General features: G+C 71.5%; 54 protein-coding genes, 1 tRNA gene, 1 pseudogene and 1 riboswitch (1 of these 57 running past the window's edge). Of the genes and pseudogenes, 33 read left to right on the forward strand and 23 right to left on the reverse strand.

Annotated features, from left to right (window positions below):
• The first annotated feature begins 91 nt into the window (after positions 1-91).
• From K311_RS0113630 to K311_RS0113645, 4 genes are read left to right on the forward strand one after another with little or no spacing between them, the layout of a single operon-like run.
• Positions 92-538 (forward strand): MarR family winged helix-turn-helix transcriptional regulator, encoded by a 447-nt coding sequence (locus K311_RS0113630; protein ID WP_026817752.1) that lies wholly within the window; start codon positions 92-94, stop codon positions 536-538.
• A gap of 1 nt (position 539) precedes the next feature.
• Complete coding sequence (locus K311_RS0113635; protein WP_026817753.1) at positions 540-1,991, forward strand: efflux transporter outer membrane subunit; 1,452 nt, start codon at positions 540-542, stop codon at positions 1,989-1,991.
• A 22-nt stretch (positions 1,992-2,013) separates the two neighbouring features.
• Positions 2,014-3,204: an HlyD/EmrA/EmrK family protein gene (locus K311_RS0113640; protein WP_051240177.1), complete on the forward strand. Its 1,191-nt coding sequence runs from the start codon at positions 2,014-2,016 to the stop codon at positions 3,202-3,204.
• An 11-nt stretch (positions 3,205-3,215) separates the two neighbouring features.
• A complete protein-coding gene (locus tag K311_RS0113645; protein WP_026817755.1) occupies positions 3,216-4,790 on the forward strand; it encodes a DHA2 family efflux MFS transporter permease subunit in 1,575 nt (524 codons plus the stop codon).
• Positions 4,791-4,802: 12 nt separating this feature from the next.
• Here the strand turns inward: K311_RS0113645 and ffh are convergent, their stop codons facing one another.
• Entirely contained in the window at positions 4,803-6,176 is a 1,374-nt protein-coding gene (gene ffh / locus K311_RS0113650; protein ID WP_026817756.1) for a signal recognition particle protein, read from the reverse strand.
• A 115-nt stretch (positions 6,177-6,291) separates the two neighbouring features.
• On the opposite strand from ffh, the gene K311_RS0113655 reads away from it, so the two are divergent.
• On the forward strand, positions 6,292-7,101 hold the full coding sequence (locus tag K311_RS0113655; protein WP_026817757.1) for a cytochrome C assembly family protein: 810 nt from the start codon (positions 6,292-6,294) through the stop codon (positions 7,099-7,101).
• Between the two features lie 6 nt (positions 7,102-7,107).
• Here K311_RS0113655 and K311_RS0113660 read toward each other — a convergent pair whose 3' ends face one another.
• The 4 genes from K311_RS0113660 to radA form a co-directional block, all read right to left on the reverse strand.
• The gene (locus K311_RS0113660; RefSeq protein WP_026817758.1) at positions 7,108-8,142 is read right to left on the reverse strand and encodes a hypothetical protein; all 1,035 of its coding nucleotides are present in this window, start codon (positions 8,140-8,142) and stop codon (positions 7,108-7,110) included.
• A 1-nt stretch (position 8,143) separates the two neighbouring features.
• A complete protein-coding gene (locus K311_RS0113665) occupies positions 8,144-8,596 on the reverse strand; it encodes a hypothetical protein (RefSeq protein ID WP_154659587.1) in 453 nt (150 codons plus the stop codon).
• Positions 8,597-8,607: 11 nt separating this feature from the next.
• On the reverse strand, positions 8,608-9,387 hold the full coding sequence (locus K311_RS0113670) for a DUF4329 domain-containing protein (protein WP_043797336.1): 780 nt from the start codon (positions 9,385-9,387) through the stop codon (positions 8,608-8,610).
• A 184-nt stretch (positions 9,388-9,571) separates the two neighbouring features.
• Positions 9,572-10,969, reverse strand: coding sequence for a DNA repair protein RadA (radA, locus tag K311_RS0113680; protein WP_026817761.1), 1,398 nt, complete (start codon positions 10,967-10,969; stop codon positions 9,572-9,574).
• Between the two features lie 129 nt (positions 10,970-11,098).
• On the opposite strand from radA, the gene lexA reads away from it, so the two are divergent.
• The 4 genes and pseudogenes from lexA to K311_RS0113700 all read left to right on the forward strand — a co-directional run bounded on the left by lexA (position 11,099) and on the right by K311_RS0113700 (position 17,205).
• The gene (gene lexA / locus K311_RS0113685) at positions 11,099-11,704 is read left to right on the forward strand and encodes a transcriptional repressor LexA (RefSeq protein ID WP_026817762.1); all 606 of its coding nucleotides are present in this window, start codon (positions 11,099-11,101) and stop codon (positions 11,702-11,704) included.
• Between the two features lie 2 nt (positions 11,705-11,706).
• Positions 11,707-12,276 (forward strand): annotated as a pseudogene (gene imuA / locus K311_RS17100) (translesion DNA synthesis-associated protein ImuA); the annotation flags it as partial.
• Positions 12,277-12,490: 214 nt separating this feature from the next.
• Positions 12,491-13,954, forward strand: coding sequence for a Y-family DNA polymerase (locus tag K311_RS0113695; RefSeq protein ID WP_026817763.1), 1,464 nt, complete (start codon positions 12,491-12,493; stop codon positions 13,952-13,954).
• Entirely contained in the window at positions 13,951-17,205 is a 3,255-nt protein-coding gene (locus K311_RS0113700) for an error-prone DNA polymerase (protein ID WP_425476587.1), read from the forward strand. Before K311_RS0113695 ends, K311_RS0113700 begins: the two co-directional genes overlap by 4 nt.
• Positions 17,206-17,344: 139 nt before the next feature.
• Here K311_RS0113700 and K311_RS0113705 read toward each other — a convergent pair whose 3' ends face one another.
• From K311_RS0113705 to murJ, 8 genes are all read right to left on the reverse strand, one after another.
• On the reverse strand, positions 17,345-18,142 hold the full coding sequence (locus K311_RS0113705) for a metallophosphoesterase family protein (RefSeq protein ID WP_026817765.1): 798 nt from the start codon (positions 18,140-18,142) through the stop codon (positions 17,345-17,347).
• Positions 18,139-19,101, reverse strand: a complete 963-nt coding sequence (locus K311_RS17105; protein WP_043797334.1) for a diacylglycerol/lipid kinase family protein — start codon at positions 19,099-19,101, stop codon at positions 18,139-18,141. The genes K311_RS0113705 and K311_RS17105 overlap by 4 nt, the downstream gene beginning before the upstream one ends.
• 105 nt (positions 19,102-19,206) lie before the next feature.
• A tRNA-Thr gene (locus tag K311_RS0113715) sits at positions 19,207-19,282 on the reverse strand.
• Between the two features lie 90 nt (positions 19,283-19,372).
• Positions 19,373-20,323 carry a 4-hydroxy-3-methylbut-2-enyl diphosphate reductase gene (ispH, locus tag K311_RS0113720; protein WP_026817766.1) on the reverse strand — a complete coding sequence of 317 codons (951 nt, stop codon included), beginning with the start codon at positions 20,321-20,323 and terminating at the stop codon, positions 19,373-19,375.
• A gap of 8 nt (positions 20,324-20,331) precedes the next feature.
• Entirely contained in the window at positions 20,332-20,835 is a 504-nt protein-coding gene (lspA, locus tag K311_RS17110) for a signal peptidase II (protein ID WP_051240215.1), read from the reverse strand.
• A 56-nt stretch (positions 20,836-20,891) separates the two neighbouring features.
• The gene (ileS, locus tag K311_RS0113730; RefSeq protein ID WP_051240216.1) at positions 20,892-23,663 is read right to left on the reverse strand and encodes an isoleucine--tRNA ligase; all 2,772 of its coding nucleotides are present in this window, start codon (positions 23,661-23,663) and stop codon (positions 20,892-20,894) included.
• 56 nt (positions 23,664-23,719) lie between these two features.
• Positions 23,720-24,673: a bifunctional riboflavin kinase/FAD synthetase gene (locus K311_RS0113735; RefSeq protein ID WP_026817768.1), complete on the reverse strand. Its 954-nt coding sequence runs from the start codon at positions 24,671-24,673 to the stop codon at positions 23,720-23,722.
• Positions 24,674-24,713: 40 nt separating this feature from the next.
• Positions 24,714-26,282: a murein biosynthesis integral membrane protein MurJ gene (gene murJ / locus K311_RS0113740; RefSeq protein ID WP_026817769.1), complete on the reverse strand. Its 1,569-nt coding sequence runs from the start codon at positions 26,280-26,282 to the stop codon at positions 24,714-24,716.
• 143 nt (positions 26,283-26,425) lie between these two features.
• On the opposite strand from murJ, the gene rpsT reads away from it, so the two are divergent.
• Complete coding sequence (gene rpsT, locus K311_RS0113745) at positions 26,426-26,698, forward strand: 30S ribosomal protein S20 (protein ID WP_026817770.1); 273 nt, start codon at positions 26,426-26,428, stop codon at positions 26,696-26,698.
• 79 nt (positions 26,699-26,777) lie between these two features.
• Here the strand turns inward: rpsT and cgtA are convergent, their stop codons facing one another.
• From cgtA to rplU, 3 genes are all read right to left on the reverse strand, one after another.
• Positions 26,778-27,851, reverse strand: a complete 1,074-nt coding sequence (gene cgtA / locus K311_RS0113750; RefSeq protein WP_026817771.1) for an Obg family GTPase CgtA — start codon at positions 27,849-27,851, stop codon at positions 26,778-26,780.
• Between the two features lie 150 nt (positions 27,852-28,001).
• The gene (rpmA, locus tag K311_RS0113755; RefSeq protein WP_026817772.1) at positions 28,002-28,262 is read right to left on the reverse strand and encodes a 50S ribosomal protein L27; all 261 of its coding nucleotides are present in this window, start codon (positions 28,260-28,262) and stop codon (positions 28,002-28,004) included.
• Positions 28,263-28,280: 18 nt separating this feature from the next.
• Complete coding sequence (rplU, locus tag K311_RS0113760) at positions 28,281-28,592, reverse strand: 50S ribosomal protein L21 (protein WP_026817773.1); 312 nt, start codon at positions 28,590-28,592, stop codon at positions 28,281-28,283.
• Between the two features lie 317 nt (positions 28,593-28,909).
• Between rplU and uvrA the strand changes: the two genes are divergently transcribed.
• Together uvrA and K311_RS0113770 are read left to right on the forward strand one after the other, a co-directional pair.
• Positions 28,910-31,828: an excinuclease ABC subunit UvrA gene (gene uvrA / locus K311_RS17115; RefSeq protein ID WP_051240178.1), complete on the forward strand. Its 2,919-nt coding sequence runs from the start codon at positions 28,910-28,912 to the stop codon at positions 31,826-31,828.
• Positions 31,825-32,220, forward strand: coding sequence for an acyl-CoA thioesterase (locus tag K311_RS0113770; RefSeq protein ID WP_026817774.1), 396 nt, complete (start codon positions 31,825-31,827; stop codon positions 32,218-32,220). The genes uvrA and K311_RS0113770 overlap by 4 nt, the downstream gene beginning before the upstream one ends.
• Before the next feature lie 64 nt (positions 32,221-32,284).
• Here the strand turns inward: K311_RS0113770 and K311_RS0113775 are convergent, their stop codons facing one another.
• Positions 32,285-32,725, reverse strand: coding sequence for a copper chaperone PCu(A)C (locus tag K311_RS0113775; RefSeq protein ID WP_051240179.1), 441 nt, complete (start codon positions 32,723-32,725; stop codon positions 32,285-32,287).
• A 102-nt stretch (positions 32,726-32,827) separates the two neighbouring features.
• On the opposite strand from K311_RS0113775, the gene K311_RS0113780 reads away from it, so the two are divergent.
• The 3 genes from K311_RS0113780 to K311_RS0113790 are packed head-to-tail and all read left to right on the forward strand — an operon-like array spanning position 32,828 to position 35,448.
• The gene (locus K311_RS0113780) at positions 32,828-34,294 is read left to right on the forward strand and encodes a DUF4139 domain-containing protein (protein WP_026817776.1); all 1,467 of its coding nucleotides are present in this window, start codon (positions 32,828-32,830) and stop codon (positions 34,292-34,294) included.
• A 9-nt stretch (positions 34,295-34,303) separates the two neighbouring features.
• Complete coding sequence (locus tag K311_RS0113785) at positions 34,304-35,053, forward strand: enoyl-CoA hydratase/isomerase family protein (protein WP_026817777.1); 750 nt, start codon at positions 34,304-34,306, stop codon at positions 35,051-35,053.
• Complete coding sequence (locus tag K311_RS0113790) at positions 35,050-35,448, forward strand: hypothetical protein (RefSeq protein ID WP_154659589.1); 399 nt, start codon at positions 35,050-35,052, stop codon at positions 35,446-35,448. The genes K311_RS0113785 and K311_RS0113790 overlap by 4 nt, the downstream gene beginning before the upstream one ends.
• On the opposite strand, the gene K311_RS0113795 is transcribed toward K311_RS0113790, so the two are convergent.
• The 3 genes from K311_RS0113795 to K311_RS0113805 are packed head-to-tail and all read right to left on the reverse strand — an operon-like array spanning position 35,432 to position 37,783.
• Positions 35,432-36,334, reverse strand: a complete 903-nt coding sequence (locus K311_RS0113795) for a sulfurtransferase (protein WP_026817779.1) — start codon at positions 36,332-36,334, stop codon at positions 35,432-35,434. The two genes, K311_RS0113790 and K311_RS0113795, sit on opposite strands and share 17 nt — an antisense overlap.
• 31 nt (positions 36,335-36,365) lie before the next feature.
• Positions 36,366-37,010: an NUDIX hydrolase gene (locus tag K311_RS17120; protein ID WP_051240181.1), complete on the reverse strand. Its 645-nt coding sequence runs from the start codon at positions 37,008-37,010 to the stop codon at positions 36,366-36,368.
• A gap of 53 nt (positions 37,011-37,063) precedes the next feature.
• Positions 37,064-37,783 carry an FKBP-type peptidyl-prolyl cis-trans isomerase N-terminal domain-containing protein gene (locus K311_RS0113805; RefSeq protein WP_026817780.1) on the reverse strand — a complete coding sequence of 240 codons (720 nt, stop codon included), beginning with the start codon at positions 37,781-37,783 and terminating at the stop codon, positions 37,064-37,066.
• A 152-nt stretch (positions 37,784-37,935) separates the two neighbouring features.
• On the opposite strand from K311_RS0113805, the gene K311_RS0113810 reads away from it, so the two are divergent.
• The 10 genes from K311_RS0113810 (at position 37,936) to phoU (ending at position 46,501) form a co-directional block, all read left to right on the forward strand.
• Positions 37,936-38,718, forward strand: coding sequence for an enoyl-CoA hydratase-related protein (locus K311_RS0113810; RefSeq protein ID WP_026817781.1), 783 nt, complete (start codon positions 37,936-37,938; stop codon positions 38,716-38,718).
• Positions 38,715-39,152, forward strand: coding sequence for a 4Fe-4S dicluster domain-containing protein (locus K311_RS18565; RefSeq protein WP_026817782.1), 438 nt, complete (start codon positions 38,715-38,717; stop codon positions 39,150-39,152). Before K311_RS0113810 ends, K311_RS18565 begins: the two co-directional genes overlap by 4 nt.
• Positions 39,149-39,949: an RnfABCDGE type electron transport complex subunit D gene (locus tag K311_RS17130; RefSeq protein WP_026817783.1), complete on the forward strand. Its 801-nt coding sequence runs from the start codon at positions 39,149-39,151 to the stop codon at positions 39,947-39,949. Before K311_RS18565 ends, K311_RS17130 begins: the two co-directional genes overlap by 4 nt.
• On the forward strand, positions 39,946-40,581 hold the full coding sequence (nth, locus tag K311_RS17135; RefSeq protein ID WP_051240182.1) for an endonuclease III: 636 nt from the start codon (positions 39,946-39,948) through the stop codon (positions 40,579-40,581). The genes K311_RS17130 and nth overlap by 4 nt, the downstream gene beginning before the upstream one ends.
• A gap of 76 nt (positions 40,582-40,657) precedes the next feature.
• Positions 40,658-41,791: an OprO/OprP family phosphate-selective porin gene (locus K311_RS0113830; RefSeq protein ID WP_026817784.1), complete on the forward strand. Its 1,134-nt coding sequence runs from the start codon at positions 40,658-40,660 to the stop codon at positions 41,789-41,791.
• 259 nt (positions 41,792-42,050) lie between these two features.
• A complete protein-coding gene (gene pstS, locus K311_RS0113835; RefSeq protein WP_043797326.1) occupies positions 42,051-43,070 on the forward strand; it encodes a phosphate ABC transporter substrate-binding protein PstS in 1,020 nt (339 codons plus the stop codon).
• A gap of 3 nt (positions 43,071-43,073) precedes the next feature.
• Complete coding sequence (gene pstC / locus K311_RS0113840; RefSeq protein ID WP_026817786.1) at positions 43,074-44,048, forward strand: phosphate ABC transporter permease subunit PstC; 975 nt, start codon at positions 43,074-43,076, stop codon at positions 44,046-44,048.
• Positions 44,045-44,908 carry a phosphate ABC transporter permease PstA gene (gene pstA / locus K311_RS0113845; RefSeq protein ID WP_026817787.1) on the forward strand — a complete coding sequence of 288 codons (864 nt, stop codon included), beginning with the start codon at positions 44,045-44,047 and terminating at the stop codon, positions 44,906-44,908. The genes pstC and pstA overlap by 4 nt, the downstream gene beginning before the upstream one ends.
• 28 nt (positions 44,909-44,936) lie before the next feature.
• Positions 44,937-45,758, forward strand: coding sequence for a phosphate ABC transporter ATP-binding protein PstB (gene pstB / locus K311_RS0113850; protein WP_425476588.1), 822 nt, complete (start codon positions 44,937-44,939; stop codon positions 45,756-45,758).
• 53 nt (positions 45,759-45,811) lie between these two features.
• The gene (phoU, locus tag K311_RS0113855) at positions 45,812-46,501 is read left to right on the forward strand and encodes a phosphate signaling complex protein PhoU (RefSeq protein WP_026817789.1); all 690 of its coding nucleotides are present in this window, start codon (positions 45,812-45,814) and stop codon (positions 46,499-46,501) included.
• On the opposite strand, the gene K311_RS0113860 is transcribed toward phoU, so the two are convergent.
• Positions 46,498-46,836 carry a hypothetical protein gene (locus K311_RS0113860; RefSeq protein ID WP_043797324.1) on the reverse strand — a complete coding sequence of 113 codons (339 nt, stop codon included), beginning with the start codon at positions 46,834-46,836 and terminating at the stop codon, positions 46,498-46,500. The two genes, phoU and K311_RS0113860, sit on opposite strands and share 4 nt — an antisense overlap.
• Before the next feature lie 167 nt (positions 46,837-47,003).
• On the opposite strand from K311_RS0113860, the gene K311_RS0113865 reads away from it, so the two are divergent.
• The 8 genes from K311_RS0113865 (at position 47,004) to cysK (ending at position 54,927) form a co-directional block, all read left to right on the forward strand.
• Positions 47,004-47,471, forward strand: a complete 468-nt coding sequence (locus K311_RS0113865; protein ID WP_026817791.1) for a DUF3597 domain-containing protein — start codon at positions 47,004-47,006, stop codon at positions 47,469-47,471.
• Positions 47,472-47,594: 123 nt separating this feature from the next.
• Positions 47,595-47,691: riboswitch (glycine riboswitch) on the forward strand.
• 44 nt (positions 47,692-47,735) lie between these two features.
• Positions 47,736-50,621 (forward strand): aminomethyl-transferring glycine dehydrogenase, encoded by a 2,886-nt coding sequence (gcvP, locus tag K311_RS0113870; RefSeq protein ID WP_043797323.1) that lies wholly within the window; start codon positions 47,736-47,738, stop codon positions 50,619-50,621.
• A 22-nt stretch (positions 50,622-50,643) separates the two neighbouring features.
• Positions 50,644-51,060 carry a hypothetical protein gene (locus tag K311_RS0113875; RefSeq protein WP_026817793.1) on the forward strand — a complete coding sequence of 139 codons (417 nt, stop codon included), beginning with the start codon at positions 50,644-50,646 and terminating at the stop codon, positions 51,058-51,060.
• Between the two features lie 88 nt (positions 51,061-51,148).
• Positions 51,149-51,595, forward strand: coding sequence for an HvfA family oxazolone/thioamide-modified RiPP metallophore (locus tag K311_RS17895; protein WP_051240183.1), 447 nt, complete (start codon positions 51,149-51,151; stop codon positions 51,593-51,595).
• 7 nt (positions 51,596-51,602) lie between these two features.
• On the forward strand, positions 51,603-52,439 hold the full coding sequence (locus K311_RS0113885; protein WP_026817794.1) for an HvfB family MNIO-type RiPP peptide maturase: 837 nt from the start codon (positions 51,603-51,605) through the stop codon (positions 52,437-52,439).
• Positions 52,432-53,211: an HvfC family RiPP maturation protein gene (locus tag K311_RS0113890; protein ID WP_026817795.1), complete on the forward strand. Its 780-nt coding sequence runs from the start codon at positions 52,432-52,434 to the stop codon at positions 53,209-53,211. Before K311_RS0113885 ends, K311_RS0113890 begins: the two co-directional genes overlap by 8 nt.
• Before the next feature lie 95 nt (positions 53,212-53,306).
• A complete protein-coding gene (gene rnt / locus K311_RS17145; RefSeq protein WP_322786018.1) occupies positions 53,307-53,948 on the forward strand; it encodes a ribonuclease T in 642 nt (213 codons plus the stop codon).
• A gap of 22 nt (positions 53,949-53,970) precedes the next feature.
• A complete protein-coding gene (gene cysK / locus K311_RS0113900) occupies positions 53,971-54,927 on the forward strand; it encodes a cysteine synthase A (RefSeq protein ID WP_026817796.1) in 957 nt (318 codons plus the stop codon).
• Between the two features lie 9 nt (positions 54,928-54,936).
• Here cysK and K311_RS0113905 read toward each other — a convergent pair whose 3' ends face one another.
• Positions 54,937-55,416, reverse strand: a complete 480-nt coding sequence (locus K311_RS0113905; RefSeq protein ID WP_026817797.1) for a DUF1036 domain-containing protein — start codon at positions 55,414-55,416, stop codon at positions 54,937-54,939.
• Between the two features lie 118 nt (positions 55,417-55,534).
• On the reverse strand, positions 55,535-55,794 hold the 3' portion of the coding sequence (locus tag K311_RS17150; protein WP_051240185.1) for a CBU_0592 family membrane protein. 49 nt of this gene lie beyond the right edge of the window; the window shows 260 of its 309 coding nt (coding positions 50-309); the start codon falls outside the window, past its right edge — the gene reads right to left on this strand; its stop codon occupies positions 55,535-55,537.

Consider the following 55,794-nt stretch of genomic DNA (forward strand, 5'->3'; position numbering starts at 1 on the left):
CGCGACTCGTGGCGCCACACGCGCCTTCCTTTTCCCTGCAGGCAATTAGTTGCCCTTGCAATTATTGCAAAGGCTACTAAAATGCCGCCGCATGACCCCCTCCCGCCCCACCGGTTCCCAGCTCGGCCTGCTCGTCCGCCAGGTACGCGACGCGATGCGCGAACGCTGGGAGCACGAGCTCATCGGGGCCGGCCACGACCTGAACTTCAGCCAGTTCCTGACGATCAAGAAGCTCGCCGACGGCGTCGCCGGTGCCACCGAGCTGGCGCGCATCGCCGAGCTCAGCGGCGGCGCGATGACCCGCCTGCTGGACCGGCTGCAGGAACGCGGCCTGGTCGAACGGGTCCCCGACCCCGACGACCGGCGCGCCCTGCGCATCCACCTGACCGCCGCCGGCCGCGCGATCGCCGCCGACATCGCCGAATGCGGCGAACGCGTCCGCGACGCCGCCCTCGCCGGCCTCGGCGTCGACCAGCAGCGGCAATTCGTCGCGCTGCTCGAACACGTCCGCGACAACCTTTCCTCCCGGGACGCCTGACATGTCCGCCCGCACCTTCGGTCGCCGCACGTCCGCGGCGACGATCGCCGCCTTCGTCACCCTGCTGACCGCGGGCTGCGCGAGCACCGGCGGCCTGGCCCCCGCCGCCACGCTGCACGACGCCGATGCCGCCGGCCTGCGCCGCAGCGTCGGAGACATCGTGTTGGCCGACGCCGGCTTTCCGGATCTCGCCTGGTGGCGCGGTTTCGCCGATCCCCAGCTCGACGCCCTCGTCGACGAGGCGCTGCGCGGCAGCCCTTCGCTGGCCGCCGCCGACGCCCGCCTGCGCCGGGCTCGCGCCCAGGCCGGTCTCGCCGACGCCGCGCGCCGCCCCGCCGCCAGCGCCAGCGGCCAGTACGCGCTGGCGCAGCTGCCGGGCTCGCTCGCCGGCGACGGGCCGATGCACAACGCCGTGCTGATGGTGAACTTCGCCTGGCCGCTGGACCTCTGGGGCGGGCACCGCGCCGATTACGCCGCCGCACTCGGTGAGGCCCGCGCGGTCGAGGTCGAGGCACAGGCGGCCAGGCTCGAACTCGCCGCTGCGGTCGTCCGTGCCTACGTCGGATTCGCGCAGGCTTGTGCGGCCGAAGACATCGCCGGCCGCGAACTCGCCCGCGCCGGGGAAGTGCGCCGGCTCGTGCAGCAGCGCGTCGATGCCGGCATCGACGGCAGCCGCGGGCTGCGCGATGCCGAGGCGACCGTCGCGGCGGTGCAGGCGCGCCATCACGCCACGCAGCAGCGCATCGAGAGCGCCCGCAACGCCATCGCCGCCCTGCTCGGCGCCGGTCCCGACCGCGGCCTTGCCCTGGAGCGGCCGCGCCTGCTCGCCGCCGCCCCGCCGGCGCTGCCCGCTTCCTTGCCGAGCGACCTGCTCGGCCGCCGGCCCGATGTGGTCGCCGCGCGCTGGCGCGCCGAGGCCGCGGCGCAGCGCATCCACGCGGCCGAGGCGAAATTCCGCCCGAACGTCGACTTCAGCGGTCTGATCGGGCTGGTCGGCGGCGATCCCGCCGCGCTGTTCGCCAGCGACGCCCTGCTCGGTTTCGGCGGCCCGGCGGTCACGCTGCCGGTATTCGAGGGGCGCCGCCTGCGTGGCGAGCTCGACGGCCGCGATGCCGACTACGACCTCGCGGTGGCGACCTACGACGGCCGCGTCGCGACCGCGCTGCAGCAAGTGGCGGACGCGGTGCAGGCCGTCGCGGCGCTGCAGGCCCAGGACGAAGCGCTGCGCCGTGCCCGCGACGCGGCGTCCGAGGCGCTGGCGCTGGCGGAAGCGCGCCAGCGCTCGGGCGTCGGCTCGCGCCTGGACGTGCTCGCCGCGCACCGGCCCCTGCTCGACCTCGAACAGCAGCTCGCGACCCTGCAGGCACAGCGCTATCTCGCCGCGGTCGACCTCGACCAGGCGCTCGGCGGTGGCCTCCGGTTCGCGACGCCGCCGGCCACGAACTCCCCCTGATTCCCGCCTGACGGCAGCGACCATGACCACCGAAATCACTCCGCATCCCGTCCCCGCGCCGGCGCCCGCCAGCAACGGCCGACGCCGGCGCGCCCTGCTGGGCGTGCTCGCCCTCGTCGTCGCCGGCATCGCCGGCTGGGGCGGCTGGTATCTGCTGCACGGCCGCTGGCATGTCGACACCGACGATGCCTACGTGCAGGGCAATGTCGTCGACGTCGTGCCGCAGACCGGCGGCACCGTCGTCGCGATCGCCGCCGAGGAAGGCGACCGCGTCGAGGCCGGCCAGGTGCTGGTCCAGCTCGACGCCGACGACGCCCGGGTCGCCTACGACCAGGCCGTCGCCGACCTCGCCGCCAGCGTGCGCCAGGTGCGCGGCTTCTTCAGCGCGGTGGATGCCGGCCAGGCCGAGCGCCGCGCGCGCGAGATCGCCGTGCGCCAGGCGAGGGAGGACGTGCGCCGCCGCGAGGACCTGGTCGCCAGCGGAGCGATTTCCGGCGAAGAGCTCGCGCATGCCCGCGAGCTCCTCGCGTCCGCCGAAGCGGCGCTGGCCGGAGCGGAAGGCGACCTGGCCCGCAGCCGCGCCCTCGTCGACGCGGTGACCCTGCGCGAGCATCCGCAGGTCGCGGCCGCCGCGGCGCGCGTCCGCCAGGCCTGGCTGGACCTGCAGCGCACGAAGATCGTCGCGCCGGTCTCGGGTCATGTCGCGCAGCGCCACGTGCAGCTCGGCCAGCGCGTGTCGGCCGGCACCGCGCTCGCCACCGTGGTGCCGCTGGAGCAGGTGTGGGTCGAGGCCAACTTCAAGGAGACCCAGCTCGCCGACATGCGTCTCGGGCAGCCGGTGCGCCTGCATGCCGACCTCTACGGTGGCGACGTCGAATACACCGGCCGGGTCGTCAGCCTGGGCATGGGCACCGGCGGCGCGTTCTCGCTGCTGCCGGCGCAGAACGCGTCCGGCAACTGGATCAAGATCGTGCAGCGGGTGCCGGTGCGCATCGAACTCGATCCCGCGTCGCTGGCCGAACACCCGCTGCGCCTGGGCCTGAGCATGCACGTCGACGTCGACGTGCACGATGCCAGCGGGCCGGTGCTGGCGGCGCCGCGCGCGGAAGCCGCCCCCCACCTCAGCACCGCCGCCTACGGCGGCCAGCTCGAGGCGGTGGACGCCGTGATCGCCGACATCATCGAACGCAACCTGCCGCCGGCGCACGGCTGACGGCGTCGGCGATGGCCTCTCCCACGCCTGCCACCGGCAAGCCGGCGGCGCCGTCGGCGCCCGCCGCGTTCCGGCCGCCGAGCCTGGCGCTCGCGACCGTCGGCCTCGCGCTGGCGTCGTTCATGCAGGTGCTCGACACCACGATCGCCAACGTCTCGCTGCCGACCATCTCGGGCACGCTCGGCGCAAGCGCCAACCAGGCCACCTGGGTCATCACCTCGTTCGCGGTCAGCAATGCGATCGCACTGCCGTTGACCGGCTTCCTGACCCGCCGTTTCGGCGAGACGAAGATCTTCATATGGGCGACGCTGGCCTTCGTGGTCGCCTCCTTCCTGTGCGGCATCGCCCAGAGCATGGGCATGCTCGTCGCGGCGCGCGCGCTGCAGGGCTTCGTCTGCGGGCCGATGTATCCGGTGACGCAGGCGCTGCTGCTGTCGATCTATCCAGCGAACAAGCGCGGCCAGGCGCTGGCGCTGCTGGCGATGGTGACCGTGGTGGCGCCGATCGCCGGGCCGATCCTCGGCGGCTGGATCACCGACAACTACAGCTGGGAATGGATCTTCTTCATCAACGTGCCGATCGGCGTGTTCGCCGCCTGGATCGTCGGCACGCAGTTGCGCGGGCGGCCCGAGCAGCCGCAGCGGCAGAAGATGGACTACATCGGCCTGGCGACCCTGGTGCTCGGCGTCGGCGCGCTGCAGATCGTGCTCGACCTCGGCAACGAGCACGACTGGTTCGCGTCGACGCAGATCGTGATCCTGTCGGTGATCGCGGTGGTGGCGCTGACGGTGTTCGTGATCTGGGAACTGACCGAAAAGGACCCGATCGTCGACCTGCGCCTGTTCCGCCACCGCAACTTCGCCGCCGGCACGCTGGCGATGGTCGTGGCCTACGCGGCCTTCTTCTCGATCAGCCTGATGGTGCCGCTGTGGCTGCAGCGCAATCTCGGCTACACGGCGATCTGGGCCGGTTTCGCGACCGCGCCGATCGGCGTGCTGCCGGTGCTGCTGGCGCCGGCGGTCGGCAAGTACGCGCACCGCGTCGACCTGCGCGTGCTCGCCAGCATCGCCTTCGTGGTGATGGCCTCGACCAGTTTCCTGCGCGCCGGCTTCAACCTCGACGTCGACTTCGCGCGCGTCGCCGAGCTGCAGCTGGTGCAGGGCCTCGGCGTGGCGCTGTTCTTCATGCCGATGCTGTCGATCCTGCTGTCGGACCTGGAACCGCACGAGATCGCCGCGGGTTCCGGACTGGCGACCTTCGTGCGCACGCTCGGCGGCAGCTTCGCGGCGTCGCTGACGACCTGGGCCTGGAACCAGCGCAGCACCGTGCACCACGCGCGCCTGACCGAGCACATCGGCGCCCACGATCCGTCGACGCAGGCGCTGCTGCTGCAGCTCGGCCAGGGCGACCTGCAGCGCGGGGCGATGGTCCTCGACCAGCAGATCGGCCAGCAGGCGGCGCAGCTCGGCTTCAACGAGATGTTCCACCTGCTCGGAATGATCTTCCTCGCGGTGATCGCCTTCGTCTGGATCGCGAAGCCGCCGTTCACCGCCAAGGGCGCGCGGCCGCCCGGCGGCGATCACTGACGGCGGCGCGCCTCAGCGGCCGGGGAAGCGCCCCGGGAAGCCGCTACCCATCATGCCCTTCATGCCGCGCAGCAGGCCCTTCATGCCGCCGCGCGAGAGCTTGCTCATCATCTGCTCCATCTGCTGGTACTGCTTCAGCAGGCGGTTGACGTCGGCCGGGGTGGTGCCGGAGCCGCGGGCGATGCGGGCGCGGCGCGAGCCATTGAGCAGGCCGGGATTGCGCCGCTCCTTCTTCGTCATCGAATCGATGATCGCGACCATCCGCGGCACTTCCTTGCCGGTGACCTGGTTCTTCACGTGCTCGGGCACCGAACCCATGCCCGGCAGCTTGTCCATGAGCCCGTGCAGGCCGCCCATGTTCTGCATCTGCACCAGCTGCTCGCGCATGTCCTCGAGATTGAACTTCTTGCCCTTGGCGACCTTCTCGGCGAGCTTCTTCGCCTTCTCCTGGTCGACCTGCGACTCCACCTGCTCGACCAGGCTGAGCACGTCGCCCATGTCGAGGATGCGGTTGGCGGCGCGGTCCGGGTGGAAGACGTCGAGGCCGTCGGGCTTCTCGCCGACGCCGACGAACTTGATCGGCTTGCCGGTGATGTGGCGCACGCTGAGCGCGGCGCCGCCGCGGGCGTCACCGTCGGTCTTGGTCAGCACGACGCCGGTCAGCGGCAGCGCGTCGGCGAAGGCCTTGGCGGTGTTGGCGGCGTCCTGGCCGGTCATCGCGTCGACGACGAACAGGGTCTCGGCCGGGTCGATCGCGGCATGCAGGGCCTGGATCTCGGCCATCATCGCCTCGTCGATCGCCAGGCGACCGGCGGTGTCGACGATCAGCACGTCCATGAAGGTCTTCTTCGCCTCGGCGATCGCCGCACGGACGATGTCGACCGGCTTCTGGCCGGCATCCGAGGGGAAGAAGGTGACGCCGACCTGGCCGGCGAGCGTGCGCAGCTGCTCGATCGCCGCCGGACGGTAGACGTCGGCGGACACCACCATCACCTTCTTCTTGCGCCGTTCCTTCAGGTGCTTGCCGAGCTTGCCGACGGTGGTGGTCTTGCCGGCACCCTGCAGGCCGGCCATCAGGATCACCGCCGGCGGCTGCACGTTGAGGTTCAGCTCGCTGGCGGCCGCGCCCATGACCTCGGCGAGTTCGTCGCGGACGATCTTGATCAGGGCCTGGCCCGGCGTCAGCGAGGTCAGCACTTCCTGGCCGACCGCGCGCGCCTTGATGCGCTCGATCAGGGCCGAGACCACCGGCAGCGCGACATCGGCCTCGAGCAGCGCGATGCGCACCTCGCGGGTGGCCTCGCGGATGTTGTCCTCGGTCAGGCGGCCATGGCCGCGCAGGCGCTGGAGGGTGCCGGTCAGGCGCTGGGTCAGCGACTCGAACATGGGATTCCGGGGTGCAGCGGTAGGGCCGCGAAGTATAGCGCCGCGGCGTGAGCGGCCCGTGCCAGCCGGCGCGTGCGGGTCGAGAACGGTTCGCAGCGTGTGCGAAACTCGCCGCATGTCCGTCGCCCTCGTCCTGTCCCTGCTCGCCGCCCTGCTCTACGCCACCGCCAGCCCGCAGCTGGCCGGCGCGATCGCGGCCGCGGCGTCGTCGCCGGCCGGTTCCCGTCGCTGGCTGCCGCTGGCGCTGGCCGCGATCGGCCTGCACGTGGCCGTGCACGCGCTGGCCTGGCAGCGGCTCGGCGGCCCGGACCTGCACTTCTTCGCGGCGCTGTCGCTGGTCGGGCTCGGCATGGCCGCGCTGACGACGGCCTTCGGTCCGGGGCAGCGGATCGAAGCGCTCGGCATCCTCGTGTTCCCGCTGGCGGCGGTCTCGCTGGTCGCCTATGCCGCCAGCGGCGGCGGCCGCGCCCAGGGCGCGCTCGGCTGGCCGCTGCAGCTGCACGCGCTGCTCGCCCTGCTCGCCTACGCGACGCTGGCGGTGGCGGCGCTGGTGGCACTGATGCTGTGGTTCCAGCACCGGGCGTTGCGCCGGCGCAATCTCGGCGGCTGGCTGCGCCTGCTGCCGCCGCTGACCCAGACCGAGACCCTGCTGTTCCGCAGCCTCGGCGTCGGCTTCGTGCTGCTGAGCCTGACCCTGCTGACCGGCGTCGTCTTCGTCGCCGACCTGTTCGCCCAGGACCTCGGCCACAAGACGGTGTTGTCGATCCTGTCCTGGATCGTGCTCGCGGTGCTGCTGTTCGGGCGCCGGCGCTGGGGCTGGCGTGGGCCGCGCGCGGTGAAGCTGACCCTGGTGGCGATGGCCCTGCTGCTGCTCGCCTTCTTCGGCAGCAAGTTCGTCTACGAACTGGTGTTGCACCGCCTGTAGGCGGGCTCAGCAGGCGGCCGGGGGCGCCGGCGGCAGCGATCCGAAGGCGCCGATCGGCCGTTCCGCCGCCGGCGCCGGATCCACCGGCGCCCAGGTGTCGAAGTCGAGTTCGAGCTGGCGGGCACGCTGCAGCTCTTCGGGCGTCAGCGCGTGTTCGAGCTGCTCGATCTGCTGCGAGATGTCCGACACCAGCGTGCGCGCCCGGTGCGCGTCGACGCCGCTCGCGGCGGCCAGCGCGCGCCGGTAGAGCGCCAGCGAGCGGGCGCCGTCGCTGCCCATCACCTGCGCGAGCAGGCCGCGCCAGTCGTCGCGCAGCGGCGAATGCGCCGCCGCCAGCAGCAGCGTCGCCTCGAGATCGCCGTCGCGCGCCAGCGCCTGCAGCATCGGCCCGGCCTCGCGGCGGTAATCGGGGATCGCGGCAGCGTTCTCGACGATGTCGGCCCAGGAGAACACGCGGCCACCGGCGTACTGGCGGATCGCGGTCGGATCGCCGAGCCGCGCCGCCGTCCGCCAGCGTTCCAGGCGCGCGGTCACCGGCGTTTCCGGAACACCGGCGCAATGGCGCTCCATCTCGGCGAGCACGCCTTCCCGCCGCGCCAGTTCGGCCTCGAACGCGGCGGCGAAGTCGCGGGCGGCCGCGGCGTTCTCGCCGACGCGGGCGAGTTCGAGCGCCTGCCGGCGTTCGGCCAGCCAGCGGTCGTGCTGGTGTTGCGCGACCGGGAGTGCGGCGCAGCGTTCGAGTTCGGCCGCCAGCCGACAGGCGGCGCGGGGATGGCCCTGCCTTGCCAGGGACTCCAGCGTCGGCAGCGTGCTGGCGAGCGGGGTGTCGAGCGGCGGCAGGCTCGCCATCGCGACCTCCGGCGCGAGCGCCGGCCGCCGTTCGGCGGATTCTGCAGCCGGAGGCGATGCCGGCGCCGACGGCCCTTCCGCGGCGACCGGCGGCGTGTCGCCACCGGTCGCCCACCCACCCCACCAGACGAGCGCGGCGAGCGCCGCGGCCACGGCGGCCGCGAGCGCCGGACCGACCTGCCGGCGGGTCACGTCAGAGGATCCGCAGCGTGCGCGGCCGGCCTTCGAACAGCACGGAGATGTTCTGGTTGGCCGCGTCCAGGCAATCACCCGGTTCGATGCTTTCGGGACGGAACACCTGCAGCGAAACGCGCACGTTCTCGCCACTGCAGGCCGCCGAGGCGGCCGTGAGGCGGCCGGTACCGACGAAGTCGTTCACTTCCGAAACGCGCTCGGCGTCCAGCGCCACGCCGTCGACCGAGAGCGCGACCAGCCGCGACGCGTAATCGCCGGGCCCCTTCGCGTCGAGCGCATACGTGACCTCGATGCGCACGTCCGGACCGTGCCCGGGCGTGCACTGGAACACGTCGGTCGTCGCCCGGCTCGCCGGCAGGAAGTTCTGCAGCATCACGTCGTCGCCGGCGGCGGCAGGCGCCGCCAGCAGGGCCGCGACGAGCGCGGCGGAAAGGCAATGGAGGATCTTCATCGGCGGACGGCTCACGGGCAGGGGGTGGCGACGAGGTTCGTCGGGACCTTGTCCCCGGGCGTCACGCCATAGCCCTGGGGAGTCCGACGCGGCTCGTAGGCAGCGCGGTTATTGTAGTCGAACTCGCGCAGCGCCCCGTCGGTGCCGACGACGTAGAGCTGCAGCACGTTGGGGTTCGCACCGTGCGCGACCATCTCGGCGGCGGTGTTCCAGTCGCCCACCGAAGGATTCAGGTTGATCTGCAGTTCCTGCGGGCTCGTGTTGTACACGTTGTACGGATGGTTGTGGACGATCCCGACGATGCTCGATGCGGTCACGCCGAGCTGGGAGAGGCTGAAGGTCACCGACGTCGCGGTGCCCGGCACCAGCGCGGTCATCCGCAGCGCACCGCCGGCGTCGCGGTAGATCAGTGCGCCGTATTCGCGGTTGCGGTAGTCGGGGCGCGACTTGATGTCGGTCGACGCCGATACCGCGAGGGCGTCGGTATGCGTGTTCGCGACCGCCGGATCGGTGGAGCGGCAGGCGGGCGTCGCCGGACCGGTGCCGCCGCCGCTGCCGGGGGCGCTGAAGTCGTAGTCGAAGCCGGCACCGGGGTTGGCGGTGCAGCTGACCCCGTCCACTTCCCAGGCACTGCCGATGTATTCGCCGTTGCTGAAGTAGTCGTAGAGCGAGTAGTTGTTGGAACAGGTCTGGCCACCGATGTCGACCGACTGCGCGGCGGCATCGAGTGACGTCGCGAACATCGCCGCGACCGCGAGCAGCATCGTGCTGCGAAGGTTTGCGCGCTTCATTGCATCTCCCCGTTGTTGAAGGCGCGCGGAGTATAGGGAGATGGAAAACGCCGACTTCGCGATCGTGCGCGCGGCATCGCTCAAGGACGCTTACATCGGCGCGATGCGGGCGTGGAATTCCCGCCACCGCCACGAAGGGCGTCAGTGATTCGCTACCAGTTTCGCGACGTCACGAAGACGCGCTTCAGCCGCCTTCGGCGGCCGCATCGAGCGCTTCGGACAGACGCTCGACCGCGATCACCTCGAGGTCCTTGTAGGCGCCTTTCTTCGGGGCGTTCGCGCGCGGCACGATCGCGCGGCGGAAGCCGTGCGTCGCCGCTTCCTTCAGGCGCTCCTCGCCGTTGGGCACCGGGCGGATCTCGCCGGAGAGGCCGACCTCGCCGAAGGCGACGGTCTTCTCGGCGAGCGGCCGGTCGCGCAGCGAGGACAGCACGGCCAGCAGCACCGGCAGGTCGGCCGCGGTTTCCTGCACGCGGATGCCGCCGACGACGTTGACGAACACGTCCTGGTCGCCGGTGACGACTCCGCCGTGCCGGTGCAGCACCGCCAGCAGCATCGCCAGCCGGTTCTGCTCGAGGCCGAGCGCGACCCGGCGCGGATTCGACAGGGACGAATCGTCGACCAGGGCCTGCACCTCGACCAGCAGCGGCCGCGTGCCCTCGCGGGTCACCATCACCGCGCTGCCGGGCTGGGCGGTGCTGGCGCCGGAGAGGAAGATCGCCGAGGGATTCGGCACCTCGCGCAGGCCCTTGTCGCCCATCGCGAACACGCCGAGTTCGTTGACCGCGCCGAAGCGGTTCTTGAACGCGCGCAGCACGCGGAAGCGTGAGCCGGACTCGCCCTCGAAATACAGCACCGCGTCGACCATGTGCTCGAGCACGCGTGGACCGGCGATGCCGCCCTCCTTGGTCACGTGGCCGACGAGGAAGACCGAGGTGCCGGTCTCCTTCGCGTAGCGCACCAGCTTCGCGGCGCTCTCGCGCACCTGGCTGACCGAGCCCGGGGCGGCGGTCAGCAGTTCGCTCCACAGGGTCTGGATGGAGTCGGCGACCAGCAGCCGCGGCGTCGGCTTCGCGGCCGCCGCCAGCGCCAGGATCGATTCGATGCCGGTCTCGGCCAGCGCATGCAGGTTGTCCAGCGGCAGGCCGAGGCGCTGCGCGCGGCCGGCGACCTGGGCCAGCGATTCCTCGCCGGTGACGTAGAGCGCCGGCACCTGCGCCGCCATCGCCGCCAGCGCCTGCAGCAGGAGCGTCGACTTGCCGATGCCCGGGTCGCCGCCGACCAGCACCACCGAGCCGGCGACCAGGCCGCCGCCGAGCACGCGGTCGAGTTCGCCGATGGTCGTCGACAGCCGCACCTCGGCGTCCTGGCTGACGTCCTTCAGCGCGGTGACCCCGGCGGCTTGCGGACGCCCGGCCCAGCCGGCGTGGCGGGCCGGGGCGGCGGCCTTGCCCGGACCGGCCGGCTCGACCACGAACTCGCTCATCGTGTTCCACGCGCCGCATTCGCCGCACTGGCCCTGCCACTTGTTCGAGGAGGCGCCGCAGTCGCTGCAGACGTAGGCGGTTCGGGCCTTGGCCATCGGTTCCGGGGTCCTTGGTCGGGGAAGTGAATTTAGCCCGCCGGCGGTCTCAGGCCCTGAGCCGGCGTCGGCACAGGCTGTCGGCATTCGCCTCTGGCGGACGTCAGGAATACCACATATATTTGTGCCATGACAGCCCTCACCGCCCGCCAGCAGGCCATCCTCGACTTCGTCACCGCCCAGGTCGCGCGCCACGGGCTGCCGCCGACCCTGGCCGAGATCGCCCGCGAGTTCGGCTTCTCGCAGCCGCGCTCGGCCCAGGCCCACCTGCAGGCGCTGGAGGCCAAGGGGGTGCTGAGCCTGCTGCCCGGCAAGTCGCGCGGCATCGTGCTGCGCGACGCACCGGCGCCGGCGAATGGGCTGGCCCTGCCGGTGCTCGGCCGGGTCGCCGCCGGCGAGCCGATCGGCGACGCCGAGTTCGAGGGCCACCTGCTGCTCGACCGCGCCCTGTTCTTCCCGCGCCCCGATTACCTGCTGCGGGTGAAGGGCGATTCGATGCGCGACGACGGCATCTTCGACGGCGACCTGATCGCCGTGCACCGCACCCCCGACGCCCAGGACAACCAGATCGTCGTCGCCCGCCTCGACGGCGAACTGACGGTGAAGCGGCTCAAGCGCCGCCGCGACCGCATCACCCTGCTGCCGCGCAATCCCGAGCACGCACCGATCGAGGTCCCGGCCGGCAGCGTGTTCGCGATCGAGGGCGTGTACTGCGGCCTGCTGCGGCGGGGTTAGGCATGAACGCCGTGGTGTCCCTCGAACCGCTGCTGGCCAGTCGCCAGCTCTGGCGCGGCCAGGTGTCGGCGAACGCGCCGGCGCGGCTGCCGACCGGCTTCGCCGCACTCGACGCGGTGCTGCCCGGCGGCGGCTGGCCGGAGGCGGCGTTGAGCGAACTGCTGCCGGACCTCGACGGCCTCGGCGAACTGTCCCTGCTGCTGCCGGCGCTGGTGCGGCTGACGGCGGCCGGGCGCGAGATCGTCTGGGTCGACCCGCCCTACCGCCCCTGCCTGCCGGCGCTGCTGCGGGCCGGCCTCGATCCGACCCGGCTGCACCTGGTCGACAGCGGCGGCGAGACCGCCTGGGCGCTGGAGCAGTGCCTGCGCAGCCAGGCCTGCGGCGCCGTCGTCGGCTGGCTGCCACGTGCCGACGACCGCTGCCTGCGCCGCCTGCAGGTCGCCGCCGAAACCGGCCAGGCGCCCGGCTTCCTGTTCCGTCCGCCGACCGCCGTTCGGCAGCCCTCGCCGGCGGCGCTGCGGCTGCAGGTCGCGGCGGGCGGGCGGGTGCGGGTGGTGAAGTGCCGGGGGGGGCGGGCGGGCGACGAGATTCGAGTAACGAGTGGAGAGGAACGAGTAACGAGTGAGGGCGCGCGCGGCGCGGCCACTCATCACTCGCGCGCCGCGCGCCGCGCCGAAGGCGCGACTCGTTTCCCGTTCCTCGTTTCTCGTTTCTCGCCGGCCGGGGAAACCACCGGAATCAGCGCCCTTTTCCCGCTCGCGAGGCCGGCCGAAGGCGGGGTGTCCCATGCGGGAAAAGGGATCTGACCCCGGCCAGCTCTGGGCTGCCCTGCACCTGCCGCACCGCAGCCTCGACGCGGCGCTGCGCCGGCAGGCGGATCCGGCGGCGCCGCTGGTGCTGGCGGCCGGGCCGCCGCAGCGGCGACGGGTGGTGCTGGCGAATGCCGGCGCACGTGCGGCCGGGGTCGCACCGGGGCAGGCGCTGGCGGCGGCGACGGCGCTGTGTCCGGGCCTGGTCGTGGTGCCCTGGGACGCCGCCGAAGCCGAGCGCCTGCTCGGACTGGTCGCCGCCTGGGCCTACCGCTATTCCGGCCAGGTCTGCAGCGACGGCGCCGACACCGTCTGGCTCGAGGTCGGCGGCTCGATGGGCCTGTTCGGCCCCTGGCCCCGCTTCGAGCGCCTGCTGCGCGCCGACCTGCACGAACTGCAGCTCGCGCACACCCTGGCGGTGGCACCGACGCCGCTGGCGGCGCAGGCCCTCGCCCGCGCCCACGATGGCCTGGCGGTCGGCGACCACGAAACGATGCGGCGCGCCCTCGCCGCGCTGCCGCTGGCGCTGGCGCCCTTCGACACCGCCAGCCGCGAGGCCCTCGCCGGCATGGGCGTGCGCCGGCTGCGGCAGCTGTTCGCGCTGCCGCGGGCCGGCCTGCAGCGCCGTTTCGGCGCCGGCTTCCTCGAGGTCCTCGACCGCCTGACCGGCGACGCCCCCGACCTGCGCAGCTACTGGCAGCCGCCGGACGTGTTCGCCGCCCGCTTCGAGTTCGACGACGAGATCCACTACAGCACCGGCCTGCTGTTCCCGCTGCGCCGCCTGCTCGCCGACCTCGCGGTCTTCCTCGCCGGCCGCGATGGCGGCGTCGCCCGCTTCAGCCTGGTGTTCGAACACGATCTGCGGCCGCCGAGCGAGCTGAGCGTCGGCCTGGTCGAACCGGAACGCGAGCCGGCGCGGCTGTTCGAGCTGGCGAAGCTGGCGCTGGAACGGCAGGCGGTGGCGGCGCCGGTGCGCGCGCTCGGCCTGCGCGCCGACGAGCTGCCGGCCTTCGTGCCGGCCAGCCGCGACCTGTTCGAACAGCGCCCGGCCAGCGCGCTCGACTGGCCGGCACTGCAGGCGCGGCTGCAGGCGCGGCTCGGTGCGGCGGCAGTCATGCGGCTGGAACTGGCGCCCGACCATCGCCCGGAACGGGCACAGCGCCCCGCCTCCCCCGCGCCCTCGACCCGCCACCCCGCCCTGCCCGACCCGGCGACGCTGCCGCCGCGCCCGACCTGGCTGCTGCCGCGACCGATCCCGCTGCGTGGACCGTCGCCGCGGGTGCTGGCCGGACCGGAGCGCATCGAGAGCGGCTGGTGGGACGACGGCGACGTGCGCCGCGACTACTACGTGGTCGAAACCGCCAGCGGGCAGCGCGCCTGGGCCTTCCGCGCCGCCGGCGATCGCGACGGTCCCTTCCTGCTGCACGGCTGGTTCGCGTGAGCGCCGCGCTTCCGCCGCCGCCGCGTCCGGCGGCGCCGTCGGCGTCGCTGCCCGGTTACGCCGAACTGCATTGCCTGAGCAGTTTCAGCTTCGGCCGTGGCGCCTCCAGCGCGCGCGAGCTGTTCGAGCGTGCGCGGCAGCAGGGCTATACGGCACTGGCGATCACCGACGAATGCACGCTCGCCGGCATCGTGCGCGCCTGGGAATCGGCGAAGCAGACCGGAGTGAAACTGATCACCGGCGCCGAGTTCACCCTCGACGACGGCCTGCGCTGCGTGCTGCTGGTCGAGGACCTCACCGGTTACCGCAACCTCGGCCGGCTGATCACCCGCGGCCGCCGGCGCAGCGAGAAGGGAAACTACCGGATCGACCGTGGCGATTTCGCCGCCGATGCAGGCGATGGCGGCGACGCCGGTGGCCGCCGAGACGGTGACGACGGCGACCCGTGCGCCGGCCTGCTCGCCCTGTGGCTGCCCGGTGCCGAACCCGAACCGGAGCAGGCACGCTGGCTGCAGCAGCATTTCCCCGACCGCTGCTGGCTGGCGGTGGAACTGCACCGCGGTCCCGACGACGACGCCCGCCTGGCGCAGCTGCTGGCGCTCGCGGAAGAACTGGCGATGCCGCCGGTCGCCGCCGGCGACGTGCACATGCACGTGCGCGGCCGGCGCGCGCTGCAGGACGTGCTGAGCGCGACCCGCCACCACGTGACCGTCGCCGAGGCCGGAGCGCTGCTGTTCCCGAACGGCGAACGCCATCTGCGCACGCGCCGCGCGCTGGCGGCGATCCATCCGCCGGCACTGCTCGCGGAGACGCTGCGCATCGCCGAACGCTGCCGCTTCGACCTCGGCAGCCTGAAGTACGACTACCCGCGCGAGCTGGTACCGGCCGGACACACGCTGCGCAGCTGGCTGCGCCGGCTCAGCTTCCGCGGCCTGCGCCGGCGCTGGCCCGATGGCGTGCGCGCCGATGTCGTGCGCCAGGTGCGCGCCGAGTTGCGGCTGATCGCGGAGCTGCAGTACGAGGCCTTCTTCCTGACCGTCGAGGACATCGTCCGCTTCGCCCGCGAGCAGGGCATCCTCTGCCAGGGCCGCGGCTCGGCGGCCAATTCGGCGGTCTGCTACGCGCTGCACATCACCGAGGTCGACCCGACCCATACCCGCCTGCTGTTCGGCCGCTTCCTGTCGAAGGAGCGCGACGAGCCGCCGGACATCGACGTCGACTTCGAGCACGAGCGGCGTGAGGAAGTGATCCAGTACGTCTACCGAAAATACGGCCGCGAACGCGCGGCGCTGGCGGCGACGGTGATCTGCTACCGCGGCAGGAGCGCGGTGCGCGACGTCGCGAAGGCGCTCGGGCTGCCGCCGGATCAGGTCGACGAGCTGGCGCGTTCGCTGAGCTGGTGGGACGACCTCGACGACGCCGCCACACGCGTGCGCGAACGCGGCTTCGATCCCGAGTCGCCGCCGATCCGCCGGGTGCTGGCCCTGGCCGCGGAACTGGTCGGCATGCCACGCCACCTGAGCCAGCACGTCGGCGGCTTCGTGATCTCCGACGCGCCGCTGTCGCGGCTGGTGCCGCTGCAGAACGCGGCGATGCCCGAACGCACGATCATCGAATGGGACAAGGACGACCTGGAATCGCTGGGCCTGCTGAAGGTGGACTGCCTCGCGCTCGGCATGCTGACCGCGGTGCGCAAATGCCTGCAGCTGCTGCGCGACACGCATGCGCTCGAACTCACGCCGTCGGCGATCCTGCTCGCGCAGGACGACGCGCCGGAACGCGCGGCGGCGGCGAAGCAGGCGACCTACGCGATGATCCGCGCCGCCGACACCGTCGGCGTGTTCCAGATCGAGTCGCGGGCGCAGATGGCGATGCTGCCGCGGCTGCAGCCACGCGATTTCTACGACCTGGTGATCCAGGTGGCGATCGTGCGTCCCGGGCCGATCCAGGGCGACATGGTGCATCCCTATCTCGCGCGCCGGCAGGGCAAGGAAGCGGTCGACTATCCGAAGGACGAACTGCGGCCGGTGCTGGAGCGCACGCTCGGCATTCCGCTGTTCCAGGAACAGGTGATGGAGCTGACGATGGTCGCCGGTGGCTTCACTGCCGGCGAGGCCGATGCGGTGCGCCGTGGCATGGCGGCCTGGAAGCGCCGCGGCGGCCTCGGCGAGTTCCGCGACAAGCTCTTCGCCGGCATGCAGGCGCGCGGTTACGAGCGCGCCTTCGCCGAACGCATCTATTCGCAGATCGAGGGCTTCGCCGATTACGGCTTCCCGGAATCGCATGCGGCGAGCTTCGCGCTGCTGACCTACGTCAGCGCCTGGCTGAAGTGCCGCTTCCCGGCCGCCTTCGCCTGCGCACTGCTGAACGCGCAGCCGCTGGGTTTCTACAGTCCCTCGCAGATCGTGCAGGACGTGCGCCGGCACGGGGTCGGCGTGCGTCCGGTCGATGTGCGGCACAGCTTCTGGGACAACACGCTGGAAGCGGTGGCGGTGGGCGAACGCGGCGCGCGGGCACGGCCGCCGGGCCAGGACCCGCGCGATGCGCGGACGCTGCTGCGGCTGGGCATGCGCCAGGTCGCCGGGCTCGCGCAGGCGGTCGCCGAACGCATCGTCGCGGCGCGGGCGGCGCAGGCCTTCGCCGGCGTCGAGGATCTGTGCCGGCGGGCGCAGCTCGATGCGCGTTCGCGCACCCTGCTCGCCGAGGCCGGGGCGCTGCAGGGGCTCGCCGGGCACCGGCATCGCGCGGCCTGGGCGGTGGCCGGTGTCGAGAAGCAGACGGATCTGTTCGCCGGCTCGCCGGAAGAGGACGCGGTGACGCTGCCGGTCCCGGCGGTCGGCGAGGATGTGCTCGCCGATTACGCGCGCACCGGGCTGTCGCTCGGGCCGCATCCGCTGCGCCTGCTGCGGCCGCGGCTGCGTGCGCGCCGCTACCGCGCCTCCTGCGAACTTGAGAACACGCGCCACGGCAGCGCGGTGCGCTTCGCCGGCCTGGTCACCGGGCGGCAGCGGCCGCAGACCGCCAGCGGCGTCACCTTCGTCACCCTCGAGGACGAGCACGGCATGGTCAATGTCGTCGTCTGGCATGCCCTCGGCGAACGCCAGCGGCGGGTGCTGGTCGAATCGACGCTGATGGGGGTCGAGGGACGCTGGGAAACCGTCGACGGCGTCCGCCACCTGATCGCCACCCGCCTGCTCGACGAAAGCGCCCTCGCCGGCGGCCTGCACGCCCCCTCCCGCGACTTCCGCTGAGCGCTTCGCAACTGGGGTTAACAACTGGGTTAACAACTGGGGTCAGATTCCTTCGTTAAGACGGCCGCAGACACTCGGGTTCCCGAGCCGCCCCCCCGTCTTAACGAAGGAATCTGACCCCAGTTGTTAACCCCGGCGGTCAACCCGCGGTTTGCAGGTCGTGGCGGTCGACGACCCCGAAGCCCGCTCCCGCCCGGAAATCGAAGCGTTCGACCACCACCCGCCCGTCGCCGTGGGTCGTGATCAGGTTCAGCGAATTGCCGACCTGCATGCGCACGCGCGACGACACCGCGGTGCCGGCCGACACCGCCCACGCCGACCGCCGCAGCTGCGGGAAGGAGGCCGACAGCGGCCGCACGAAGGGCCAGTGGATGTGGCCACCGAGCACGAGGTCGGCGCCCGCCTCGACCCAGGCCGGCACCGCCCGCTCGCGCCCGCGCAGCAGGTTCTTCGGATCGCGCTCCGGCGGCAGGTCGACGGGTTGGTGGGTCACGACGATCCGCACCTGCTCGGGCCGCGCCGCCCGCAGCCGCGCCGCCACCGCCGCGACCTGCGCCGCCGACACCTCGCCATGCTTGTGCCGGTAGCGGCGTGTCGTGTTGACGCCGATCACCAGCACGTCGTCGAGGTCGAGCTCCGGCGCGAAGTCGGCCCCGAAGCGGCGCACGAAGCCGCGGTACGGCGCGAACGCGCGGGTGAACACGTCGAACAGCGGGATGTCGTGGTTGCCCGGCAGCACCAGCCAGCGCGGCACCGCCAGCCGCTCGCAGAAACGCAGCGCCGCCGCGAACTGCCGCCGGCGCGCGCGCTGGGTCAGGTCGCCGGACAGCACCAGCACGTCCGGCCGCCGCTGCTGCGCCAGTGCGACCACCGCCTCGACCACTTCCGGCTGCTCGGTGCCGAAGTGGGTGTCGGACACGTGCAGCAGCAGGCTCATTCCGGCGCCACCCGGTCCGCCGGGGCCGGCAGCAGCAGGCGCAGCGGCCGTGGCGACACGTCGAAGACCAGCGGCGCCTCCATGTGCAGGATCTCGCCGTCCAGCGCCAGCTTGCAGCGACGCGGCCCCCGCGGCACGACGGTGAGCCGGCGGAAGGCGAAGGTCTCGATGTTCTCCGCGTCGCCGAGGCGTCCGAGCGCCCCGCGCAGCGCCAGCCACAGCAGCGACCACCAGCCGCAGGGCTTCACCAGCACGCCGGTCAGCTCGTGGTCGCGCTGCGGATCGGCGTCTTCGATGCCGACCATGTCGAGCTGCAGCCGGTTGTTGCCGACGAACAGCGAGGGCGTGCGCACGCGCCGCGAACCGCCCTCGCCCTCGATATCGAGTTCCAGCAGCACCCGTTCCCGCAGCAGGGTCACCAGGCCGGAGAAATAGGCGACGGCGCGGTGGCGCCCGAAACGCTGTTTGTCGTCCTCGCGGCGCTCGAGCAGCTCGGGATAGAGACCGAGGCTGGCATTGACCAGGAAGGGCCGGCCATTGACGCGGCCGACCTGCACCGGCGCCGGCTGCGCCCGCAGCAGCGCCCGCGCCGACTCCGCGGCTTCGAGCGGAATGCCGTGCTCGCGCCCGAACAGGTTGAAGGTGCCTTGCGGCAGCACCGCGTAAGGCAGGTCGTCGGCGAGCGCACGCCGCGCGACCGCGTTCAGGGTGCCGTCGCCACCGGCGGCGACCAGCACCCCGTTCGACGCCTGCACCTGCCGGGCCGCGTCGGCGACCGTGGCCTCGATGCCCGCCGGATCGGTGATTTCGACGAAGGCGTGCCGGCGGCCGGCAGCGTCGAGCACGCCGGCGATCGCCCGCCGCGCCTCGTCGGCGTCGCCGTGGCCGGAACCGGCATTGATCACGATGACGAAAGGCGCGTCCGCCGCCGGCGGCGCGCTCCGGGTGCGAGCGTCCATCGCGGCACTGTGGCGGCGGTGGTGTCAGCGGCGGATCAAGGTGGCCGCACCCTGGGTGCCCGGCGCCGGAAAAGCGAAGCCCCGCCGGAGCGGGGCTTCGTGACCTGGTGCCGGAAACAGGAGTCGAACCTGCGACCTACGCATTACGAATGCGCCGCTCTACCAACTGAGCTATTCCGGCGTGGGCCGCGGATTCTACGGGGAGGGTGCGGGGCGGGTCAATTTGGAGCGTGCGCATCGCGCCTGAAGGCGCTCCTACAGCAGGCATCGCTCAGTCCACGAGGGCGATGCGGAGTTCCTTGGGGAGGGCGAAGACGACGTTTTCCGGCTCGCCTTCCAGCGACTCGACGCGGGCGGCGCCGAGCTCGCGCAGGCGGCTGATGACGCCTTCGACCAGCACCTCGGGGGCCGAGGCGCCGGCGGTGACGCCGACCCGTTGCGCGCCGGCGACCCAGGTCGGGTCGATGTGTTCGGCGCCGTCGACGAGGTAGGCGCGGGCACCCATCTTCTCGGCGACGTCGCGCAGGCGGTTGGAGTTCGAGCTGTTCACCGAGCCGACGACCAGCACCACGTCGCAGCGCTGCGCCAGCTGGCGTACCGCGTCCTGGCGGTTCTGGGTGGCGTAGCAGATGTCGTCGTGGCGCGGGCCCTGGATGTTGGGGAAGCGCGCCTGCAGCGCCGCGATGATCTCGCGGGTGTCGTCGACGCTCAGCGTGGTCTGGGTCGTGTACGCGAGGTTGTCCGGCTGCGTCGGCTGCAGGTGGGCGACACCGGCGACGTCCTCGACCAGGTGGATGTGGTTGTCGCCGTGCTCGCGCCGCCACTGCCCCATCGTGCCCTCGACCTCGGGGTGGCCGGCATGGCCGATCAGCACGACGTCACGGCCGGCGCGGCAATGCCGGGCGACCTCGATGTGCACCTTGGTCACCAGCGGACAGGTCGCGTCGAACACCTTCAGCCCGCGCCGCTCGGCCTCGGCGCGCACGGCCTGCGAGACGCCGTGGGCGCTGAAGATCACCGTCGCGCCGGCCGGCACCTCGTCCAGTTCCTCGACGAAGATCGCGCCGCGCTGGCGCAGGTCCTCGACGACGAAGCGGTTGTGCACGACCTCGTGGCGCACGTAGATCGGCGCGCCGAGCTGTTCGATCGCGCGCTTGACGATCTCGATCGCGCGGTCGACACCGGCGCAGAAACCACGGGGATTGGCGAGCAGGACGTCCATGGCCGCGATCATCCTCCTTTCGCCGCGCCGCTGTCGGCGCGGAAGCTGAACAGCACCAGCAGGATCGCGCCGACGACGATCGCGCTGTCGGCGACGTTGAAGGCCGGCCAGTGGTGCTCGCCGATGTACCAGTCGACGAAGTCGACGACCTTGCCGATGCGCACGCGGTCGATGAGGTTGCCGAGCGCACCGGAGATCACCAGCGCCAGCGGCAGCGCGGTGCGCCAGTCACCACGCGGCGTGACCCGCAGCCACAGCGACAGCGCGACGCTGATCGCGACCGCGAGGCCGCCGAACAGCCAGATCTGGGCGCCACCGGCGTCCGCGAGCATCCCGAACGAGGCGCCGGGGTTGAAGTGCAGCGTCCAGTTCCAGAAACCGTCGATCACCGGAATGCGCTCGCCGGGCGCGAGGTGCTTCAGCGCCAGCAGCTTCGTCCACTGGTCGATACCGATCAGCAGCGCCGACAGCAGCAGCCAGGCCAGCGCGTCGGGCCGCGGCGGCGCCTGCAGCGCGGCGCGGAAACGGGCGAAATCGCCGCGCAGGCCGCCCTGTCCGGTCGCCGCCATCAGAACCACCGCCGGTTTTCGCCGGCCCCGGCGACGTTGCTCACACAGCGGCCGCACAGGCCCGGATCATCGGCGTGACTGCCGACGTCGGCGACGTAGTGCCAGCAGCGCACGCACTTGCCGTGCGTGGTCGACACCGCGTGGATCCACGGCGTTTCCACCGGCGCGCCGTCGGTCGGTTTCAGCGTGAAGCGCGAGGTGATGAAGAAGAACTTCAGCTCGTCGGCGACGGGCGCCAGCCGCGCCTGCTGTTCCGGCGGCAGCAGCACCTCGACCTCGGCCTCGAGCGAGGCGCCGATGGCGCCGTCGGCGCGCATCGGCTCGAGCACGCGGGCGACCGCCTCGCGCAGTTCGAGCAGCTTCGCGAAGTCGTCGGCCGACAGCACCGCGTCGGCCGGCAGCGGCGCCAGGCCGTCGTACCAGGTCGACAGCAGCACGTGTTCGTCGCGTTCACCCGGCAGGTGCTGCCAGATCTCCTGCGCGGTGAAGACGAGGATCGGCGCGATCCAGCGCACGAAGGCCTCGGCGATGCGGAACATCGCGCTCTGCGCCGAGCGCCGGCCGCGACTGTCGACCGGCATCGTGTACAGCCGGTCCTTGGTCACGTCGAGGTAGATCGCGCCGAGGTCGTTGGTGCAGAAGTTCTGCACCGCGGCGATCACCGCGGCGAAGTCGTAGCGCTCGTAGGCCTCGGCGATCTGCGCCTGCAGCGCATGCGCACGATGCACCGCCCACTGGTCGAGCAGCAGCAGTTCGCCGTTCGCCAGCAGGTGCCGCGCCGGATCGAAGCCGGCGAGGTTGCCGAGCAGGAAGCGCGCGGTGTTGCGGATGCGGCGGTAGTTGTCGGCGCTGCGCTTCAGGATCGCGTCGCTGCACGACATCTCCATCGTGTAGTCGGTGCTGGCGATCCACAGGCGCAGCACGTCGGCGCCGAGCGCGTCGATGACCTTCTGCGGCTCGACCACGTTGCCGAGCGACTTCGACATCTTGCGGCCGTTCTCGTCGACGACGAAGCCGTGCGTCAGCACCGCCCTGTACGGCGCGGCGCCGTCCATCGCGACGCCGGTCAGCAGCGAGCTGTGGAACCAGCCGCGATGCTGGTCGCTGCCCTCGAGGTACAGGTCGGCCGGCTTGCCGATGCCGCGGGCGGCGAGCACCGCCTCGTGGGTGACGCCGGAATCGAACCAGACGTCGAGGATGTCGGTGACCTTCTCGTAGTCGGCCGCCTCGGCGCCGAGCAGCTCGGCGGCATCGAGCGCGTACCAGGCATCGGCACCGGCCTCGGCGACGCGGTCGGCGACCGCACGCATCAGCTCGACGCTGCGCGGATGCGGCTCGCCGCTCACCTTGTGGATGAACAGCGCGATCGGCACGCCCCAGGTGCGCTGGCGACTGATGCACCAGTCGGGACGGCCTTCGATCATGCCGGTGATGCGCGCCTCGCCCCAGCCCGGCACCCACTGCACGCCGCGGATCGCGTCGAGCGCGTCGCGACGCAGGTTCGCCTGCTCCATCGAGATGAACCACTGCGGCGTGGCGCGGAAAGCCACCGGCGACTTGTGCCGCCAGCAGTGCGGGTAGCTGTGCTGCAGCTTGCCGGCCGCCAGCAACACGCCGCGCTCGGCCAGCAGCTGCACGATCGTGCCGTTCGCCTTCCAGATGAACTGGCCCGCGAAGAGCGGCGTGCCCGGCAGGTAGACGCCGTTGCCGCCGACCGGGTTCAGTTCCGGCGTCGAGTACTTCCCGAGCAGGCCGTACTTCAGGCCGACCTGGTAGTCCTCCTGGCCGTGGCCGGGGGCGGTGTGCACGGCGCCGGTACCGGCATCGGTGGTCACGTGCTCGCCGAGGATCACCGGGATCACCCGCTCGTAGAACGGATGCGCCAGCGCGACGTGCTCGAGCCCGGCGCCGGCCGTGCGGCCGAGTTCGACGACTTCGCCGACGCCGTAGCGCTGCAGCGCCGCTTCCGCGAGGTCGGCGGCGAGCACCAGCAGCTGGCGGCGGTCGCCGCGGGCCGGGCCTTCCACGAGCACGTAGTCGATCCCGGCGCCGAGGGTGACCGCCAGGCTGGCCGGCAGCGTCCACGGCGTCGTCGTCCAGATCGGGATCGCGACGATCGTCGCCTCGTCTACCTGCACGCCGAACTTCGACGCCAGCGCCTTCGGGTCGCGCGCGTCGTAGGCGACGTCGACCATCGGCGATTGCTTGTCGGCGTATTCGATCTCGGCCTCGGCCAGCGCCGAGCCGCAGTCGAAGCACCAGTGCACCGGCTTGACGCCGCGGCTCAGGTGGCCACGCTCGACGATCTTCGCCAGCGACCGCAGCATGTCCGCCTCGAAGGCGAAGTCCATCGTGCGGTAGGGATGGTCCCAGTCGCCGGTGACGCCGAGGCGCTGGAAGTCGCGCGACTGCCCGGCGATCTGCTCGCCGGCGTATTCGCGGCATTTCGCGCGGAACTGCGCGGCGTCGAGCCTGTCGCCGACCTTGCCGAACTTCTTCTCGACGACGAGCTCGATCGGCAGGCCGTGGCAGTCCCAGCCCGGCACGTAGCTGGCGTCGTAGCCGGCCAGCAGGCGCGACTTCACGACGACGTCCTTCAGCACCTTGTTCACCGCGTGGCCGATGTGGATCGCGCCGTTGGCATACGGCGGGCCATCGTGCAGCACGAACGGCGGCCGGCCGGCGGCCTTCGCGCGGATGCGCGCGTACAGGCCGTCGTCGCGCCACTGCGCGAGCATCGCCGGCTCCCGCTTCGGCAGGTCGCCGCGCATCGGGAATGCCGTTTCCGGCAGGCTGATCGTGTGTTTGTAGTCCTTGCCGCTGTCGCTCACGCCGAAACTCCGGGTTGCCCGTCCGCGCGCAGGATCCGTCGGGCCTGCGCGCTGTCTTCATCCATCTGCCGGACCAGCGCCGGCAGGTCTGCGAACTTCATCTCGTCGCGCAGCTTCGCGACGAACTCGACCTCGATGCGGCGGCCGTAGAGGTCGCCGTCGAAGTCGAACAGATGGGCCTCGAGCAGCGGCTCGACGCCGTCGACCATCGGCCGGGTGCCGAGGCTGGCGACGCCGGCCCGCGGCGCCTCGCCGACGCCGTGCACCCACACCGCGAAGATGCCGCCGAGCGGCGGCCGCTTGCCGCCGAGGCGGAGGTTCGCCGTAGGGTAGCCGAGCCGGCGCCCGAGCTGGGCGCCGCGCACGACCTTGCCGGCGATCGCGTAGCGGCGGCCGAGGCCGCGCGCGGCGGTCTCGAGCTCGCCGGCCGCCAGCGCGGCGCGCAGCGCGCTCGCCGACACCCGGCCACCGTCGACGCAGACCGGCGCCAAAACCTGCGCGCTGAAGCCGAGCTCGGCGCCGAGTTCGCCGAGCAGGGCGACATCGCCGGCGCGGCGGTGGCCGAAGCGGAAGTCGTGGCCGACCCAGACCTCGCGCGCCGCCAGCCGGCGCACCAGCACCCGCTCGACGAACTCGCGCGCCGGCATCGCCGCCATCGCGCGATCGAAGCGCAGCAGGCCGACGACGTCGATGCCCAGGTCGCGCAGGCCCTCGAACTTGGCGCGCGGCAGGCTCAGCCGGGTCGGCGGATCGGCGGGGGCGAAGAACTCGCGGGGCAGCGGTTCGAAGCTCACGGCGGCGGCCGCCAGCCCGGTCGCGGACGCACGTTCGCGAACGCGGCCGACCAGCGCCCGATGACCCCGATGGAGGCCGTCGAAGGCGCCGATGCACACCACGCTGCCGTGCGGGCAAGGAGACTCGCCCTCGACGTCCCGGAACAGCCTGCTCATAGACGCGGAATTATGCCAGCCGCGACGCGCCCGCGCCGGCTCACTGCAGCCCACGCAGCTCGCGCGGACGCCAGCCCAGCGCCAGCAGCGCCAGGCCGTAGGCGCCGGCGCCGGCGGCGACCACCGCCAGCAGCAGGCCCCACTGCGCGGCCCCGGCCCAGGCCCGCCAGTCGCCGACCGCCTGCGAGGCCGCGAGCACCGCGGTCGCCAGTGCCACGCTGGCCACCGCCAGCCGCAGCAGGTGCCGGCCCCAGCCCGGCCCGAGCCGGAAGCCCCGGTCCCGGCGCAGGTAGCGCCACAGCAGCCAGGCATTGGTGAGGCCGGCCAGGGCCGTCGCCAGGGCGATGCCCGCATGCGCCCCGGGCACGTCGCCGAGCCACAGCGGCGTGGTGATCGCCACCGTCAGGCCGACGTTGACGAACACGGTGATCACCGCTGCCCGCATCGGCGTTTTCGTGTCCTGGCGGGCGTAGAAGGCCGACAGCAGCACCTTGCTGGCCATGAAGCCGGGAATGCCCAGGCTCATCGCCGTCATCGCGAGCGCGGTCATCCGGCTGTCGTCGGCGGCGAAGGCGCCGCGTTCGAAGATCGTGATCGCCATCGGCTCGGCCAGCAGGGCCATGCCGAGCGCCGCCGGCACCGCCAGCAGCAGCACCGTGCGCAAGCCCCAGTCCAGGGCCGCGGCGTAGCCGGCGTCGTCGGTGTCGGCATGGCGGCGCGACAGGTGAGGCAGGATCACCGTACCCAGCGCCACCCCGAACACGCCGAGCGGGAACTCGATCAGGCGGTCGGAGTAGTACAGCCAGCTCTGGCTGCCGACGACCAGCCAGGAAGCGAACATCGTGCCGACGATCAGGTTCAGCTGCGCCACCGAGGACGAGAACAGGGTCGGCAGCATCAGCCTGCCGACCCGGCGCACGCCCTCGTGCCGGAGCGAAAAGCGCAGCCGCGGCCGCAGTCCGAGCCGGCCCATCGCCGGCCACAGCAGCACGAGCTGAAGTACCCCGGCGGCCAGCACGCCCCAGGCCAGGGCGTAGACCGGGCGCTCGAGCAGCGGCGCCAGCCACAGCATCGCCGCGATCACCGCCAGGTTGTGCAGCACCGGCGTCACTGCCGGCAGGCCGAAGCGCTGGAAACTGTTCAGCACGGCGCCGGCCAGTGCCGTCATCGATACCAGCGCCAGGTAGGGGAAGACGATGCGCAGGAGGTCCGCGGTCAGCGCGAACTTCGCGGGCTCGTCGAGCACGCCGGGGGCGATCGCCGCGACCACCAGCGGCGCCGCCAGCAGACCCAGGCCGCTGACCAGCAGCACGGTCGCGCACAGGGCGCCGGCGACGTGGTCGAGGAAGTCCTTCAGCGCCGCCGCGTCGCCCTTCTGCCGCAGTTCCGACAGCACCGGCACGAAGGCCGACGCGAACGAACCCTCGGCGAAGATCCGCCGCAGGTAGTTCGGGATCCGGTAGGCGATCGCGAAGGCGTCGACCAGGGCGCCGGCCCCGAACAACTGGGCCTGCACGACGTCGCGGACGAAGCCGGCGACCCGGCTCAGCAGGGTCATCGCGCTGAAGACGGCGGTGGAGCGGAGCAGGCCGCCGCCGCGACGGCTCATCGGCTCACCCCGGCGGCGGGCCGAGGCATGGTTTGACTCGGCGGCGCCGCTCGCCCATAATTCCGGGTCTTTCGCGCACCACCCCTCTTTTTTCGCCGCGCCCGTCCGGGCCGGCCGTCAACTTCAGATTCCAGGATCCCGCCGTGGCCAACATCAAGTCCGCCAAGAAGCGCGCCAAGCAGACCGTCGTCCGCAACGCCCGCAACTCCGCCCAGCGCTCCATGCTGCGCACCGCCGTCAAGAAGGTCATCAAGGCCCTCGATGCGAAGGACGTGGCCGGCGCCGAAGCCGCCTACACGACCGCCGTGCCGATCCTGGACCGCTTCGCGGCCCGTGGCCTGATCCACCGGAACAAGGCTGCCCGCCACAAGAGCCGCATCAGCGCCCGCATCAAGGCCCTGAAGCAGGCCGCCTGAGCCGACGCGCTCCAGGCAGTTCGAGGAAAAGCCGGCGCAAGCCGGCTTTTCTGCTTTCGGGGCCCGGGAAATCCGCGGCTCAGCCATCGCGGCGCATCTCCGCGCGCGCGGCCGCTTCCGCCGCTTCCTCCAGCGCCGCGGCCTTCAGCTCGTCGAAGAACTGCTGCACCTTCAGCATGATCGGCCAGGTGTTCTCGCGGCCGATCGCCGAGACCAGGAACCAGGGTTCCTTCCAGTCGAGTTCGCGCACCAGCGCCTCGGCGCGGTCCTGGGCCTCTTCAGGCGGCAGCAGGTCGGCCTTGTTCATCACCAGCCAGCGCGGCTTTCCGAGCATGTCCGGGTCGTGCTTGCGCAGTTCGGCCTCGATCGCCCGCACCTGGCCGGCCGGGTCGACGCCGTCGTCGAACGGCGCCAGGTCCACGAGATGCAGCAGCAGGCGGGTGCGCTGCACATGGCGCAGGAACTGGGCGCCGAGGCCGGCGCCGTCGGCCGCACCCTCGATCAGGCCGGGGATGTCGGCGATCACGAAGCTGCGGTCCATCTCGACGCTGACCACGCCGAGGTTCGGATAAAGGGTGGTGAAGGGGTAATCGGCCACCTTCGGCGTCGCCGCCGAAACGGCGCGGATGAAGGTCGACTTGCCGGCATTCGGGAAGCCGAGCAGGCCGACATCGGCGAGCAGCTTCAGTTCCAGCCGGATCTCGCGCGCCTCGCCCGGGGTACCGGTGCCGGCCTTGCGCGGCGCCCGGTTCACCGAACTCTTGAAGTGCACGTTGCCCTTGCCGCCCTGCCCGCCCTGGGCGACCAGCAGGCGCTCGCCATGGGCGGTGAGGTCGCCGATGATCTCGTCGGTCTCGACGTTGATGACCTCGGTACCGACCGGCACCCGGATCACCACGTCCTCGCCGGCCTTGCCGAACATCTGCCGGCCCATGCCGTTCTGGCCGCGCTGGGCGCTGAAGTGGCGCTGGTGGCGGAAGTCGATCAGGGTGTTGAGGTTCTCGTCGGCGACGAGGTACACGCTGCCGCCGTCGCCACCGTCGCCACCGTCGGGGCCGCCGAGCGGGATGAACTTCTCGCGGCGGAAGCTGATGCAGCCGTTGCCGCCGTTGCCGGCGGTGACGAGGATCTGCGCTTCGTCGACAAATTTCACGATGGACTTCCCTGGCGCTGCGCGTTCATGCGTCGGCACCGATTGTGGGCCGCGGCCGCGGTGCCGGAAAGGGCGCGGACGTGGCGGATTGCGGGCAGGAAAACAAAAGCCCCGCCGAAGCGGGGCCCTGTCGGCGCATCCGGACGGAGATCACTCCGCCGGGACGACGCTCACGGTGCGGCGCTTCTTCGGGCCCTTGATCGAGAACTCGACCTTGCCGTCGACCAGCGCAAACAGGGTGTGGTCGCGGCCGAGGCCGACGCCCATGCCCGGGTGGAACTCGGTGCCACGCTGACGGACGATGATGTTGCCCGCCTCGATGGCCTGGCCGCCGTAGATCTTGACGCCCAGGTACTTCGGGTTGGAATCGCGGCCGTTGCGCGACGAGCCTACGCCCTTTTTCTGTGCCATGACGTTGTCTCCTCTGCCTTAGCCGGCGATGCCGGTGATTTCGATTTCGGTGTAGTACTGCCGGTGGCCCATCTGCTTGCGATGGTGCTTGCGGCGACGGAACTTCACGATCCGGATCTTCTCCAGGCGACCGTGGGACTTGATGGTGGCCGAGACGGTGGCGCCGGCCACGGTCGGCGCGCCGACGGTGACGGACTCGCCGTTGCCGACCAGCAGCACCTTGTCCAGGGTGATGGCCGAACCCACTTCGGCGTCGAGCTTCTCCACGCGCAGGGTTTCGCCCTGCATCACGCGGTACTGCTTGCCGCCGGTGACGATGACTGCGTACATGACCGGGATTCCTCTGTAGTTATTTTTGCGAAACCTGCCCGAGGTCGGCGGACAGAAGCGGGATTGTAGGTGGGACGGAGCCTTCGGGTCAACCTGGAACACCTTTCCGGACGGGGGATGAACGGATTCCGGGGCGTGGGTTGTGCATGGGCGCGGGGGCGCCACTTCGGGTGGGCGCTGCGGACCCGGGCGCATATCGCGGCTGAAGCCGCTCCTACACGAGGCGGTCGGCGGGGCGCTGTCTGGACCTGCGGGTCGGACGCGGGGCCCCTGATAGACTGCCTTGTTCCTCCTCCCCCAGGAGTCGCCCCCGGCGCATGGACACGATCCGCATCCGCGGTGCCCGCACCCACAACCTGAAGAACATCGACCTGGACCTGCCCCGGGACCGGCTGATCGTGATCACCGGCCTGTCGGGTTCGGGCAAGTCGTCGCTCGCGTTCGACACGATCTACGCCGAGGGCCAGCGCCGCTACGTCGAGTCGCTGTCGGCGTATGCGCGGCAGTTCCTCAGCGTGATGGAGAAGCCGGACGTCGACCACATCGAGGGCCTGAGCCCGGCGATCTCGATCGAGCAGAAGTCGACCTCGCACAACCCGCGCTCGACCGTCGGCACGATCACCGAGGTCTACGACTACCTGCGCCTCCTCTACGCCCGCGTGGGCAGCCCGCGCTGCCCGGACCACCAGTACCCGCTGGAGGCGCAGACGATCGGCCAGATGGTCGACCAGGTGCTGGCGCTGCCCGGGGACCGCCGCTACATGCTGCTGGCGCCGGTGGTGCGCGACCGCAAGGGCGAGCACGTGCAGGTGTTCGACCAGCTGCGCGCCCAGGGTTTCGTGCGCGTGCGCGTCAACGGCCAGCTGCACGAACTCGACGCGGTGCCGGTGCTGGCGCTGCGGCAGAAGCACACGATCGAGGTCGTGGTCGACCGCTTCAAGCCGCGCGCCGACCTCAAGCAGCGCCTGGCCGAGAGTTTCGAAACCGCGCTGAAGCTCGGCGACGGCCTGGTCCAGGTGCAGGACCTCGACGATGCCTCGGCGGCGCCGCTGCTGTTCTCCTCGAAGTTCAGCTGCCCGGTCTGCGACTACGCGCTGCCGGAGCTGGAGCCGCGGCTGTTCTCGTTCAACGCGCCGATGGGCGCCTGCCCGAGCTGCGACGGCCTCGGCGTCACCCAGTTCTTCGACCCGTCGCGGGTCGTCGTGCATCCCGAGCTGAGCCTCGCGGCCGGCGCCGTGCGCGGCTGGGACCGCCGCAACGCCTACTACTTCCAGCTGATCGCCTCGCTGGCCAGGCACTACGGCTTCAGCGCCGACATGCCGTGGCAGGACCTGCCGGAGAAGGTGCGCCAGGCGGTGCTCTACGGCAGCGGCAAGGAAGTGATCACCTTCACCTACCTCACCGAGGCCGGCGGCCGCACCCAGCGCAAGCACGTGTTCGAGGGCATCGTGCCGAACCTCGAGCGCCGCTATCGCGAGACCGAATCGCAGGCGGTGAAGGAGGAACTGGCGAAGTTCATTTCCGACCGCCCCTGCCCCGAATGCGCCGGCGCCCGCCTCAACCGCTCCGCCCGCAACGTCTTCGTCGCCGAGCGCGGCCTCGCCGAGATCACCAAGCTGCCGGTGGACGAGGCCCTGGCCTTCTTCGAGACGCTCGAGCTGAGCGGCTGGCGCGGCGAGATCGCCGCGAAGATCGTCAAGGAGATCCGCGACCGCCTGCGCTTCCTGGTCGACGTCGGCCTCGACTACCTGACCCTGGAGCGCAAGGCCGATTCGCTGTCCGGCGGCGAGGCGCAGCGCATCCGCCTGGCCTCGCAGATCGGTGCCGGCCTCGTCGGCGTGATGTACGTGCTCGACGAGCCCTCGATCGGCCTGCACCAGCGCGACAACGAGCGCCTGCTCGGCACCCTCACCCGCCTGCGCGACCTCGGCAACACCGTGATCGTCGTCGAGCACGACGAGGATGCGATCCGCCTCGCCGACCACGTGGTCGACATCGGCCCCGGCGCCGGCGTGCACGGTGGCGAAGTGGTCGCCCAGGGCACGTTCGAGGACATGCTGGCCTCGCCGCGCTCGGTGACCGGCGCCTTCCTGTCGGGACGCCGGCGCATCGAGGTGCCGGCGAAACGGCACAAGCCGAACCCGAAGATGACGCTGCAGCTGCGCGGCGCCCACGGCAACAACCTGAAGGACGTCGACCTCGAGATCCCGGCCGGGCTGTTCACCTGCGTCACCGGCGTGTCCGGCTCGGGCAAGTCGACGCTGATCAACGACACCCTCTACCACCTCGCCGCGAACGAACTGAACGGTGCCGCGCATACGCCGGCGCCGTTCCGCGAACTGCACGGGATGGAACTGTTCGACAAGGTCGTCGACATCGACCAGTCGCCGATCGGGCGCACGCCGCGTTCGAACCCGGCGACCTACACCGGCCTGTTCACGCCGCTGCGCGAGCTGTTCGCGCAGGTGCCGGAAGCGCGCGCGCGCGGCTATTCGCCGGGGCGCTTCAGCTTCAACGTGCGTGGCGGCCGCTGCGAGGCCTGCCAGGGCGACGGCCTGATCAAGGTCGAGATGCACTTCCTGCCCGACGTCTACGTGCCCTGCGACGTCTGCCACGGCAAGCGCTACAACCGCGAGACGCTGGAGATCCTCTACAAGGGCTACAGCATCCACGACGTGCTCGAGATGACCGTCGAGGACGCACTGAAGCTGTTCGAGCCGGTGCCGCCGCTGGCGCGCAAGCTCGAGACCCTGGTCGACGTCGGCCTGAGCTACATCAAGCTCGGCCAGAGCGCGACCACGCTGTCGGGCGGCGAGGCGCAGCGGGTGAAGCTGTCGAAGGAGCTGAGCCGGCGCGATACCGGCCGCACGCTCTACATCCTCGACGAGCCGACCACCGGCCTGCATTTCCACGACATCGAGCACCTGCTGACGGTGCTGCACCGCCTGCGCGACGACGGCAACACGGTGGTGGTGATCGAACACAACCTCGACGTGATCAAGACCGCGGACTGGGTGGTCGACCTCGGCCCGGAAGGCGGCCATCGCGGCGGCACGATCCTCGCGACCGGCACGCCGGAGGAGATCGCCGCGAATCCCGAGTCGCATACCGGCCGCTTCCTCGCGAAGGTGCTGGCGGATCCGAAGGCACGCGCGGTTGCGCCGGCGAAGGCTGCCCGCCGCAGCAAGAAGGCCGGCAACGACGACGTCCCCAGGGAAGGAAGGAAGAGCGCATGAACCCGGTGTTCCGCATGGACGCAGACGTCCGCTGGCGCGACATGGACGCCTTCGGCCACGTCAACAACGCGGCCTTCCTCGGCTATGTCGAGGAAGCGCGCGTGCAGTGGTTCAAATCGCTGAGCAGCGACTGGGCCGCGGAAACCTCGGCGCCGATCATGGCGGCGGTGACGATGAACTACCGCCGGCCGATCGTGTGGCCGGAGACCCTCACGGTCGAACTGCTGGCCGAACGGGTCGGCAACAAGAGCCTGACCCTCGCCCATCGCATCGTCTCGGCGGGCGATCCGTCGGTGGTCTACGGCGACGGCAATACGGTGCTGGTGTGGGTGGACCGGGCGGGGCAGTCCGTGGTGTTGCCGGAGGGCGTGCGGGCCGCTTGTTCCCTCTGAAAAGGCAAGTAGTGAATAGCAATCAGGAAGTAGAAGTGGCGACGCCCCCTCTACCTGCTGCTTCCTAATCACTATTTCCTGCAGAGGGCGCATCACGCCGGACGGGGAACGCCGCGAACACCCGGCGTCCGTCTTCCAGCACCAGGCGCACACGCGCCACCTCGCCCTCGGCCAGCGGCCGTTCCGGGCGCATCAGCATCAGGTGCAGGCCGCCGGGTTCGAAGCGCAGTTCGCCGCCGGCCGGCACGCGCAGTTCGCCGGCATCGCGCATGCGGCTGACGCCGTCGACGAGTTCGGTGCGATGGATCATCGGCATGGCGAAATCCAGGCTCTCGATTCCGGTCACCGTGACCGCCGTCGCGCAGCGGTTGCGCAGCACGCCGTAGCCGGCCAGCGACGCCGCGCCCGGTGGTGCCGCGCGGATCCAGGTTTCCTCCAGCACCGGCGCGCAGGCGGCGTCGTAGGCGCGGCCCGCCGTCGGCGCGAGCGCCGCGAGCAGCGCCAACCCAACCGCGGCTGAAGCGCGCCGGACGCGCTCCAACCCCATGCAAACCGGCGTCACGTTCATGTGCCTATCTTAGCCCGCGCCCCCTGAAGGAGCTGAACGATGCGCCCCGCCCTGCTCGCGATCGCCACCGCCGCCGTCTTCGCTGCCGGCGCTGCCACCGCCGCCGATACGCCGCGCCTGACCGTCTACAGCGGCGACTTCGACGCCGTCGCGCGTTCGATGCCGATGCCGGGCGGCGCCGGCTTCGCGCTCTATGACGCCACCCTCGAATTCCAACTGCGTGCCGGCGAGGACATGGTGTCGCTCGGCGGCCTGCCGGCGGCGCTCGACGCCGGCAGCGTGCGCCTGCGGCCGCGCGGCGATGCGCGCGTGCGCGGCCAGCGTTACGACTTCGCGGTGGCCGGCCAGTCCGAACTGCTGGAGCGGGCGATCGGCAGCACGATCACCGTCGAACAGGATGTCGGTGGCCAGCGCCGCACCGTCAGCGGCGTCCTGCTCGCCGCCGGCGACGGCCTCACGCTGCGCCTGCCCGATGGCCGCATCAAGGTGCTGTCGCAGTACACCGCCTTCGATCTGGATGCGTTGCCGGCCGGCGTCGTCGCCGAACCGACCCTGACCTGGTCGATCGCGTCGGCGCGCGGCGGCCGCCAGGCCTTCGATTTCGCTTATGCCACGTCGGGCCTGGGCTGGCGTGCCGAATACGTCGCCGAGCTGAGCGGCCAGGGCCGAGGCTGCCGCATGGATTTCGAAGGCGCGGCGATGGTCGCCAACCGCTCCGGCACGGCCTTCGAGGGCGTGCAGCTGACGCTGGTCGCCGGCGAACCGAACCGGCAGCAGAAGGGCTACGCCGGCACCCCGCGGATGGCGCGCGCGGAAATGATGGTCGCCGACGCCGCGGTCGCCCCGGAGGCCTCCGGCGAATATCACGCCTACCGGCTGCCCGGCACCGGCGACCTGCCGCAGGACAGCGTGCAGCGGCTGCCGCTGATCGCCCCGGCGTCCGGCGTCGCCTGCGAGCGCCGCTACGAGACGCGGGCCCCGCAGGGCGGCTGGGTGCCGCCGCAGCCGATGCTCGATCCGGACTTCACCAATGTCGCGGGCAAGCAGCCCGTGACGGCGATGCTCGGATTCGCCAACCGCGAGGCCGACGGCCTCGGCCTGCCCTTGCCCGCCGGGCGCGTGCGCGTGTTCACCGGCGGCGACCTGCTCGGCGAGGCGTCGCTGGCGCATACCGCGCTCGGGCAGAAGGTCGAACTCGCGCTCGGCACCGTGTTCGACCTGGATGCGGAGCGCAGCCGCCTCGACTTCCAGGTCGACCGCGCCGGCCGCACGATGACCGAACGCGTGCGCGTGACCCTGCGCAACGCCAAGGCGGAGGCGGCGACGGTGCACGTCGTCGAGACCCTGCCGCGCTGGAGCGACTGGGAGATCGTCGCGAGCACCGTCGCCGCGAAGAAGCTCGATGCCACCAGCGCCGGGTTCGACGTCGCGGTTCCGGCCGGCGGCGAGACCCACCTCGAATACACGGTGCGCTATCGTTGGGCTCCCGACGTCCGCATCGACTGAGAGCGCCCCATGATCGAGCTGCACCGCCATGCCGACATCCAGGAAATCCGCCTCGCCCGGCCGCCGGTGAACGCGCTGACGCCGGAACTGCTGAAGGCGCTGGCGGCGGCGGTGCGGGCGGCGCCGCAGGACGGGGCCCGCGGCATCATCCTGACCGGCGGCGGCACGATCTTCTCGGGTGGCATGGACGTGCCGCACCTGATGTCGCTCGATCGCGAGGCGCTGCAGGCCGGCTGGATGTCGCTGTTCGATGCGGCCCGCGCCCTGGTCGGCTCGTCGATCCCGGTGGTCGCGGCGATCAACGGCCACAGCCCGGCCGGTGGCTGCGTGCTGGCACTCTGCTGCGACTATCGGGTGATGGCGCGCGGCCCGTTCCGCATCGGCCTGAACGAGGTGCAGGTCGGGCTGGTGGCGCCGGACTGCATCCAGCACCTGATGCGTCGCGTCGTCGGTGGCTACCGCGCCGAACGCCTGCTGGTCGCCGGCGCGATGGTCGACTCCGAACAGGCGGCGGCGATCGGCCTGGTCGACGAGATCACCGACGCCGAACACGTCGGCGTGCGCGCCCGCCACTGGCTCGAGGAACTGCTGAAGCTGCCGCCGGCGGCGATGCTGGCCACGCGCCGCATCGCCCGCGCCGATGCCATCGACGCGCTCGCCGCGTTCGGTGACGCCGAGCTCGCCGGCTTCGTCGACGAGTGGTACCGGCCGCAGACCCAGGCCGCGCTGCAGGCGCTGGTCGCCCGCCTGAAGAAATGAGCCGACGGCTCGTGTTCCGCCCCGCGCCACGGCGTCCCGCGGCGGTGCCGGCGGCGACCCTGTGCATGCTCGCGGTACTGCTGCTGGCGGCCTGCAGGCAGCCGGTGCCGGGGGACTATGCCGACTACATCGGCCACTGGCGCGGCGACGGCGTGCGCCTCGTCATCACCGCCGACGGCCGCGGCGATTTCGAACGCGTGCGCGGGCAGCAGCGGCAGACGGTGGTCGGGCCGGTCCGCGGCTTCGACGCCACCGGCTTCGAGATCGGCCATCCCGGGCTCGCGACCCGCTTCGCGGTGACCCGGCCGCCCGAACTCCGCGACGGCCGCTGGCGGATGGTGATCGACGACTTCGAGCTGTCGCGGGTCGAGATCCTGCCTACCCCGGGCCGCTGACCGGGCCTGGAGCGGTCGCGACCGGACGCGCCGGGTCCGCGATCCAGCCGCTCCACGATGCCGCATGCACACGCGCCCCCGGCAACCCCGCGTGTTCCATCGCCAGCAGATTGTGGCAGGCGGTGACCCCGGAACCGCAGCCGAGCACGACCTCGTCCGGCCGCCGCCCGGCCAGCAGCGCCTGGAACTCCGCGCGCAACTCCTCCGGCGCACGGAAGCGACCGTCGACGAGATTGGCGGTGAACGGCCGGTTGCGGGCGCCGGGAATGTGGCCGGCGACGGGGTCGATCGGTTCGACCTCGCCGCGGAAGCGCTCCGGCCCGCGGGCGTCGAGCAGCCAGCCGGGGGCCTCCTGCAGGCGCGCCTGCACTTCCGCGTGATCGGCGATCGCGGCGCGGTCGAAGTGGCCGGGATAGGCCCCTGCGGCCGCCTCCGTGCGCGCCGGCGGCGGCGTCCGCTCGAGCGGCAGTCGCAGCGCCGACCAGCGCGCGAAGCCGCCGTCGAGTACGGCGACCGCGCGATGTCCGAGCAGCTTCAGCAGCCACCAGAAACGCGCCGCTGCCATCGCGCCGTCACCGGCGTCGTAGGCGACGACCTGGCGGTCCGGATCGATGCCGAGCCCGGCGACGAAACGGCGGAATCCGGCCTCCTCAGGCAGCGGATGCCGCCCTTCCGCGGCCGCGCGCGAATGATCGGAGAGGTCGCGGTCGAGGTGGGCGTAGCGCGCGCCCGGCAGCCGCGCCGCACGCCAGGCGGCCTCGCCGGCGGCCGGGTCGGCGAGCTGGAAGCAGCAGTCGACGAGCACCGGGCCGTCGGGACCGAGGACGGCGGCGAGCGCTTCCGCATCGACCAGGGTCGTCCACGGGGTCGGATTCGCGGTGTCCATCGTCGGCTCCTCGCGGCCGCGACGGCCGCCGTCAGTGCGATTGTTCCAGCCGCGTCCGCAGGTTCACCAGCATCGCCGCGGTGGCGCCCCAGATGCGCTGGCCGGAATGGTGGAACTCGAGCAGGTGGCGCGGGCGGCCGGCCCATTCGATCTCGCGTTCGCGCACGTTCGCCGGATCGAGCAGGAAGGCCAGCGGCACCTCGAAGGTCGCCGCGACTTCGGACGGATCCGGGCGCGGCACGAAGTCCGCGGCGAGCGTCGCGACGACCGGGAACACATGGAAGCCGGAAATCGTCACGAGCGGGTCGAGATAGCCCAGCGGCTGCGCCTGGGGGAGCGCGAGGCCGATCTCCTCGTTCGCCTCGCGCAGCGCGGCGGCGACGGGGTCGGTGTCGGTGGCTTCGATGCGGCCGCCGGGAAAACTCACCTGGCCGGCATGGTGACGCAGCACGTCGGTGCGGCGGGTCAGCAGGACGTGAGCGCCGTCGGCGCGGGACACCAGGCCGACCAGCACGGCGGCCGGTTGCAGCGGGGCGTCGGCGGGAAGCAGTTCGGCGACTTCGGCGTGGTTCCAGCCCGGGCCGGCCGGCGGCCGCGAGAGCGGATGCAGGGCGCGGTCGAGCCGCACGATCAGGGAGGCGTCGGCGCCGTCGGGCGCTGCGCGGGAAAACGTCATGGCAGAAACCGGATCGCCGCGCCGGAAACCGGCGCGGCGATCGGGAGGCTTGCTTACTGGATCGAAACGACCTTGATGTCGAAGACCAGCGCGGTGCCCGGGCCACCCGGCGCACGCGGGTCGTTGCCGTAGGCCTGATCCGGCGGCAGGAAGATTTCCCAGCGCGCGTTCAGCGGCATCATCTGCAGCACTTCCTTCAGGCCGGCGAGCGGCAGCTCGTCGATCTTCATCGTGATCGGGGTCGGATTCGCCTGGTTGTAGGTGCTGGCGTACTCCTGACCCGTGTGCAGCGAGGCGCGGAACAGCACCTGCACCGCGCTGGTCGGGCCCGGACGCGCACCGGCGCCCGGCTCGATCACGCGGTACTGCACGCCGCTCGGCAGCTGGGTCACGCCCGGCTTGCCGCGGTTGGCGGCCATGAAGGTGTCGGACTTCTGCTTGTTCTCGGCGGCGACGCGCTGCAGTTCGGCCTGGGCGCGCTCCATCATGCGGCGGGTGAGGCCGGCGAGCTGCGCTTCCATGTCCTGCTGCGAGTACGGCGCGGCCTTCTTCGCGAAACCTTCCTGCAGGCCACGCACGACGGCATTGATGTCGACGTCGACGTTGTTGTTCGCCAGATCCGAACCGAGATCGTGACCGATCGCGTAGCTCAGCACCGGCTTGTTGACCGGCGGCGGCGGCGGCTGGTTGTTCGCGGGGGCAGTCTGGGCCAGGGCGACGCCGGCGGTCAGACCAAAGGCCGCCACGGCGGCAGCCAACAGACGCAACTTCATAGGTATCTCCGGTTGGGGGATGCAGGTGCCCTGCTGGGAGGGCCCCCGAAGGCCGCGCTAGGATAGCGGCGGGCGGGCTGAACCGCTACTGACATTTCCCGCCGATAACAAGTTCCTAACGTCGGCGATCATCCCATCATCACGGAGCTCCAATGGCGTTCACCAACCTGCTGGTCGAGGACCGCGGCAGTGTCCGCGTCGTCACCGTCAACCGACCGGAAAAACTCAATGCGCTGAACCGCGCGACCGTCGCCGAACTCGACGCCGCGTTCGCCGCGGCGGGCAGCGACGCCGGCGTGCGCGTGGTCGTGCTCACCGGTGCCGGCCCGAAAGCCTTCGTCGCCGGCGCCGACATCGCCGAGATGCACACGCAGACGGTGATCGAGGCGCGCGATTTCGGCCGCGCCGGCCAGGCGCTGATGCGCCGCATCGAAACGCTGGGGAAGCCGGTGATCGCGATGGTCAACGGCTTCGCGCTCGGCGGCGGTCTCGAACTGGCGATGGCCTGCCACCTGCGGATCGCCGCGGACACGGCGAAGGTCGGCCAGCCGGAAGTGAAGCTCGGCCTGATTCCCGGCTTCGGTGGCACCCAGCGCCTGCTGCGCCTGTGCGGTCGCGGCCCGGCGCTCGAGCTGTGCCTGCTCGGCGCGCCGGTCGATGCGGCGCGTGCGCTCGCGCTCGGCGTGCTGACGAAGGTCGTGCCGGCAGCGGAACTCGCGGCGGAGACGATGAAGCTCGCCGAACAGCTCGCGGCCTCGGCGCCGCTGGCACTGCGCGGCGTGCTCGATGCGGTCGTGCTCGGCGGCGAAGCGCCGCTGGAGACCGGCCTGGACTACGAGGCGCAGGCGTTCGCGCTCGTGTTCGCCAGCGAGGACATGAAGGAAGGCACCGAGGCCTTCCTCGCCCGCCGCGAGGCCGTGTTCAAGGGTCGATGAGCGCCCTGCCCGCCGCGCCAGCCGGCGCCGACGCGCCCTGCATCCGCTGTGGCGACTGCAGCGCCGCCTGTGCGGCCGGGTTGCAGCCGGCGCTGATGCTGTTGCACCTGCGCGCCGGTCGCGACGACCTCGCCGCCGCCGGCGGGCTGGCCGCCTGCAGCGGCTGCGGCCGCTGCGACGCCGCGTGCCCGACCGCGATCCCGCTGCATGCGCTGTTCGCCGACGCGATCGCCGCGCAGGCGGCGCGTGCCGAGGCGCGCGCGCGCGCCGATGCCGCCCGCGAGCGTTTCCTCGCACGCAAGCGCCGCCTGCAGCGCTGGGCCGAGGAGAAGGAAGCCGCCGACCGCCGGCGCGCGACCGCCGTGTCCAGCGCCGATGCGGTGGCGGCGGCACTGGCGCGGGCGCGCGCGAAGCGCTCCGGGGGCGGCGCGTGAGAGCGCTGCCGGAACGCGCGGCGTGGACGCTGTTCGCGCTGCTGCCGGGAACCGTGTTGCTGGGGCTGGCCGAGCCGGGGCGCGGAAGCGTGCTCGTGCTCGCGGTGCTGCTCGCCGTCGCGATCGAAGCGGTGGCACTGCGGCTGGCCGGACGTCCCGCGCGCGAACTGCGTGACGGCGGTGCCGTGCTCACCGGCCTGCTGATCGCCCTGCTGATTCCGCTCGCGACGCCCATGTGGCTGATCGCGACGGCGGTGCTGGTCGCGGTGCTGGGCAGCCGGGTTGCCTTCGGCGGCGCCGGTGGGATCGTGCTGCATCCGGCGATGCTCGGGCTCGCGGTCGCGGCCCTCGCGCCACTCACGGCGCCGCCACCGGCAGTCGCCGCGGTCGTCGCCGGGTTCCCGATCGATGCGCGGCACGTGGCCGCCGCCTTCGCCGCCGGTGGCCTGCTGCTGCTCGCGCTGCGCATCCTGCGCTGGCAGGCGCCGCTGGCCCTGCTCGCGACGCTGGCGCTCTTCGCCACGCTGGCCGGCGGCGAGCTGCATGCCGCGTTCTCGCCACTCGCGGCCGCCGGCACCTGGCTGGTCGCGATCTTCGTCGCCGGCGACGGCGCCAGCGGCTGCGTCGGCAGTCGGGGCCGGCTCGCCTTCGGTACCGGCGTCGGCGCACTCGCGCTGCCGCTGCTGCAGCCGGGCGACGTCGTCGGGGGACTGGTGCCGGCAGTGCTGCTGATGAATCTGCTGGCACCGGCGCTCGACCGCTGGCTGGCGCCGGCGCCGCCGCAGGTGGACGCATGAAGCCGGCCCATCGGCGCGAGATGTTCGCGCGACTGGCGGAACTGAATCCGCACCCGACCACCGAACTCGAGTACTCGACACCGTTCGAGCTGCTGATCGCGGTGATGCTGTCGGCCCAGGCCACCGACGTCGGCGTCAACAAGGCGACGCGCAGGCTGTTCCCGGTCGCGAACACGCCGGCGGCGATCCTCGCGCTCGGCGAAGACGAACTGAAGCGCCATATCTCGACGATCGGCCTGTTCAACACCAAGGCGAAGAACGTCATCGCCACCTGCCGCATCCTGCTCGAGCGGTACGGCGGCGAGGTGCCGCGCGACCGCGATGCGCTGGAAGCGCTGCCCGGCGTCGGCCGCAAGACCGCCAACGTCGTGCTCAACACCGCGTTCGGCGAGGAGACGATCGCGGTGGACACCCACATCTTCCGCGTCGCCAACCGCACCGGGCTGGCGCCGGGCGCGAACGTTCGCGTCGTCGAGGACGCCCTGCTGAAGCGCGTGCCGCGTGAATTCCGCCGCGACGCCCACCACTGGCTGATCCTGCACGGCCGCTACGTCTGCGTGGCGCGCAAGCCGAAATGCCCGGAATGCGTGATCCGCGACCTGTGTGCGTACCGGCCGAAAACCCCTCCCTAGCCGCCTTGTCACACAATCGAAACGCGCGAACCGGAGCATGCGTGCATCCCGTCCACTCCGCACCCGCAGGAATGCCATGACTTCCGCCCGCAAGCTCCTCGCCACGGCCGTACTCGCCGCCCTTTCCGCCCCCGCCTTCGCCGAAGTCACGATCGACGTGGCCGGTGGCTCCGAGATCTCTCTCGAGGGCCTGGTGCAGTTCGACTACAACGACTTCGACAACGACGGCATCAACCTCAACGGCGACGCCCTCGACGGCAGCAGCAGCGACAACGAGCTGCGCCGCGCCGAGATCGTGCTGAAGGGCAAGGGGCCCGGCATGTGGAACTGGGTCGTGGGCTACGACGCCAAGGCCGACAAGTACCTGGACGTCAACCTCGGCTATCGCTTCAGCGGCAGCACGTCGATGGTGTTCGGCCAGTTCAAGCAACCCAACAGCCTCGAAGAGCTGTCGAGCACGAAGAACAACGACTTCATCTCCAAGGCCGCGGCCACGAACACGTTCGCCGTCGCGCGCCGGCTCGGCGTGGGCATCACGTTCAGCGGCGACGACTGGACGCTGACCGGCAGCGCGTTCGGGCGCGAACTCACCCGCAACCAGGGCGAGGGCGACGGCTTCGGCGCGCGCTTCACCTGGGCGCCGCTCAACGAGAGCGGCCGCCTGCTGCACCTGGGCCTGTCCGCCGCGCACCTGGACGCCGCCGACGGCAACCTGCGCCTGCGGGCCCGGCCGCAGGCCGACCTCGCCGGCGTGCGCCTGGTCGACACCGGCACCCTCGCCGCCGACGCCCAGACCACCCTGGGCCTGGAAGGCGTGTGGGTGCAGGACAGCTTCAAGCTGCAGGGTGAATACCTGCAGTCGACCGTCGACCGCGGCGGGCTGCCGGACTTCTCGGGCAACGCGTGGTACGTCTCCGGCCTGTGGAACGTGACCGGCGAAAGCTGGGGTTACCGCAACGGCGTGATCACCACGGGCCTGCCCGGCGAACCCGCACGCGGCATGGTCCAGCTCGGCCTGCGCTACGACGCCATCGACCTCGACGACGGCCCGGTCAACGGCGGCCAGTTCGACGCCTGGACCGCCGGCATCAACTGGTACTGGCGCTCCAACACCAAGTTCGCGCTGAACTACGTGGCGGTGGATTCGGAGCGCAACGGCGTGTCCGACAGCCCGAACATCCTGGAAGCGCGCGTCCAGTTCTTCTGGTGAGGAACGGAAGGCGAGAAACGAGAAACGAGGAACGAGAAACGAGTGGGGCGGCCGACGCCCCGCTCGGCACACGGAAGCCCGCGTCGCCGCAAGGCGCGCGGGCTTTCTTTCTTTCCGACACAAGGGATTCGCGCCTGAAGGCGCTCCTACAGCCCTTCTCTCGTTTCTCGTTCCTAGTTTCTCGTTTCTCGCTGGCTGTAACGACGCTGTAACACGCCTCCCCGATCCTTGCGCCATCCCCAGCAAGGAGCTGATCCCCGTGTCCCGATTCCCCACGCTTCGTCTCGTCACCCTCGCCCTCGCGGCGACGTTCGCGGCCGGCACCCAGGCCGCCGAAGTCACCGGCGCCGGCGCCTCCTTCGTCTATCCGGCGATGTCGCGCTGGTCGGCCGACTACAACGAGGCCACCGGCCATCGCGTGAACTACCAGTCGATCGGCTCCGGCGGCGGCATCGCGCAGATCAAGGCGGCGACCGTCGACTTCGGCTCGTCCGACGCGCCGCTGTCGCCGGCGGATCTCGAGGCGGCCGGCCTGGCGCAGTTCCCGTCGGTGGTCGGCGGCATCGTTCCGGTCGTGAACCTCGAAGGCGTGGCGCCCGGCGGCATCCGCTTCACCGGCGAACTGCTCGCCGACATCTTCCTCGGCAAGATCCGCACCTGGAACGACCCGGCGATCGCCGCGGTGAACCCGGGCGTGACCCTGCCGGCGACGCGCATCACGGTCGTGCACCGCTCCGACGGTTCCGGCACCACCTTCAACTTCGTCAACTATCTCTCCAAGGTCAGCGACGAGTGGAAGACCAAGGTCGGCGAAGGTACCTCGGTGCGCTGGCCGACCGGCGTCGGCGGCAAGGGCAACGAGGGTGTCGCGGCCTACGTGAAGCAGATCAAGGGCTCGATCGGTTACGTCGAGCTGAGCTACGCGCTGGTCAACGACCTCAGCTACGGCGCGCTGCGCAATGCCGCCGGCGAGTTCGTGCAGCCGAGCAACGCGTCGATCGCCGCCGCCGCCGCGAGTGCCGACTGGGCGGGCGTCGAGGACTTCTCCCTGGTGCTGACGAATGCGCCGGGCGCGGACGCCTGGCCGATCGCCGCGACCAACTTCATCCTGATGCACCGCCAGCCGAAGGACGCGGCCCGCAGCGCCGGCGCCCTGGCCTTCTTCGAGTGGGTGTACGCCAACGGCGACGAAGCGGCGACCACCCTCGGCTACGTGCCGCTGCCGGACACCCTGGTGACCCGCATCACCACGTACTGGGATGGCCGCATCGCGGACTGACGGATGAATGCGATCCCCGCCCAGGCCGGCTCCGCGCTGGCCGAACGCAATCGCCTCGACAGCCGCAACGACCGCCTCTTCCGGGGGGCGGTCGCCGCGGCGGGGCTGTTCGTGCTGGTCACGCTGCTCGCCGCCGCGCTGTCGATGGCCTGGGGCGGTCGGGAGGCGTTCCAGGAGTTCGGCTTCGGCTTCCTCGTGTCGACCGAATGGAACCCGGTGACCCGGGAGTTCGGCGCCCTGGTGCCGATCTACGGCACGCTCGTCACTGCGCTCATCGCGATGCTGATCGCGGTGCCGGTGAGCTTCGGCATCGCGGTGTTCCTCACCGAAGTGGCGCCGCCGTGGCTGCGCACGCCGGTGGGCGCGGCGATCGAGCTGCTCGCCGGCATCCCGTCGATCATCTACGGCATGTGGGGCCTGTTCGTGCTGGTCCCGTGGCTCGGCGAGAACGTGTTCCCGTGGCTGGACGAGAACGTCGGCACGCTGCCGGTGATCGGGCGCCTGTTCCAGGGCCCGCCGCTCGGCATCGGCATGGGCACCGCCGGGCTGGTGCTGGCGATCATGGTGATCCCCTTCATCGCCTCGGTGATGCGCGAGGTCTTCCTGACCGTGCCGGCGCGGCTGAAGGAATCGGCATACGCGCTCGGCTCCACCACCACGGAAGTGGTCTGGAACATCGTGCTGCCGTACACGCGTTCGGCGGTGCTGGGCGGCGTCTTCCTCGGCCTGGGCCGCGCGCTCGGCGAGACGATGGCGGTCACCTTCGTGCTCGGCAACGCGCACTACCTCACCGCCTCGCTGCTGGAACCGGGCAACTCGATCGCCGCGACCATCGCCAACGAGTTCGCCGAGGCCGACTCGCCGATGTACCTCAGCTCGCTGATCGCGCTCGGCTTCCTGCTGTTCGTCGTCACCTTCATCGTGCTCTCGATCGCCCGCCTGATGCTGCGCGGCCTGAACAAGCAGGAGGGCGCATGAACGCGACCGCCGACCGGCTCTACGCGCGCCGCCGGCTGCGCAACGGCGTGGTGCTCGCCCTGAGCGGCGCGGCGACCCTGTTCGGGCTGTTCTGGCTGGTGTGGATCCTGTGGACCACGCTCAGCCGCGGCATGGCTGCGTTCGGGCCGCACCTGTTCACCGCGATGACGCCGCCGCCGGGCCAGGAAGAAGGCGGCCTGCTCAACGCGCTCGCCGGCTCGCTGATCATGTGCCTGCTCGCGGTCGCGATGGCGACGCCGGTCGGCATCGCCGCCGGCACCTGGCTGGCCGAGTACGCGAACCGGCGCGCGCTCGGCGAGACGGTGCGCTTCGTCAACGACATCCTGCTGTCGGCGCCGTCGATCGTGCTGGGCCTGTTCGTCTACACGCTGGTGGTGGCGCCGATGGGCGGCTTCTCCGGCCTGTCGGGCGCGATCGCGCTGGGTTTCATCGTGCTGCCGGTGGTCGTCCGCACCACCGACGAGATGCTGCGGCTGGTGCCGGCGCAGATGCGCGAGGCGGCGCTGTCGCTGGGCATCCCGCGCTGGAAGGTCGACGTGCAGATCCTGTGGCGCGCGGCGATGCCCGGCATCGTCACCGGCGTGCTGCTGGCGCTGGCGCGCATCAGCGGCGAAACCGCGCCGCTGCTCTTCACCGCCCTCAACAACCAGTACTGGAGCACCGACCTGGGCAAGCCGATGGCGAGCGTCCCGGTGGTGATCTTCCAGTTCGCGATGAGTCCCTTCGAATACTGGAACCAGCTCGCCTGGGCCGGCGCCTTCGTGGTCACGATGTTCGTGCTCGCGATCGGCCTGCTCGCCCGCTGGCTGCTGCTGCGCAACCGGATGAGCCATGACTGAGCCGATGAATGCGACCACGATGCCCCCCCTGACCGCCGTCGCCGGCGCCGCGACGATCCACCGCGCCGCCGGTGCCGCGACGGACACGGTTCCGGCCGAAGCGCGCATCGCCGCGCGCGGGCTGGGCTTCCACTACGGCGACAGCCAGGCGCTGCGCGGCGTCGACCTCGACGTGCTCGACCGCAAGGTCACCGCGCTGATCGGCCCGTCGGGCTGCGGCAAGTCGACGCTGCTGCGGATCTTCAACCGCATCTACTCGATCTATCCGGGCCAGCGCGCGAGCGGGCAGGTGCTGCTCGATGGCGAAGACGTGCTCGACCCCAGGTACCCGCTCAACCGGCTGCGCAGCAAGGTCGGCATGGTGTTCCAGAAGCCGGTGCCGTTCCCGATGTCGATCCGCGACAACATCGCCTACGGCATCGGCCACTACGAGAAGCTCTCGAAGGCCGACATGGCGGTGCGCGTCGAACACGCGCTGCGCCAGGCGGCGCTGTGGGACGAGGTCAAGGACAAGCTCGACAAGTCGGCGCTCGGGCTGTCCGGCGGCCAGCAGCAGCGGCTGTGCATCGCCCGGGCGGTGGCGCTGAAGCCGCAGGTGATCCTGTTCGACGAGCCGACCTCGGCGCTCGACCCGATCGCCACCGGCCGCATCGAGCAGCTGTTCGCCGAGCTCAAGCAGCAGTTCACGATCCTGATCGTCACCCACAACATGCAGCAGGCGGCGCGCTGCTCGGACTACACCGCGTTCATGTACCTCGGCGAGCTGGTCGAGTACGGGCCGACGCCGACGATCTTCACCCGGCCGGCGAAGCAGCAGACCGAGGACTACATCACCGGCCGCTTCGGCTGAGCCCCGCCGCACTCCCTCCCCGCTCCCGTAGGAGCGCCTTCAGGCGCGATTCCATGCAAGCCCACATCGTCCAGAGTTACGACACCGAACTCTCCCGCCTCGACGCCGAGATCCGCCGGATGGGCGAACTGGCCGTCGCCCAGCTCGACGCCGCCATGGACGCACTGCAGCGACAGGATCGCGCCGCCGCCGAGCGCGTGGTCGCCGGCGACGACGCCGTCGATGCGCTCGAGCACGCGATCGGCCACGACGTGCTGCAGCTCCTGGCGCTGCGCCAGCCGCTCGCGCGCGACCTGCGCGAGGTTTACGCGACGCTGCGCATCTCCGCCGACATCGAACGCATCGGCGACCTCGCGGCCAATGTCGCCAAGCGCGGCATCGTGCTCGCCGACGGCCCGCCGGTACCGCTCGCGCACGGCGTCACCGCCCTCGCGAACCTCGCCGGCGAGCTCGCCCGCGACGCGCTCGATTCCTGGAACGCCCGCGACGGCGAACGCGCGATCGCCGTCCGCGGCCGCGACGTCGCCCTCGACGCCGCCTACACCGCGCTGTTCCGCGAGCTGCTGACCTACATGGCCGAGGATCCGCGCCGGATCACCGCCTGTACTCACCTGCTGTTCGTGGCCAAGAACCTCGAACGGATCGGCGACCATGCCACCAACATCGCCGAGGCGACCTGGTTCGTCGTGAACGGCGAATTCCCCGGCGAGCGGATGAAGGGCGACGCGATCCTCGCCGGCTAATCGACCGATTCCAGGGCGATGGCACGCATCATCAGCTCCTCCTGCGAGAATCGGCGCTCGAGATCGCGGCGGTAGGCGCCCCACCAGGCGCGGTCGAGCTCCGCGCAGACGACTTCGACCAGCACGACGTCGTCGTGCTGGACCAGGCCGACGCCATCTTCCCAGGCACCGAGGGCCGGCGAGCGCAGGAAGGCGGTGCTGCCGCCGAACTTTTCCGTGAGCTCCGCGCGCACCGCCTCGAACTGCACCTTGGTGCAGGGGCGGCCGGCGTTGTCGCGCAGCGGCAGGAACAGCTGCACCAGGTACTGGTCGGCGACGGGGATGGTCTGCGGCATCTGTGCTCTCCGGGGTCGGCGGGAGCTTGCGCGGCGACGCGTGGAGGCACCGTCGACCGACGGACATGGCGTCGTGAAGCCGCGCCGCACGATCATCGATCGTCGACACGCCGGTCCCGACGATTGTGGTTACCGCGGCGCCTGCCGCGCATGCCTCGGAGACCACGATGGGACTGTTCCGCAACATCCTCGACAAGCTCGGGCTCGGCAAGGACCGCGACGCCTACGGCACCCGCCCCTACGAGCAGGCGCCCGGCAAGCCGGCGACCCCGGGCCCGCTGAGCGGCCAGGCGCCCGGCAGCGGTGGCAGCGGCGGTACCGGCAGCCCGGCTCCGGCGACCCCGACCGCCGGAACCACCCCGGCGGCGATGCCCCGCGTCGACGTGATGGCGAAGCTCGAAGCGATGTCGGCGAGCGCCGGCCAGAAGCTCAACTGGAAGACCTCGATCGTCGACCTGCTGAAGCTGCTGGACCTGGATCCGAGTCTCGCCGCGCGCCGGGAGCTCGCCGATGAACTCGGCGCCCCGTCGCACCTGCCGGACGGCTCCGCGGAGATGAACCAGTGGCTGCACCGCGAGGTGCTGCGGCGGATCGCCGAGAACGGCGGCGACCTGCCGAAGGAACTGCTGGACTGAGGCGGCCGCCGCCCGGCTTCGGGTAGAATCGCCGGGCTCGATGCGCGGTGCGGGAGAGGGCGGCCACGGCCGCCGCCGAAGGCGTAACGCCCGTAATCGCTCAGGACCCAGGAACCGCACCGCGCGAGCGACTCTGGAGAGACCGGTTCACCGGCGCCGAAGGGGCAAGGACGGCAGGACGCCGCCCCAAACTCTCAGGCAAAAGGACAGAGGGGCATTCCCGCGCCGCCGTGCGCGGCCCCCTTTCCAATGCCCGGACCCGCCATGAGCCGCGAAAGCCTGCGTTCCCTCGAGCACCACGACGCCTTCCTCGAACGCCACATCGGCCCGAACGACGCCGAGATCGCACAGATGCTGCGCGAGGTCGGCCACGACTCGCTCGATGCGCTCACCGCGGCGATCGTGCCGGACTCGATCAAGGCCACCGGCGGGCTGGCGCTGCCGCCGCCGGTGTCCGAGGTGGACGCGCTGGCGAAACTGCGCCGCATCGCCGAGCGCAACGAGGTCTTCCGCAGCTTCATCGGCCAGGGTTATTACGGCACCCACGTGCCGAACGTGATCCTGCGCAACATCCTCGAGAACCCGGCCTGGTACACCGCCTACACGCCCTACCAGGCGGAGATCTCGCAGGGCCGCATGGAGGCCCTGATCAACTTCCAGACGATGTGCGCCGACCTCACCGGCATGGAGATCGCCAACGCCTCCCTGCTCGACGAGGCGACCGCCTGCGCCGAGGCGATGACGCTGGCCCGGCGCTCGTCGAAGGCGAAGTCGAACGTGTTCTTCGTCTCCCGCGGCGTGCATCCGCAGTCGATCGCCGTGCTGCGCACGCGCGCCGAGCCGCTCGGCATCGAGCTGGTGATCGGTGACGATGCCGAAGCTGCCGGCACCGAGGCGTTCGGCGTGCTGCTCCAGTACCCCGACACCTTCGGCGCCGTGAACGACTACCGCGCGGTCGCCGAGGCGGTGCACGCCCGCGGCGGCCTGGTCGCGGTGGCCACCGACCTGCTGGCGCTGACCCTGATCGCGCCGCCGGGCGAATGGGGCGCCGACATCGTGGTCGGCAGCACCCAGCGCTTCGGCGTGCCGTTCGGCTTCGGCGGCCCGCACGCGGCGTTCATGGCCTGCCGCGACGCCTTCAAGCGCTCGATGCCCGGCCGCCTGATCGGCGTCTCCATCGACGCCGAGGGCCGCCCGGCCTACCGCCTCACGCTGCAGACCCGCGAGCAGCACATCCGCCGCGAGAAGGCGACCAGCAACATCTGCACCGCGCAGGTGCTGCTGGCGGTGATGGCGTCGATGTACGCGGTGTGGCACGGCCCCGACGGCCTGAAGCGCATCGCCACCCGCACCCACCGCTACGCGGCGATGCTCGCGCACGCGCTGCGCGAGGCCGGCGTGGCGGTCGGCGACGGTTTCTTCGACACCCTGCACGTCACCGGCGTCGACGCCGAGCAGATCCACAACTACGCCAGCCGCGCCCGCATCAACCTGCGCAAGATCGACGCGACCAGCGTCGGCATCGCCCTCGACGAAACCACCACCCGCGCCGACGTCGAGGCGCTGGCGCGGCTGTTCGGGGTCGCGGTCGGCGATCTCGACGCCCTCGACGCCCGCGTCGACGACGCGCTGCCGCCCGCCCTCGTGCGCCGCTCGCCCTATCTGCAGCACCCGGTCTTCAACACCCACCACAGCGAGCACGAGCTGCTGCGCTACCTGCGCACGCTGGCGGACAAGGACCTGGCGATGGATCGCACGATGATCCCGCTGGGCTCGTGCACGATGAAGCTCAACGCCACCGCCGAGATGATCCCGGTGACCTGGCCCGAGTTCGCGAACATCCATCCGCTGGCGCCGGCCTCGCAGTGGTCCGGCTACCGGCAGATGATCGAGGAACTGGAGGCGATGCTGGTCGAGTGCACCGGCTACGACGCCGTGAGCCTGCAGCCCAATTCCGGTGCCCAGGGCGAATACGCCGGCCTGCTGGCGATCCGCGCCTACCACGCCAGCCGCGGCGAGGCGCATCGCGACGTCTGCCTGATCCCGGACTCGGCGCACGGCACCAACCCGGCGTCGGCGCAGATGTGCGGCATGACCGTGGTGGTGACGAAGACCGACGCCAACGGCAACGTCGACGTCGAGGACCTGCGCCGCGCCGCCGAAAAATACAGCGACCGCCTCGCCGCGCTGATGGTCACGTACCCGTCCACGCACGGCGTGTTCGAGGAGGACATCGTCGAGATCTGCGAGATCGTGCACGCGCACGGCGGCCAGGTGTACACCGACGGCGCCAACATGAACGCCCTGGTCGGCGTCGCGAAGCCCGGCAAGTGGGGCTCGGACGTCAGCCACCTGAACCTGCACAAGACCTTCTGCATCCCGCACGGTGGCGGTGGCCCCGGCGTCGGCCCGTGCGCGGTGAAGGCGCACCTGGCGCCGTTCCTGCCGCGGGCGCTGGTCGACGACGTGCGCACGCCGGGCGTCGGCGACGGCAGCACCGGCATGGTCAGCGCGGCGACCTGGGGCAGCGCCTCCATCCTGCCGATCAGCTGGATGTACATCACGATGATGGGCGCCGCCGGCCTGCGCCGCGCGACCCAGGTCGCGCTGCTCAACGCGAACTACATCGCGAAGCGCCTGGCGCCGCATTACGCGACGCTGTACACCGGCCGCAACGGGCTGGTCGCGCACGAGTGCATCCTCGACCTGCGGCCGCTGAAGGACGAAACCGGCGTCAGCGCCGAGGACGTCGCCAAGCGGCTGATCGACTTCGGCTTCCACGCGCCGACGCTGAGCTTCCCGGTCGCCGGCACGCTGATGGTGGAGCCGACCGAGAGCGAGTCGAAGCACGAGCTCGACCGCTTCGTCGACGCGATGATCCAGATCCGCGACGAGATCCGCGCGATCGCCGACGGCCGCCTGGACCGCGACGACAACCCGCTCAGGCACGCGCCGCACACCGCCGCGGTGGTGTCCGCCTCGGAGTGGAAGCACGCCTACCCGCGCGAGCTCGCCGCGTTCCCGCTACCGTCGCTCCGGCAGGGCAAGTACTGGCCGCCGGTGGCGCGCGTCGACAACGTCTACGGCGACAAGAACGTGATGTGCGCCTGCATCCCGATCGACGCGTACGCCGATCCGGCCGACGCCTGAGGCGGCGGGGGCGGGCTCCGGGGTGAAGGCGTTCCTGCTGGTCCTGGTTCGGCCGGACGTGGACGTCGCCGACGAGGCGGCGCTGCGCGCCGCGGTCGCCGCGGCGATGGCCCCGCATGCGGAGGCGAGCGACGACCCCGGCGAAGACGCCGGCGACCACGGTCGTGCGCGGCGGTGGGACTATTACCTGCTGTGCACGCGGGACATCCTTCCGGAATGGCCGGATCCCGCGTTCACCGCCCGCGCCCCGGATGGTCCGCGCGTGGCCCGCGCCGGCGACGTTCGCGCATGGCCGCATGCCTTGCTGACACCCGACGGGCGCTGGCACGAGAGCCGCGCGACGTACCAGGCCACGGATCCGCACTGGCCGGCGACCGCCGCCGGGCTGGTCGCGCCTTACGCGGACCATCACGCGCTCCTCGTGCTCTACCACGCGTGAGCCGGCGGGTGACATCCGCCGCCGCCCGGTCCATGCTCGCCCCACCCGCGCGGCGCGCGGGCACCCCACCGCCATCCGGAGGCGTTCCATGTCCAGCAAGACCCTGACCCCCGTCGTGGTCGCCGGCGCCGTCGCGCTCGGCAGCCTCGTCCTCGCCGGTTCCGCCTTCGCGATGACGCCGCTCGCGCAGGGCTATCTGCTCGCCGCGGGCAGTGGCGACGACAAGGCGGAGGAGGAAGGCAAGTGCGGCGAAGGCCGCTGCGGCGAAGGCGGTTGCGGTGCGGCCGCGGCCACGGAAGGCGCCGAGGACAAGGCCGCCGAAGGCAGGTGCGGCGAAGGCGGTTGCGGCGAGGGCCGCTGCGGCGCCGGCCACGACCACGACGACGACCACGACGACGACCACGACGACGACCACGACGCCGCCCACGACGCCGCCCACGACCATGACGCGTCGCACGACGACGACGCGTCCCGCGACCGCGGCAGCGACGAGGCCGAAGACAAGGCGGCGACGGAAGGCACCTGCAACGGCTGACCGCGTCGTGGCATCGCCCGTGACCGCGCGCGCCGCCGGCCTCGGCTTGCGGCGCGCGCTGATGGCGCAACTGCGCGACGCGCCGGACGGCGGCGTCGACTTCCTCGAGTGCGCGCCCGAGAACTGGATCGGCGTCGGTGGCCGCTGGCGCGAGCAGCTGCGCGAACTGGCCGCGCGCGTGCCGCTGACCTGCCACGGGCTCTCGCTCTCGCTGGGTGGCGCCGATCCGCTCGACCGTACGCATCTGCGCCGCGTCCGCGCCTTCCTCGACGAATACGACGTCGCGCTCTACAGCGAGCACCTCTCGTACAGCAGCGACGGTGGGCAGCTCTACGACCTGCTGCCGCTGCCGTTCACCGAGGAAGCGGTGGCGCATGTGGCCGCGCGCATCGGCGCCGTGCAGGACGCGCTCGGGCGGCGGATCGCGGTCGAGAACGTCAGCTACTACGCGGCGCCGTTCCAGGCGATGGACGAGCGCGACTTCATCGGCGCGGTCCTCGCCGAGGCCGATTGCGACCTGCTGCTCGACGTCAACAACGTCGTCGTGAACGCCACCAACCACGGCTACGACGCCGATGCCTTCCTGCGCGCGCTGCCGGGACCGCGCATCGTCGGCCTGCATGTCGCGGGACACCACGACGAGGCCCCGGACCTGAAGATCGACACGCACGGCGCGCCGGTCGCGGATCCCGTCTACGCGCTGCTCGAACGCGCGTGCGCGCTGTTCGGGCCGCGGCCGACGGTGGTGGAGCGCGACTTCGACTACCCGCCGCTCGCCGACCTGCTCGCGGAGGTCGCCCGCGTCCGCGCGATCCTCCGCACCGCACCCGGCGGCCATGCCTGAGCACGCCGCGCTGCGCGAACAGTTGCGCGCCTTCGCCGCGCATCTGCGCGATCCGGAGGCGGCGCCGGTTCCGGACGGCGTGGATGTGCGCGGGGCCGGCGTCTACCGCCGCCTGGTCTTCGACAATCTCGGCGGGTTGCTCGGCGGTGTTTTCCCGGTCGCGCGCCGCCTGCTCGGCAAGGCGGCATGGCAGGCGCTGGTCGCGGACTTCCTGCGCGAGTGGCGTTGCCGCACGCCGCTGTTCCCCGGGATCGGCGGCGAGTTCCTGCAGTACCTCGCGCAGCGCGGCGACGCGGCGGGAGATCCGCCGTGGCTGCAGGAGCTCGCGCACTACGAGTGGATCGAACTCGCGCTCGACCTGAGCGACGCCGATCCCGGCGCCATCGCGCACGACCCCGACGACGACCTGCTCGCCGGCCGCCCGCTGCTGTCGCCGCTCTGTCGCGTGCTCGCCTACGCCTGGCCCGTGCACCGCCTGCGCCCGGACGCCGTCCCGGCGACGCCGCCGCCCCGGCCCACCTTCCTCCTCGTGCGCCGCGACGAGACCCAGCGCGTGCGTTTCGACGAGATCAGCGCACTCACCTTCCGCCTGCTGCAGTCGATCGCCGACGACACCGGCGCCACCGGGCACGCGCTGCTCCTCGCCCTCGCCGCCGAAGCCCGGGCCGCCGACACGGATGCATTCGTCGCCGAGGGCGCGGTGATGCTGGCGCGGCTGCGCGAGGCGCGCGTCGTGGGGTGCAGGAGTCAGGAGGTAGGAGGTAGGAGGTAGCAATGCGGTGCGCGGCGGACGTGCCGGTCACGACGCACTGCTTCACTACCTCTTACCTCCTACCTCCTACCTCCTGCTCCAAGTATCCTGCCGGCATGGACGCCCCCCACCCCCGCATGGCCGAGCGCTTCCGCGGATTCCTGCCGGTGGTCGTGGACGTGGAGACCGGCGGTTTCGACTGCAACCGGCACGCGCTGCTGGAGATCGCCGCGCAGCCGATCGAGCTGGACGACGACGGCTATTACCGCCCCGGCGAACTGGTCTCGACCCATGTCGAGCCGTTCCCCGGCGCCGAAATCGATCCGCGCTCGCTCGAAGTCACCGGCATCCGCCTCGACAGCGCGCTGCGCGGCGCGGTCGACGAACGCACGGCGCTCGACCGGGTATTCGTGCCGGTGCGGGCGGCCGCGAAGCGGCACGGCTGCCAGCGGGCGATCCTGGTCGGCCACAACGCCAGCTTCGACCTGGGCTTCCTCAATGCCGCGGTCACGCGGGTCGGGCACAAGCGCAACCCCTTCCACCCGTTCAGCACCTTCGACACGGTGACCCTGGCCGGCATGGCCTACGGGCAGACCGTGCTGAGCCGGGCCGTGCAGGCCGCCGGCATTTCCTGGGACGGCGGCCAGGCCCATTCGGCGGTCTACGACACCGAACGTACCGCCCTGCTGTTCTGCACGGTGCTCAACCGCTGGCGCCAGTGCGTCCGCGCCGGCCCCGCCATCGCGTCAAGGGAATGACCCCCACCCCCGGAGCCTCCCCATGATCCACGACAGCATCCTCGGCACCGTCGGCGACACCCCGATCGTGCGCATCAACCGGCTGGCGCCGGAGGGCGTGCGGATGTACGCCAAGCTCGAGTTCTTCAACCCGATGTCGTCGGTCAAGGACCGCCTGGCGCTGGCGATCATCCTCGACGCCGAGCGCAGCGGCGCGCTGCAGCCCGGGCAGATGGTGGTCGAGGCGACCAGCGGCAACACCGGCATCGCCCTGGCGATGGTGTGCGCGGCGCGCGGCTATCCCTTCGTCGCGTTCATGACCGAAACCTTCTCGGTCGAACGCCGCAAGCTGATGCGCGCCCTCGGCGCCAGGGTGATCCTGACCCCGGCCGCCGAGCGCGGCAGCGGCATGGTGCGCGCGGCTGCCGCCTTCGCCGAGAAGCACGGCGCCTTCCTCGCCCGCCAGTTCGAGAACGAGGCGAACCCGGCCTGGCATCGCAACACCACCGGCCCGGAAATCCTGCGCGACTTCGCCGGGAAGCGGCTGGACTGGTTCGTGACCGGCTACGGCACCGGCGGCACGCTGACCGGCGCCGGGCAGATGCTCAAGCTCGCCCGGCCGGACCTGAAGATCGCCGCCTGCGAGCCGGAAGTGGCCTCGCTGCTGGCCGGCAAGGAATGGAGCCCGCACAAGATCCAGGGCTGGACGCCGGACTTCATCCCCGCGGTGCTCGACCGCAAGGTCTACGACCTGATCACGCCGGTATCGGACGTGCTGGCGCGCGACACCGCGCGGGCGCTGGCGCAGCAGGAAGGCATCTTCTGCGGAATTTCCGGCGGCGCGACCTTCGCGGCCGCGCTCGAGGTCGCGCGCACGCTCGACCCGGGCAGCGTGGTGCTGGCGATGATCCCGGACACCGGGGAGCGCTACCTCAGCACGTTCCTGTTCGAGGGGATCGCCGAGGGCAGCGACGACGAGTGGCTCGCTACCCTCGGCTGACCGCGGGCCTCAGGGATCGAGGTTCCAGGTGAAGGTGCCCGCCTCGGTGGCGGTCAGCACGACGAAGTCGCGGGTGTCCTGGCTGGCCGTGCAGTAGCCGTCGCGGGCCGTATAGAAGGTGTATGGCCCCGGATACTCGACGCAGAGGGTGTGGTTGCCGCCCCAGAAGCGGTCGGTGCCCTCGACGTCGGCATAGCCGTAGAAGGTTGCGTTGTCGGTCTGGCCGAGGATCTTGCACTCGCCGGCGCGCACGGTGAACCAGCCGCGATTGATGAATTCGGTATCGCCCGGCTCGATGAACGACAGCGCGACCGAGGCGCCCTGGCGGCTGCGGTTGCAGACCTGGATCTTCAGCAGGCCCTCGCTGGAGCGTGCCGCCGGTGCGCTGCTGCCCTTGAACCGCTTGTTCTGGGCGTCGGCGGATTCCGGCGCGATGGCGAGGCCCGCGAGCAGCACCGAGGCGGCAGCGAGGATGGCGGTTCTGGACATGGCGATTCCCCTGGTTGAAAGACCGGCGCTTCCGGTCGTAGTGGCAATTTGCGCCAAGCCCGCCGGGCATTTCAATCGGGCCGTGGCCGCCCCCGCCGATACGAAGGCCGACGCGCGATCAGGACAGGCCGTTCCCGGGCGGGGAGCGCCGTGTGCGGAATCCGCTGATGCGCCGGCGCAGGCCCCGCACCAGCCCGTACAGACTGATCGCGATCCATGCAAGCTGCATGATCGTCGTCGAGATCACGTCGCTCAGCGCCGGCCCGGGGCCGAAGATCGACACCAGGATGAAGACCGCGCCGAACAGGTTCGCGCACTGGTAGCCGAGCGATTCGCCGCCGAGGCGGCCGGCCTGCAGCAGGAAGAAGGCGCCGAGCA

It is taken from the genome of Arenimonas composti TR7-09 = DSM 18010 (assembly GCF_000426365.1).
Lineage (GTDB): Bacteria > Pseudomonadota > Gammaproteobacteria > Xanthomonadales > Xanthomonadaceae > Arenimonas > Arenimonas composti.

Bases quoted from the DNA above. Each gene is read 5' to 3' on its own strand.
- K311_RS0113695 (WP_026817763.1), top strand. From the start codon at position 12,491: ATGCGGGAAAAGGGATCTGACCCCGGCCAGCTCTGGGCTGCCCTGCAC.
- K311_RS0113645 (WP_026817755.1), top strand. From the start codon at position 3,216: ATGGCCTCTCCCACGCCTGCCACCGGCAAGCCGGCGGCGCCGTCGGCG.
- K311_RS0113905 (WP_026817797.1), bottom strand. From the start codon at position 55,416: ATGTCCAGAACCGCCATCCTCGCTGCCGCCTCGGTGCTGCTCGCGGGC.
- radA (WP_026817761.1), bottom strand. From the start codon at position 10,969: ATGGCCAAGGCCCGAACCGCCTACGTCTGCAGCGACTGCGGCGCCTCC.
- pstC (WP_026817786.1), top strand. From the start codon at position 43,074: ATGAATGCGATCCCCGCCCAGGCCGGCTCCGCGCTGGCCGAACGCAAT.
- K311_RS0113670 (WP_043797336.1), bottom strand. From the start codon at position 9,387: ATGAAGCGCGCAAACCTTCGCAGCACGATGCTGCTCGCGGTCGCGGCG.
- pstA (WP_026817787.1), top strand. From the start codon at position 44,045: ATGAACGCGACCGCCGACCGGCTCTACGCGCGCCGCCGGCTGCGCAAC.
- K311_RS0113860 (WP_043797324.1), bottom strand. From the start codon at position 46,836: ATGCCGCAGACCATCCCCGTCGCCGACCAGTACCTGGTGCAGCTGTTC.
- K311_RS0113790 (WP_154659589.1), top strand. From the start codon at position 35,050: ATGAGCCGACGGCTCGTGTTCCGCCCCGCGCCACGGCGTCCCGCGGCG.
- K311_RS17105 (WP_043797334.1), bottom strand. From the start codon at position 19,101: ATGGACGCTCGCACCCGGAGCGCGCCGCCGGCGGCGGACGCGCCTTTC.
- K311_RS0113780 (WP_026817776.1), top strand. From the start codon at position 32,828: ATGCGCCCCGCCCTGCTCGCGATCGCCACCGCCGCCGTCTTCGCTGCC.
- K311_RS0113805 (WP_026817780.1), bottom strand. From the start codon at position 37,783: ATGAAGTTGCGTCTGTTGGCTGCCGCCGTGGCGGCCTTTGGTCTGACC.
- ffh (WP_026817756.1), bottom strand. From the start codon at position 6,176: ATGTTCGAGTCGCTGACCCAGCGCCTGACCGGCACCCTCCAGCGCCTG.
- gcvP (WP_043797323.1), top strand. From the start codon at position 47,736: ATGAGCCGCGAAAGCCTGCGTTCCCTCGAGCACCACGACGCCTTCCTC.
- K311_RS17120 (WP_051240181.1), bottom strand. From the start codon at position 37,010: ATGACGTTTTCCCGCGCAGCGCCCGACGGCGCCGACGCCTCCCTGATC.
- K311_RS0113635 (WP_026817753.1), top strand. From the start codon at position 540: ATGTCCGCCCGCACCTTCGGTCGCCGCACGTCCGCGGCGACGATCGCC.
- ispH (WP_026817766.1), bottom strand. From the start codon at position 20,323: ATGGACGTCCTGCTCGCCAATCCCCGTGGTTTCTGCGCCGGTGTCGAC.
- uvrA (WP_051240178.1), top strand. From the start codon at position 28,910: ATGGACACGATCCGCATCCGCGGTGCCCGCACCCACAACCTGAAGAAC.
- rnt (WP_322786018.1), top strand. From the start codon at position 53,307: ATGGACGCCCCCCACCCCCGCATGGCCGAGCGCTTCCGCGGATTCCTG.
- K311_RS17895 (WP_051240183.1), top strand. From the start codon at position 51,149: ATGTCCAGCAAGACCCTGACCCCCGTCGTGGTCGCCGGCGCCGTCGCG.
- K311_RS0113810 (WP_026817781.1), top strand. From the start codon at position 37,936: ATGGCGTTCACCAACCTGCTGGTCGAGGACCGCGGCAGTGTCCGCGTC.
- K311_RS0113630 (WP_026817752.1), top strand. From the start codon at position 92: ATGACCCCCTCCCGCCCCACCGGTTCCCAGCTCGGCCTGCTCGTCCGC.
- K311_RS0113795 (WP_026817779.1), bottom strand. From the start codon at position 36,334: ATGGACACCGCGAATCCGACCCCGTGGACGACCCTGGTCGATGCGGAA.
- rpmA (WP_026817772.1), bottom strand. From the start codon at position 28,262: ATGGCACAGAAAAAGGGCGTAGGCTCGTCGCGCAACGGCCGCGATTCC.
- ileS (WP_051240216.1), bottom strand. From the start codon at position 23,663: ATGCGCGGCGACCTGCCGAAGCGGGAGCCGGCGATGCTCGCGCAGTGG.
- K311_RS18565 (WP_026817782.1), top strand. From the start codon at position 38,715: ATGAGCGCCCTGCCCGCCGCGCCAGCCGGCGCCGACGCGCCCTGCATC.
- lexA (WP_026817762.1), top strand. From the start codon at position 11,099: ATGACAGCCCTCACCGCCCGCCAGCAGGCCATCCTCGACTTCGTCACC.
- cysK (WP_026817796.1), top strand. From the start codon at position 53,971: ATGATCCACGACAGCATCCTCGGCACCGTCGGCGACACCCCGATCGTG.
- K311_RS0113705 (WP_026817765.1), bottom strand. From the start codon at position 18,142: ATGAGCCTGCTGCTGCACGTGTCCGACACCCACTTCGGCACCGAGCAG.
- K311_RS0113785 (WP_026817777.1), top strand. From the start codon at position 34,304: ATGATCGAGCTGCACCGCCATGCCGACATCCAGGAAATCCGCCTCGCC.
- K311_RS0113865 (WP_026817791.1), top strand. From the start codon at position 47,004: ATGGGACTGTTCCGCAACATCCTCGACAAGCTCGGGCTCGGCAAGGAC.
- K311_RS0113665 (WP_154659587.1), bottom strand. From the start codon at position 8,596: ATGAAGATCCTCCATTGCCTTTCCGCCGCGCTCGTCGCGGCCCTGCTG.
- K311_RS0113655 (WP_026817757.1), top strand. From the start codon at position 6,292: ATGTCCGTCGCCCTCGTCCTGTCCCTGCTCGCCGCCCTGCTCTACGCC.
- nth (WP_051240182.1), top strand. From the start codon at position 39,946: ATGAAGCCGGCCCATCGGCGCGAGATGTTCGCGCGACTGGCGGAACTG.
- K311_RS0113890 (WP_026817795.1), top strand. From the start codon at position 52,432: ATGCCTGAGCACGCCGCGCTGCGCGAACAGTTGCGCGCCTTCGCCGCG.
- K311_RS0113640 (WP_051240177.1), top strand. From the start codon at position 2,014: ATGACCACCGAAATCACTCCGCATCCCGTCCCCGCGCCGGCGCCCGCC.
- murJ (WP_026817769.1), bottom strand. From the start codon at position 26,282: ATGAGCCGTCGCGGCGGCGGCCTGCTCCGCTCCACCGCCGTCTTCAGC.
- K311_RS0113735 (WP_026817768.1), bottom strand. From the start codon at position 24,673: ATGAGCAGGCTGTTCCGGGACGTCGAGGGCGAGTCTCCTTGCCCGCAC.
- phoU (WP_026817789.1), top strand. From the start codon at position 45,812: ATGCAAGCCCACATCGTCCAGAGTTACGACACCGAACTCTCCCGCCTC.
- K311_RS0113770 (WP_026817774.1), top strand. From the start codon at position 31,825: ATGAACCCGGTGTTCCGCATGGACGCAGACGTCCGCTGGCGCGACATG.
- rplU (WP_026817773.1), bottom strand. From the start codon at position 28,592: ATGTACGCAGTCATCGTCACCGGCGGCAAGCAGTACCGCGTGATGCAG.
- K311_RS0113830 (WP_026817784.1), top strand. From the start codon at position 40,658: ATGACTTCCGCCCGCAAGCTCCTCGCCACGGCCGTACTCGCCGCCCTT.